53 protein-coding genes and 2 pseudogenes (1 of these 55 only partly in view) are annotated in these 57671 nt (G+C 59.2%); 30 read left to right on the forward strand and 25 right to left on the reverse strand.

Annotated elements, in window-relative coordinates:
* Positions 1-643, forward strand: a 643-nt coding sequence (locus A5906_RS00055; RefSeq protein ID WP_245326532.1) for an ATP dependent DNA ligase, incomplete at its 5' end; no start/stop codon positions are given.
* A gap of 374 nt (positions 644-1017) precedes the next feature.
* On the opposite strand, the gene A5906_RS00060 is transcribed toward A5906_RS00055, so the two are convergent.
* The 4 genes from A5906_RS00060 to A5906_RS00075 all read right to left on the reverse strand — a co-directional run bounded on the left by A5906_RS00060 (position 1018) and on the right by A5906_RS00075 (position 2819).
* Positions 1018-1281, reverse strand: a complete 264-nt coding sequence (locus tag A5906_RS00060) for a GlsB/YeaQ/YmgE family stress response membrane protein (protein ID WP_080133291.1) — start codon at positions 1279-1281, stop codon at positions 1018-1020.
* A 24-nt stretch (positions 1282-1305) separates the two neighbouring features.
* On the reverse strand, positions 1306-1767 hold the full coding sequence (locus tag A5906_RS00065) for a YidB family protein (protein WP_080133292.1): 462 nt from the start codon (positions 1765-1767) through the stop codon (positions 1306-1308).
* 75 nt (positions 1768-1842) lie between these two features.
* Complete coding sequence (locus A5906_RS00070) at positions 1843-2463, reverse strand: hypothetical protein (RefSeq protein WP_080133293.1); 621 nt, start codon at positions 2461-2463, stop codon at positions 1843-1845.
* 35 nt (positions 2464-2498) lie between these two features.
* Complete coding sequence (locus A5906_RS00075; protein WP_075968319.1) at positions 2499-2819, reverse strand: PepSY domain-containing protein; 321 nt, start codon at positions 2817-2819, stop codon at positions 2499-2501.
* A gap of 467 nt (positions 2820-3286) precedes the next feature.
* On the opposite strand from A5906_RS00075, the gene A5906_RS00085 reads away from it, so the two are divergent.
* A complete protein-coding gene (locus A5906_RS00085; RefSeq protein ID WP_080133295.1) occupies positions 3287-4969 on the forward strand; it encodes a DNA polymerase/3'-5' exonuclease PolX in 1683 nt (560 codons plus the stop codon).
* Between the two features lie 191 nt (positions 4970-5160).
* On the opposite strand, the gene A5906_RS00095 is transcribed toward A5906_RS00085, so the two are convergent.
* Complete coding sequence (locus tag A5906_RS00095; RefSeq protein ID WP_080133296.1) at positions 5161-5385, reverse strand: DUF3618 domain-containing protein; 225 nt, start codon at positions 5383-5385, stop codon at positions 5161-5163.
* Positions 5386-5708: 323 nt separating this feature from the next.
* On the opposite strand from A5906_RS00095, the gene A5906_RS00100 reads away from it, so the two are divergent.
* Both A5906_RS00100 and A5906_RS00105 read left to right on the forward strand, forming a co-directional pair.
* A complete protein-coding gene (locus A5906_RS00100) occupies positions 5709-7103 on the forward strand; it encodes a carbohydrate porin (protein WP_080133297.1) in 1395 nt (464 codons plus the stop codon).
* Positions 7104-7546: 443 nt separating this feature from the next.
* A complete protein-coding gene (locus tag A5906_RS00105; protein ID WP_080133298.1) occupies positions 7547-8506 on the forward strand; it encodes a sensor histidine kinase in 960 nt (319 codons plus the stop codon).
* 305 nt (positions 8507-8811) lie between these two features.
* Here the strand turns inward: A5906_RS00105 and A5906_RS00110 are convergent, their stop codons facing one another.
* From A5906_RS00110 to A5906_RS00115, 3 genes are all read right to left on the reverse strand, one after another.
* Positions 8812-9042, reverse strand: a complete 231-nt coding sequence (locus A5906_RS00110) for a DUF6894 family protein (RefSeq protein WP_080133299.1) — start codon at positions 9040-9042, stop codon at positions 8812-8814.
* 352 nt (positions 9043-9394) lie between these two features.
* Entirely contained in the window at positions 9395-9571 is a 177-nt protein-coding gene (locus tag A5906_RS42810; protein ID WP_167523452.1) for a hypothetical protein, read from the reverse strand.
* Positions 9572-9610: 39 nt separating this feature from the next.
* Positions 9611-9814 carry a hypothetical protein gene (locus A5906_RS00115; RefSeq protein WP_080133300.1) on the reverse strand — a complete coding sequence of 68 codons (204 nt, stop codon included), beginning with the start codon at positions 9812-9814 and terminating at the stop codon, positions 9611-9613.
* A 1139-nt stretch (positions 9815-10953) separates the two neighbouring features.
* Between A5906_RS00115 and A5906_RS00125 the strand changes: the two genes are divergently transcribed.
* Both A5906_RS00125 and ligD read left to right on the forward strand, forming a co-directional pair.
* Entirely contained in the window at positions 10954-11292 is a 339-nt protein-coding gene (locus tag A5906_RS00125; RefSeq protein WP_080133301.1) for a hypothetical protein, read from the forward strand.
* Complete coding sequence (gene ligD / locus A5906_RS00130) at positions 11289-12236, forward strand: non-homologous end-joining DNA ligase (protein WP_080133302.1); 948 nt, start codon at positions 11289-11291, stop codon at positions 12234-12236. Before A5906_RS00125 ends, ligD begins: the two co-directional genes overlap by 4 nt.
* A 28-nt stretch (positions 12237-12264) precedes the next feature.
* Here the strand turns inward: ligD and rnhB are convergent, their stop codons facing one another.
* On the reverse strand, positions 12265-13089 hold the full coding sequence (gene rnhB, locus A5906_RS00135; RefSeq protein WP_080133303.1) for a ribonuclease HII: 825 nt from the start codon (positions 13087-13089) through the stop codon (positions 12265-12267).
* Between the two features lie 259 nt (positions 13090-13348).
* Between rnhB and A5906_RS00140 the strand changes: the two genes are divergently transcribed.
* Positions 13349-14449, forward strand: a complete 1101-nt coding sequence (locus tag A5906_RS00140) for a DNA topoisomerase IB (protein ID WP_080133304.1) — start codon at positions 13349-13351, stop codon at positions 14447-14449.
* A 370-nt stretch (positions 14450-14819) separates the two neighbouring features.
* Here A5906_RS00140 and A5906_RS00145 read toward each other — a convergent pair whose 3' ends face one another.
* The 5 genes from A5906_RS00145 to A5906_RS00165 form a co-directional block, all read right to left on the reverse strand.
* Positions 14820-15239, reverse strand: a complete 420-nt coding sequence (locus tag A5906_RS00145; RefSeq protein ID WP_080133305.1) for a hypothetical protein — start codon at positions 15237-15239, stop codon at positions 14820-14822.
* Between the two features lie 15 nt (positions 15240-15254).
* Positions 15255-15455: a hypothetical protein gene (locus A5906_RS00150; RefSeq protein ID WP_080133306.1), complete on the reverse strand. Its 201-nt coding sequence runs from the start codon at positions 15453-15455 to the stop codon at positions 15255-15257.
* 471 nt (positions 15456-15926) lie between these two features.
* Positions 15927-16109 carry an isocitrate lyase/phosphoenolpyruvate mutase family protein gene (locus A5906_RS42390; protein WP_161495350.1) on the reverse strand — a complete coding sequence of 61 codons (183 nt, stop codon included), beginning with the start codon at positions 16107-16109 and terminating at the stop codon, positions 15927-15929.
* A gap of 82 nt (positions 16110-16191) precedes the next feature.
* Positions 16192-17478: a M16 family metallopeptidase gene (locus tag A5906_RS00160; RefSeq protein ID WP_080133308.1), complete on the reverse strand. Its 1287-nt coding sequence runs from the start codon at positions 17476-17478 to the stop codon at positions 16192-16194.
* A gap of 56 nt (positions 17479-17534) precedes the next feature.
* Entirely contained in the window at positions 17535-18875 is a 1341-nt protein-coding gene (locus A5906_RS00165) for a M16 family metallopeptidase (protein WP_245326580.1), read from the reverse strand.
* Between the two features lie 1212 nt (positions 18876-20087).
* Here A5906_RS00165 and A5906_RS43580 point away from each other — a divergent pair.
* The 3 genes and pseudogenes from A5906_RS43580 to A5906_RS00175 form a co-directional block, all read left to right on the forward strand.
* A pseudogene (locus tag A5906_RS43580) lies at positions 20088-20201 on the forward strand (DNA-binding protein); the annotation flags it as partial.
* 112 nt (positions 20202-20313) lie between these two features.
* A pseudogene (locus A5906_RS00170) lies at positions 20314-21154 on the forward strand (TraG/VirB4 family ATPase); the annotation flags it as partial.
* Between the two features lie 243 nt (positions 21155-21397).
* Complete coding sequence (locus A5906_RS00175) at positions 21398-21889, forward strand: nuclear transport factor 2 family protein (RefSeq protein WP_136614843.1); 492 nt, start codon at positions 21398-21400, stop codon at positions 21887-21889.
* A 221-nt stretch (positions 21890-22110) separates the two neighbouring features.
* Here the strand turns inward: A5906_RS00175 and A5906_RS00180 are convergent, their stop codons facing one another.
* Positions 22111-22623, reverse strand: coding sequence for a FadR/GntR family transcriptional regulator (locus tag A5906_RS00180; protein ID WP_201723776.1), 513 nt, complete (start codon positions 22621-22623; stop codon positions 22111-22113).
* Positions 22624-22685: 62 nt separating this feature from the next.
* Positions 22686-23483: an IclR family transcriptional regulator gene (locus A5906_RS00185; protein WP_080133311.1), complete on the reverse strand. Its 798-nt coding sequence runs from the start codon at positions 23481-23483 to the stop codon at positions 22686-22688.
* Between the two features lie 213 nt (positions 23484-23696).
* On the opposite strand from A5906_RS00185, the gene A5906_RS00190 reads away from it, so the two are divergent.
* The 6 genes from A5906_RS00190 (at position 23697) to A5906_RS00215 (ending at position 29805) form a co-directional block, all read left to right on the forward strand.
* Positions 23697-24857: an aminotransferase class V-fold PLP-dependent enzyme gene (locus tag A5906_RS00190; protein ID WP_136614844.1), complete on the forward strand. Its 1161-nt coding sequence runs from the start codon at positions 23697-23699 to the stop codon at positions 24855-24857.
* 209 nt (positions 24858-25066) lie between these two features.
* A complete protein-coding gene (locus tag A5906_RS00195; RefSeq protein WP_080133975.1) occupies positions 25067-25858 on the forward strand; it encodes an amino acid ABC transporter permease in 792 nt (263 codons plus the stop codon).
* Positions 25855-26550, forward strand: coding sequence for an amino acid ABC transporter permease (locus A5906_RS00200; protein WP_080133312.1), 696 nt, complete (start codon positions 25855-25857; stop codon positions 26548-26550). Before A5906_RS00195 ends, A5906_RS00200 begins: the two co-directional genes overlap by 4 nt.
* A 44-nt stretch (positions 26551-26594) precedes the next feature.
* Complete coding sequence (locus A5906_RS00205) at positions 26595-27362, forward strand: amino acid ABC transporter ATP-binding protein (protein ID WP_080133313.1); 768 nt, start codon at positions 26595-26597, stop codon at positions 27360-27362.
* Positions 27363-27438: 76 nt separating this feature from the next.
* A complete protein-coding gene (locus tag A5906_RS00210; protein ID WP_080133314.1) occupies positions 27439-28332 on the forward strand; it encodes an amino acid ABC transporter substrate-binding protein in 894 nt (297 codons plus the stop codon).
* 120 nt (positions 28333-28452) lie between these two features.
* A complete protein-coding gene (locus tag A5906_RS00215; protein ID WP_080133315.1) occupies positions 28453-29805 on the forward strand; it encodes an amidohydrolase family protein in 1353 nt (450 codons plus the stop codon).
* Positions 29806-29991: 186 nt separating this feature from the next.
* Here A5906_RS00215 and A5906_RS00220 read toward each other — a convergent pair whose 3' ends face one another.
* Complete coding sequence (locus A5906_RS00220) at positions 29992-30804, reverse strand: FadR/GntR family transcriptional regulator (RefSeq protein WP_080133316.1); 813 nt, start codon at positions 30802-30804, stop codon at positions 29992-29994.
* Positions 30805-30979: 175 nt separating this feature from the next.
* On the opposite strand from A5906_RS00220, the gene A5906_RS00225 reads away from it, so the two are divergent.
* The 8 genes from A5906_RS00225 to A5906_RS00260 all read left to right on the forward strand — a co-directional run bounded on the left by A5906_RS00225 (position 30980) and on the right by A5906_RS00260 (position 40544).
* Positions 30980-31945 carry a dihydrodipicolinate synthase family protein gene (locus A5906_RS00225; RefSeq protein WP_161495352.1) on the forward strand — a complete coding sequence of 322 codons (966 nt, stop codon included), beginning with the start codon at positions 30980-30982 and terminating at the stop codon, positions 31943-31945.
* Positions 31946-31977: 32 nt separating this feature from the next.
* Complete coding sequence (locus tag A5906_RS00230) at positions 31978-33090, forward strand: BMP family ABC transporter substrate-binding protein (RefSeq protein WP_080133318.1); 1113 nt, start codon at positions 31978-31980, stop codon at positions 33088-33090.
* Positions 33091-33099: 9 nt separating this feature from the next.
* Positions 33100-34176 (forward strand): ABC transporter permease, encoded by a 1077-nt coding sequence (locus A5906_RS00235; protein WP_136614845.1) that lies wholly within the window; start codon positions 33100-33102, stop codon positions 34174-34176.
* A gap of 4 nt (positions 34177-34180) precedes the next feature.
* A complete protein-coding gene (locus A5906_RS00240; protein WP_080133319.1) occupies positions 34181-35107 on the forward strand; it encodes an ABC transporter permease in 927 nt (308 codons plus the stop codon).
* A 40-nt stretch (positions 35108-35147) separates the two neighbouring features.
* Positions 35148-36662, forward strand: a complete 1515-nt coding sequence (locus tag A5906_RS00245) for an ABC transporter ATP-binding protein (protein ID WP_080133320.1) — start codon at positions 35148-35150, stop codon at positions 36660-36662.
* 41 nt (positions 36663-36703) lie between these two features.
* Positions 36704-38203, forward strand: coding sequence for a CoA-acylating methylmalonate-semialdehyde dehydrogenase (locus tag A5906_RS00250; protein WP_080133321.1), 1500 nt, complete (start codon positions 36704-36706; stop codon positions 38201-38203).
* 754 nt (positions 38204-38957) lie between these two features.
* Positions 38958-39668 carry a hypothetical protein gene (locus tag A5906_RS40875; RefSeq protein ID WP_136614846.1) on the forward strand — a complete coding sequence of 237 codons (711 nt, stop codon included), beginning with the start codon at positions 38958-38960 and terminating at the stop codon, positions 39666-39668.
* A 219-nt stretch (positions 39669-39887) separates the two neighbouring features.
* The gene (locus tag A5906_RS00260) at positions 39888-40544 is read left to right on the forward strand and encodes a cysteine hydrolase family protein (RefSeq protein ID WP_080133323.1); all 657 of its coding nucleotides are present in this window, start codon (positions 39888-39890) and stop codon (positions 40542-40544) included.
* Between the two features lie 628 nt (positions 40545-41172).
* On the opposite strand, the gene A5906_RS00265 is transcribed toward A5906_RS00260, so the two are convergent.
* Positions 41173-41628, reverse strand: a complete 456-nt coding sequence (locus A5906_RS00265; protein WP_080133324.1) for an Lrp/AsnC family transcriptional regulator — start codon at positions 41626-41628, stop codon at positions 41173-41175.
* Positions 41629-41815: 187 nt separating this feature from the next.
* Here A5906_RS00265 and alr point away from each other — a divergent pair, with 187 nt between their 5' ends.
* Both alr and A5906_RS00275 read left to right on the forward strand, forming a co-directional pair.
* The gene (gene alr / locus A5906_RS00270) at positions 41816-42883 is read left to right on the forward strand and encodes an alanine racemase (RefSeq protein WP_245326581.1); all 1068 of its coding nucleotides are present in this window, start codon (positions 41816-41818) and stop codon (positions 42881-42883) included.
* Between the two features lie 51 nt (positions 42884-42934).
* The gene (locus A5906_RS00275) at positions 42935-44185 is read left to right on the forward strand and encodes a D-amino acid dehydrogenase (RefSeq protein WP_080133326.1); all 1251 of its coding nucleotides are present in this window, start codon (positions 42935-42937) and stop codon (positions 44183-44185) included.
* Between the two features lie 335 nt (positions 44186-44520).
* Here A5906_RS00275 and A5906_RS43585 read toward each other — a convergent pair whose 3' ends face one another.
* Entirely contained in the window at positions 44521-44718 is a 198-nt protein-coding gene (locus A5906_RS43585) for a hypothetical protein (protein ID WP_080133327.1), read from the reverse strand.
* Between the two features lie 1957 nt (positions 44719-46675).
* Positions 46676-47581, reverse strand: coding sequence for a Crp/Fnr family transcriptional regulator (locus A5906_RS00290; RefSeq protein ID WP_245326534.1), 906 nt, complete (start codon positions 47579-47581; stop codon positions 46676-46678).
* 584 nt (positions 47582-48165) lie between these two features.
* On the opposite strand from A5906_RS00290, the gene A5906_RS00295 reads away from it, so the two are divergent.
* Positions 48166-48462 carry a methylamine utilization protein gene (locus A5906_RS00295; RefSeq protein ID WP_245326535.1) on the forward strand — a complete coding sequence of 99 codons (297 nt, stop codon included), beginning with the start codon at positions 48166-48168 and terminating at the stop codon, positions 48460-48462.
* Positions 48463-48467: 5 nt separating this feature from the next.
* On the opposite strand, the gene A5906_RS00300 is transcribed toward A5906_RS00295, so the two are convergent.
* Both A5906_RS00300 and A5906_RS00305 read right to left on the reverse strand, forming a co-directional pair.
* On the reverse strand, positions 48468-49460 hold the full coding sequence (locus tag A5906_RS00300) for a hypothetical protein (RefSeq protein ID WP_080133978.1): 993 nt from the start codon (positions 49458-49460) through the stop codon (positions 48468-48470).
* A gap of 505 nt (positions 49461-49965) precedes the next feature.
* Positions 49966-50988 (reverse strand): cytochrome-c peroxidase, encoded by a 1023-nt coding sequence (locus A5906_RS00305; protein ID WP_080133979.1) that lies wholly within the window; start codon positions 50986-50988, stop codon positions 49966-49968.
* 868 nt (positions 50989-51856) lie between these two features.
* Between A5906_RS00305 and A5906_RS00310 the strand changes: the two genes are divergently transcribed.
* Positions 51857-52012, forward strand: coding sequence for a Flp family type IVb pilin (locus tag A5906_RS00310; RefSeq protein WP_080133330.1), 156 nt, complete (start codon positions 51857-51859; stop codon positions 52010-52012).
* 182 nt (positions 52013-52194) lie between these two features.
* Positions 52195-55140, forward strand: coding sequence for an EAL domain-containing protein (locus tag A5906_RS00315; protein WP_080133331.1), 2946 nt, complete (start codon positions 52195-52197; stop codon positions 55138-55140).
* 621 nt (positions 55141-55761) lie between these two features.
* Here A5906_RS00315 and A5906_RS42815 read toward each other — a convergent pair.
* Positions 55762-55938, reverse strand: a complete 177-nt coding sequence (locus A5906_RS42815; RefSeq protein ID WP_167523453.1) for a hypothetical protein — start codon at positions 55936-55938, stop codon at positions 55762-55764.
* 329 nt (positions 55939-56267) lie between these two features.
* Here A5906_RS42815 and A5906_RS00325 point away from each other — a divergent pair, with 329 nt between their 5' ends.
* A complete protein-coding gene (locus A5906_RS00325; RefSeq protein ID WP_080133333.1) occupies positions 56268-56528 on the forward strand; it encodes a hypothetical protein in 261 nt (86 codons plus the stop codon).
* A gap of 217 nt (positions 56529-56745) precedes the next feature.
* Here the strand turns inward: A5906_RS00325 and A5906_RS00330 are convergent, their stop codons facing one another.
* Together A5906_RS00330 and tnpC are read right to left on the reverse strand one after the other, a co-directional pair.
* Positions 56746-57348 (reverse strand): plasmid pRiA4b ORF-3 family protein, encoded by a 603-nt coding sequence (locus A5906_RS00330; RefSeq protein ID WP_080133334.1) that lies wholly within the window; start codon positions 57346-57348, stop codon positions 56746-56748.
* On the reverse strand, positions 57345-57671 hold the end of the coding sequence (tnpC, locus tag A5906_RS00335; protein ID WP_080133335.1) for an IS66 family transposase. Its footprint extends 1239 nt past the window's final position; only the last 327 of its 1566 coding nucleotides appear in the window; its start codon lies beyond the right edge, outside the window; its stop codon occupies positions 57345-57347. Before tnpC ends, A5906_RS00330 begins: the two co-directional genes overlap by 4 nt.

The following is a 57671-nucleotide window of genomic DNA, read 5'->3' on the forward strand; positions in this document are numbered from 1 at the left end:
GGTTCCCGCCGCAGATGGCACGACTGACTTCTCGGTCCTACAGAACGAACTGAAAGGCAGGTCGACCAGCATTGTACTGGTCGCCTTCGATCTTCTGTACCTGAACGGCCGCGACCTCCGGAAGCTGCCGCTTTTCCAGCGCAAGACCGAACTCAAGAAGATCATCGACGGCACCGAGATCCAATTCAGCGAAAGCTTCGAGATTGAAGGCCGCGAGATGTTCGAGCACGCCTGCAAGATCGGACTGGAAGGCGTTGTCTCGAAGGTACGCGACAGCGCGTACGCCAGCGGCCGCAGCAACAACTGGGTCAAGAAAACCTGCGCGCAGCGGGAGACCCTGGCGATCGCCGGTTTCGCGCTCGACGAAGGCAAGTGGGACGGCATCTATCTCGGTCGGCGCAAGGGGGACGACCTGGTCTACGCCGGCAAGGTCGACCACGGCTTCGATAAGGTCTCCGCAGCCGACCTGCAAAGGCGACTGAAGCCGCTAATCCGGAAGACGCAGCCGTACGCGAAGCGGATCGCCCACAAGGGCATCTGGGTGGAGCCGAAGCTGCTCGCGGAGGTCGAGTACCGCGCGAAGTCCGCCGAGGGGAAGGTCCGGCACCCTTTCTTCAAGGGACTGCGGGAAGACATGCAGTAGCATCCTTCGGGCTTTCGCTGCGGCGAATCCTCATGGATAGCTTTCGCCGTGCGAATGGTGGAGCCGCCGAACCTGCCAAGCCTCGGCGTCCTCGCGCAAACGTGTATCGAAGTTCCGGACAGGATCGCGAAAATGATCATGCCTACTTGAGCGCGAACGAAGAAACGATGCATGTGCGATGATCCTTCGAGGTGCGCCGATCGCTTGCAACGAGGACGCGCGGCCTTCGATCAGCCCCGCGCCGAGTCCAGCGATCGTACTGGCCGAAGACATGCTCGCTCTATCACGTTATCGATAGCGCCCGCGCTTCACGCAGCTTCAAAACGGGCCACGTCGCTTACGGGTTTTTCGACGCACAGGCGACACGCTGTGAACTAGATAGCCCGACGGCTTCTGCCTGTGACCAGCCCGTAAACGAACAGTACGATAATCGCACCGAGGACGGCGCCGACTAGCCCCGCTCCTTCGCCGGGCCGATACCAGCCGAGCGCCTGACCGAGATAGGTGGCCACGAACGCTCCTACGATTCCGAGGATCGTGGTCAGAATGAAACCAGTCGGCTCGTTATCGCCGGGCATGATGAATTTCGCGATGACCCCTGCGATGAAACCAATGATGATCGTCCAGATGATGCCCATGTTTTCCCCCAAGTGCGCGTTGCGTTAGCCAGCCGTCGAAGAAGGAAGCCGTCCGTCGGGCGTGTATTTGTCCACGGCTGTCGGCAGCTCGCGGGACAAGCGGTCGAGTATCTCCTGCTGCGACAGTCCGGTCTGCTGTTCCAGCTTCTGCAGGACATCCGGACCGATCGCCTGCTTAAGTTCGGGCGGCGTGACCTCCCGGTTCGGCCCGTGATCGACCCAGGACTGCGCGGCGTCACCCTGACCGTTCTGTTTGAAGTGCTCGAGAAGTTCGCCGATCCCGCCGTTGAGCAGCGAACCCACGCCACCGCCGCCGACGAGGCCGCCCAAGTTGCCGAGCATGCCGCTTAGCGAGTCCTTGTTGCCTGCCGCCGGCTGCCCGGCGGTCGCGTTGCGAAACATCTCCGTCAGCTTGTCTCGATTCTGGTACCCGGCGATAGCGAGCATGCCCAAGAGGGCAGTCATCGATGGCATGCCGCGGCTCATTTTCCGCTCCTGTATTCGATTGTTGTCGCGTGAAAAAAAAGCGACCCGCCTTGGAGGCGGGTCACCGACTGTGCCTTACCGTACGCCTGCACCGTAGAGTTGGCGCTCGCGGCGGACCTCGTCCGCCCCGTAAGGTTGCGCCGCCGGATCGTAGCTCTTCCAACCCGACTTCTGCCAAGCCGCGCTGCGGTCGCGCAGATTGACGGCGGATTGGTCGAGGATCGCTTCGTACCGCGCACGATCGCCGTCAGGAACGCGGGCCGAAACCATCGTGCCGCCGCGCCTTACGCCTTCGGCATAGAGAGGTGCTTCTTCCTCGGAAACGCCCGCTTGCGTTAGCGCACCGACCACTCCGCCCGTTGCGCCGCCCGCGACCGCGCCCAGCGCCGTCGAGGCGAGCCATCCGGCCGCGACCACCGGGCCCAGGCCCGGTATCGCCAGTAGCCCGAGGCCCGCGAGCAGACCGGCAGCGCCGCCGAGACCCGCGCCGACGCCGGCACCCGTGGCGGCGCCTTCGGCACGGTCGTCGACACCATCGCGGTCGCGGTCAACCTTCTTGTCGCTGCTGTACCAGTTGTCGGAATTGTTCGCGACGATGCTCAAGTCCGAATGCGGCAGACCCGCTGCTTCGAGGTTCGTCACCGCGCGCTGCGCGTCGGAGTAGTTGTCGTAGAGACGTGTAATCGTAACGGTCATTTTGAGTCCTTGTCTGTGTTAGCTGCTGCGCTCGGTTACTTCGCCGCGTTGACGTTGCCCTGGAAGTCAAGGCTAACGTTCGTCGATGTGCCGCCCTTGCTCGCCTTGCCGCGCCACACGCCGTTGTCGTCCTTCTTCAGGCCCGTGACATCGGTGTAACCCGCCTGCTCGATCTTCGATTTGGCCTGGCCCTCGGTGAAGCTGTTGGCCCCCGAAACCGGTTTGTCGGAATTGTTCTGGCCGGAACTGTTGACCGCGTTGTTGTTCGGGCGGTCGGTCGCCGGCGGATTTTGCGCGAACGACGGACCCGTCAGAAGCGAAGCGGCCGTCAGCAGCAGAAGAAGTTTCTTGTTCATGTCGTCCTCCAGTATTGGCCCGGCACAACAGGTGCTGCGCCCAGAGGTTCCAAGTTTTCTCGGTTCGGATTGACGCAGCCCTCAGCCCGGGATGCCGGCGCCGCGAAGCCGCCGCCGCTCCGGCATCGGAGAATGAGATCCATGGCTGCTGATCGAACCATGAGGGGTAGCCGGCGTTTGCTGACATCATGTCAGACGCATTCGACTACTTCCGCGCCTGCGCCGTCCGAGCTCTTTGCAAGGCGCGATCGATGCCGCGGGGCCGGATGAAGCATCTGCAGCTGGTGGCCGGTCGGATCTACAATCTCCTCAAAAAAGAAGCTGTTTACGGCCCCAATATCCAGCAACTAGACGACTTTCGCGCAGCTCAGAAGCTCGAGAGCTCACTCGATCGCCGGTCGAGTGACCGGTCCGGCGGTCGCCTTGCTCCGTCGGCCCCGCAAAGCGCGGACCGGGAGGCTCGCTGAATGCCTTCGCTCGGCGCTCGCGGTGTGGCAAGTCTCCTGCGAGAGTACGCACAGCGCACAGCCTTGCGGGGCGGCAATCCCTACCGGGCGAAAGCCTACTCTCGGGCCGCCGACAGCCTGGCGGCCCTTGCCGTCCCTCTGGACGTGCTCATCGCCGAAGACCGGCTGACGGAGATCCCCGAGGTGGGTGATGCGATCGCTGACATCATCACCAAGCTCCACAAGACTGGCAGCCATCCGAGCCTCGAAAAGCTGCGGAAGGAGATCCCCGAGAGCGTGCTTGAGATGCTCGCTGTGCCCGGCCTTCGTCCGGAGAAGCTGCTGCGCCTGTATAAGGATCTCGGCATCGCCTCCCTCGCCGAACTGGAGGCCGCCGCCAAGGACAACCGCATCAAGAAGGTGAAAGGACTGGGCGCCGCGCTGCAGACCAAGATCCTCCAGAACCTGGCCATCGCGAAGAGCGGAGAAGGCCGCCTCCATCTGCATCGTGCCGCCGCCCTGCTCGCGCACGCGAAGGACTCGATCCGGAAGGCTCGCCCCGAACTCAAGCGCGTGACGATCGCCGGCGATTTCCGTCGAGGCTGCGAACTCGTCGGTGATCTCGCCATCGTTGCGGAGGCTCCGGAGGCCGCCAAGGCACCGAAGCCGTCACCCGCCGAGGGACTGCAGATTCGGCTGACAGATCGCAAACACTTCGGCGCCACGCTTCTGTTCGCGACCGGCTCCGCCGCTCATGTCGAGCAGCTCCGGACGCTGGCCGCCGAGAAAGAGATGCGGTTGGAAGCCGACGGCCTGCACAAGGGGCGGACCCTGATCGCGGGCGACGAGGCCGAGATTTATCGCGCTCTTGGTTTGCCCTTCATCGATCCCGAACTCCGGGAGGGCCGCTGCGAGGTCGAACTGGCCCAGAAGGGTAAGCTGCCGAAGCTCGTCACCGACGAGGACCTCCGCGGAATCCTTCATTGCCACACCGATGGCTCCGACGGAGCGGAGACCCTAGAGACTATGGCGAAGGCGACGCGCCAGCGCGGCTTCGAGTATTTCGGGGTCGCCGACCATTCGAAGTCTGCTCACTATGCCGGTGGTCTCACCGTGGAGGACATTGAGCAGCAGCACCGTGAAGCCGACCGGTTGAACAAACGCTTCCGCAAGGATTTCCGGATCCTGAAAGGCATCGAGTCCGACATTCTGGCGGACGGGTCGCTCGACTACGACGACGAGGTGCTTGGACGTTTCGATTTCGTCGTCGCCAGCATCCACGGCCGTTTCAAGCTGGACCGCAAGGCGCAGACGCAGCGCCTGCTTCGGGCCATTTCCGATCCTCACACGGCCATCATCGGGCACATGACCGGGCGGCAGCTCCAGCGGCGGCCGGGCTATGAGATCGACATCGAGAAGGTGCTTCGGGCCTGTGCGAAGCATGACGTCGCCGTCGAAATCAACGCACATCCCTGGCGGCTCGATCTGGATTGGCGCTGGCACCAGGCGGCGCTTGAGTTCGGCTGCATGTTAAGCATCAATCCGGATGTGCACTCGATTCCAGAGCTCGACCACATGCACTGGGGCGTCGAGATGGCTCGCAAGGGCGGCGTCCCGGCCGACCGGGTCCTGAACGCGATGAAGTTGCCGGAAATCACGCGATATCTCCGCCAGAAGAGGCGCTTGCTCGCCTGCGCCGCCTGATGTCGCCTGTGCACGACGTCTCGCTCGAGGGAAAGGTGATTGCGGTAGCCGCTGATCGCGGCCACCAGTTCAGCAAGCCGCCACGGGATCAGATCGTTTTGGTGGAAGGCAAAGGTGTCGATTGTGATGCCCACGCCGGCCCGTTTGTCCGGCACCGATACCTCGCCCATCGCCAGCCCCGGCTTCCCAATCTACGGCAGGTTCACCTGATCCAATCCGAGCGATTTGCGCACCTCCGAGAAGCTGGCTTCGCGGTCGCAGCCCGACATTTCCGATTTAACGTGTTGAGGCGAGACCATGTACCGCAGATCCCGCGTCGTGTCCGATATCCCCTGCTTGAGACGTTCGACCGTGGCCGCCAATTCCGCCCGGTTACGCTCGGACTCCCGTCGTAGCTCCTCCACCGATCGTGTCATCTCATCCTCTTGTCTTCTTGGATTGTGCTTCGAGGACGAACTCCCCCTCTATTGGATGATTCCTAGTAGCCTTGGAGCGCCTTCCGCCGCATCGCCGCGCGTCGACGCGGCCGGTGCGTTCTCCCGCCGGCCGCCGCAGGACCGACTGCGGGGCGGTCTCGACGGCCGCGCTCGTTCGAAATCTGCTCGTCAGAGAATCCCAAGCCGCAGCGGTCGCTTTCTCGAAGGAGGACAAGCCGCGGGTATCCCCTTGAGTTTGCCGTTAGAGCGTGTCCCAATACTCCCGACCCGACGGAGAATCTTGGTGTGCGGCTCGATTGAAAATGTCCCTTAGAGGCCTGACGCTGGCAGTCCTTCTGACGGGTCTTCTCGAAGGCTCCCACGCATTCGCGCAGGAGGACAAGAAGACCGACGACGACAAGCCCGCCGATCCCGACACCGGCGAGAGCACCGTCGAGGAGAAGACGCTCGGGCTTCTGCCAAACCCACTCCAAAAGTACGGGATCAAGTTCGCCGCGACCTACATCGGTGAGACGCTGGGGAATGTGTCCGGCGGACTGAAGCAGGGAGCGATCTACGAAGGCCGGTTAAACCTTGCGGTCGATATCGACCTGCAGAAGCTCGTCGGCATCGACAAGCTCACCTTCCACGCCAACATGTTCCAGATCCATGGCGACGGGCTGTCTCGAAGCTATCTCGACAATTTCTTCGTCGTCAGCGGCATCGAAGCGTTGCCCTCGACCCGCCTCTACGAGGCCTACTTTGAAAAGCAGTGGGGCGACAAGAAGGTCTCTCTGAAGTTCGGACAGCTCGCCGCCGACAGCGAGTTCTTCAATACGAAATACACCGACGTCTTCACGAACGCGTCGATGGGCTGGCCGGCGATCACGTCGCTCGACCTGCCCAGCGGCGGTCCGTCGCCGCCGTTGGCCGCGATGGGCACCCGACTGCTGGTCAACATCACCGATCAGCTGTCCATGCTTGGAGGCATCTTTGACGGCAATCAGGCGGGCCCTGGATCGGGCGACCCGCAAGAACGCAACCGATATGGCGTCAACTTTCGGATCAACGATCCGCCTCTGCTGCTAGGGCAGATCCAGTACGCTTGGAACAACAAGAAGGGCGATCCCAATCTGACCGGCCAGGTCAAGTTCGGCGGATGGCGTCACTTCGGGCAATTCTCAGATCTTCAACTCGCAAGCAACGGCGTTTCGCTTTCGGCGCCGAGCAGCAGCGGCACCCCACTCATGTTGGGGGGCGACATCGGCGGCTGGGCGGTCTTCGAGCAGCAGCTTTATCGCGTGCCCAAAAGCGATGACCGCGGAATCGGCATCTTCGCTCGCGTCTCCGGAGCTCCTGCCGATCGCAATCTGATCGATCTCTACGCCGACGCGGGGTTCGAATTCATCGGTCTCAGCGACAAACGGCCGGACGACAAGTTTGGGATCGCGGCCGGCTACGCACACGTCTCGAAGCGAGCCCAGGCGCTCGACTTCGACTATCGCGCACTTGCCGGTCCCGCCTGGCCGGTGCGCAGCTTCGAAGGACTCCTCACGGCGGTGTATCAGTATCAGGTGAGGGACGGCTGGACCCTCCAGCCCAATTTCCAATACATCATCCGGCCGGGCGGCGGAGCGACGGACCCGACGGGCCCGATGCCGGGTCGAGCGCTGAAAAACGCGGCGGTCTTCGGCCTGCGCACGACGTTGAAATTCTAGGAAGCTTCAGTTCCGTGAACCGGATGTTCAAGATGAAGAGCTCATCTCGCCTTCTCCTAGACTGCGTCTCATTCCCCCTCCTGCCGGATGGGCAGACAAAAGAACGGCCAGCTTCCGAATGCCGACGGATCGTCCTCCAGACGCCTCGAAATCCGCCGAGATTGATGGCCGATGGCGAAAGCGACGCGTCAGCGTTGTTTCGAGTATTTCGGCGTCGCGGACCTTTCAAGTCGAGCACTGTGTGGCCGGCCTGTCAGCCGAGCGGATCGGCTGTCCAGGTGGCGAGGGCATTGACGAGAAGCGGACCGAGTTTCAAGCCGAACCATGTCCTTCCGGACAGTCAGGCGAAAGCCCGTCCTGCGACGCGAGCCGCTTGAGAAGACTATCGGAAGCGGTCTGACAAGCGCTCGGAACATCGAGCCTGGAACGCACGTTCCTCCCAAATGGAAGCCTTTCTGCACCGCCTCTTCACGGCCAGGTCGGACTTTCCGGTCTGGGCGCGCTACACCTTGACGCTCGGCCTGGTCGGCATCGCGTTCTTCGCCCGGGTGATGCTGGACGATCACCTGCGCTCCTACCCCGTTCTGCTCTTCATCCCGGCCATCTTCCTGTCCTCCGTCCTCTTCGACCGCGGCAGTGGTATCATGGCCACCGCGGCAGCGGCCGCGCTTGCTGCCGCCTACTTCATCCCGGGACCTCCATCATCCGCTGCGATCCCGCTCGTCTTGTTCGTCTTGACCGGCATTTGCATCGCAACCGTCACCGAGCTTCTGCGGCACACTCTGCAGAACCTTGCCGAAGCCAAACGGTATTCGGAAGTTCTGCTGCAGGAGCTCGCGCATAGAACGCGGAACGACCTCGCCACCATAGTCTCCGTCCTTAGACTTCAGGCCCGCTCGGCGACCGACCCTGCGGTCCAGGCGGCGATTACGTCAGCGGTGAGCCGGGTGGACGTGGTCGCCAAGGTCCACGACCGTTTGCGCGATACGGCAGACAGCAGCCGCATCGACCTCGCGCCGTACATCGAAGCCCTATGCGGGAGCCTCGCTGATTTTCATCGCGGGGTGCGCACGATCTCGATCGGTGTCCGCTGCGAGCATATCGAGGTGCGGAGCTCGCAGGCCGCGTCGATCGGGCTGATCGTGAACGAACTGGTGACGAACTGCTTCAAGTACGCCTTCCCCGAGGGTCGCCGCGGCGCGGTGGAGGTAGACGTGCGCGCCAAGGACGACCGCATCCTCGTGACCGTACAGGACAACGGCGTCGGCTGTCCGGTCGAAGTCAAGAGCGGGCTCGGCACGCGGTTGATCAGCCTGCTGGCGTCCCAGATGAAGGGGGCAGTGACGAGAAGGCCTCTTTCGGAAGGCTGCGAGGTGCAGGTTTCACTCGCGCGTGATGCATGAGCGTCGGAGGCGGTGAATTTCCTCGAAGCTGGCTGCAACCGAAGACAGGTTCTGGCGTAGACAGGTCGGAGTTTCGGACCATGGTGTCCTAGTCTACACTGCGGTCATCATGTTGCGTTCGATCCCGATCATTGGCCGGACCAGATGCGGCTGTCCGACCTGGAGTCTGAATATGTGTGTCAGGCTTGCGGTAGTCGCGGCGCCGATATTCTGGCGGGGGGACTTCGAGCGAGGTGACCCGCGCTTTGCGATCATGGGTCATCGAGCGCGACGGACTCCGTGAGAGGGCGACAACTGAGGCCGTCTTACTTTGGCTTGTCGGCCTTGATGTGCAAGACGTACAGCGTGTTTTGAGATTCGTCCGTGACTTCCATCCGCCATCTGTGGTCCGGCGTTAGCCTCTCGTCGAGGCCTTGGAGTATCTGGCCAGCCGTCAGTGTGGCCTCATGCCAAGCGGCGTGCTTGTCCGGCAATCCCTCCCCTTCAAGGTCAGGTTCGTAGCGTTTGTGGGTCACGTGGAAGAAATAGCGCGGCATACGCCAGTAATGCTGACAAGCGAGTGCACGTTCCAGACTGGGCGACGGCTCAAGATCAACCCGGACCACTACGCTCGCAGACAAGAGGCGCCAAACCGGGCAGCCTTACTCTTTGTCCTCAGTCCAAGAGCGCTCGCCACACCGGCACTCGAACATGCGCACGGTCAGGCCGCGCACTGGGTCCATCATCGTATGAGCTAGTCGGGGCTGCGCGCCGCATTTGCAGCGCTGCTCTTCCCGCGTCTTCGGTCCAGAGAATTTGTCGCCACTGAAAAAGTGCACGGGAATCACCCTGCCAAAGGCGACTCAATAAGTCCAAAGTGGACAATTGTTCCTAGAGCCCGATCTTAGTCTACTGCTCGGGAGGGCTAGGCTCCGGCAAGCCGAGCATCTTGGCTCGCTTCGCGGCCATCTTACGATAAGCCTTCGCTTGGCTCGCCATCGCCGCTTTCAACTTAGAGTCCGATTCTTCGGCCGCCATCCGTTCGAACTGGAGGGCGTGTTCGAGATACTCGCCGAGCAGCTTCACGTCCCCCCTTCAGGACAGCCAGCATTGATTAGTGGAGATTCATTCGGGCGGCAGTAGGCCGGGCGAACGAAGCCAATCACTCAGATGCGCGCCGGTCTGCGCAATCCTGGCTCGTTTCAGCAAGGCCTCGCGCTCGGCTCCAGCGGGTAACTGGCTGGCCTGTTCTTTTAGCTTTGCCGCCTGTTCTGCCATTCGTTCTTCGAGGGAGCGGGTCTGTACGACCCTACGACGATGCTGCGTCATGGTGCCTTCCCAAGAAATGATTTCAAACGACTCCAAAACGGAGATGGCCGGCTTCGGTTCCGTGAATGAACTAGGCCTTTAGTAAAATCGGGAAGCTTAGCGCACGTGCCCCGGGCAGTTTCAGGAGCAAAGGCTGCCGGACAAGCTTGGGACTTTCGCTGGCTTGCCGCCGAGCTGGCGGAGCACCCCAAACGCCCTGTGAGGTCGGGGCCGCGTCTTCGCAAGCATACTCGCGAACTTGATCAACCTTGATGACCAGCAGGATGTTCTCCGTCGATCAGGCTCGAGCTTCTTGATTCAGGCCGGCTCTTCTCGGCCGTCAGTCGCCCGAGAAAAGCCAGGTACGAACTGGGTTATCCGTGTCAGCCGGAAAGCGGGCGTCAGCACGCTTTTGCGCGGACGCGCTCGCGTGACGCGCGGCGGCGCTGGATCGGGCTTCGGCCGGACCATCTGGTGGCCAGAGCAGGGGACGCCGCCGGCGCTGAAGCCGGAGGCCCCACGGCGGGCGCGGCGCTCTCTGTCCGCGCCTCCCGTATCGCCGGGGCGGCGGCTACACTACAACCTACTACACTGTGGCGAATGCCAGATAAAGAGGCCACAGGGCGACTGCCATAATGGCGGCCCATATGAGAGCAGGCAAGAAGCTCGCGGCGGTCCATAGTCCAAGGACGACCAACACTAGTGCCAGGACAATTCTGGCCTTCATGCGGGCCCCCGCCCCCAGAGGGAGCGGCTTTTGTTCGGCGGCGAGGCTGCCGAATGAAGTCTCTTCTGTCCCGTTGGCTGTGGCGGTCATGCGACCTTCCGGCTTTTCTCGGCTGCGCCGCTACGGCCTTGCGGTAGCTGACGTTTGGTCCGCTGACGGACCGGACTGCGGGACCACACGCTTGGAGATACGGACCACATGCACTTTGCCTGTCGTGGTCCCTCGTCTCTGGATCCGTCCGCTACGCCAGCTAGCGACCTCGTTTTCCAAGCGCGATACTTCGTCCTCGACTTCGCCGCCTCGTTCGTTGGCCGCGCGCATCTAGTCTTTCCTCCTCTGGCCCTGCACGCCTTAAAACGAGACAAGGCGACGTATGTTCCGTTGCCAGGAACAACCGGCAGGATGCCCTCGTTCTTCCCCGGAGGAGCATTGCATGAGCTTAAGAAAGTCGATCGAAGGACTCGGCCCCTACCCGTCGCTCTTCTTGCTGGCTCTACCGGCGGCTACCGTAGAGCCTCTGAAGCTCGTCGCGGTAGCCGTGGCAGGAGAGGGCCATTGGATTACCGGGACGGCGATGATCGTGGCGTGCTACGCATTTAGCCTTCTGGTTGTCGAACGGCTTTTCGTCATCGTGAAGCCTAAGCTTCTCACGATCCCCTGGTTCGCAAAGATCTGGAAAGCCCTCGTTTTTGTTCGGACGCGCATGATCGGCACATTCCGTGGGAGCCGAACCGAGAATGCGATTCGCGATACGCCGTCAGCTTCGAAATGAGCCGAAAATCAACGCTGCCTAAGCGGCTGCAGCCTATGCTGGCCACGCTGACCGATACTCCCTTCGACGATGCCCATTGGGTGTTTGAGGACAAGTACGACGGCTTCCGGATGGTCTCCGAGATCCGCGGAGGCAGAGTGGCCTTGTACAGCCGCAACGGCAAGATCATCAGTCATTCGTATGTGGAGGTTGCACAGGCCCTGGAAAGCGTGAAGGGCGACGCTGTGATCGATGGCGAGCTCGTCGCCCTCGGCAAGGACGGCGTTTCGCACTTCCAATTGCTGCAGAACGCGTTTAGACACGAAGCCAAGCTCCTTTACTGTGTGTTCGATCTCATGTTCGCCGAGGGCGAAGACCTCCGGAAGCTTCCTCTGCTCGCGCGCAAGGAAAGGCTGAAGGCCATCCTGCCGCGCCACAAGCTGATTGCATTCAGCAAGCACCGTAAAGGCAACGGCACAAAATTCTTTGCAGAAGCCGAGCGAAGACATCTCGAAGGCATCATGGCCAAGCGCGCCGACAGCCCGTACGCGTGGGGACGCCGGACCGCGGACTGGCTGAAGGTGAAGACCGCGCAGCGGCAGGAGGTCGTTATCGCCGGATTCACGGCGCCCAGGCGAACCCGGCCTTTCTTCGGCGCGCTCGTCCTAGCGGTGCGCGAAGATGATGGATGGCAGTACATCGGCCACGTTGGCACCGGCTTCAGCCACCAAGTTCTCGAAGAGCTCCACGGAAAGCTCATGAGGCTCAAGACTTCCAGGTCGCCCTTTCCTGCCAAGGTGAAGGACGAGCGAGTCACGACCTGGGTGCGTCAGACATTGGTCGCGGAAGTGAAGTTCGCGGAGTGGACCAGCAAGGGCGAGCTGCGCCAGCCGGTCTATCTCGGGCTGCGGTCCGACAAAACCGCGAAGGACGTTGTTCGCGAAAAGAACTGGTCGCGAAAATAGCGCCGCCGAGACGAAGCGTACGATGTGTTCAGCCCGCTTCGCGCTCAGCTGCCGAAGGCCATGGCGGGAGGGGCGGCAACCCAAGAGCCTTACGGACTGGTCCGAACGATCGCCGGTGAGCTGCGCATGCGCCAAGCCTTGCGAGCGCCTCATAATGAGCCGGCACCGGGTAGCCCTTGTGATCCGCGAATCCGTAGCCGGGGTGACGCACGTCGAGAGTGCGCATGATTTCGTCGCGCTCGACTTTCGCGAGGATGGATGCGGCGGCGATGCTGGCGGACTTGGCGTCGCCTTTGATGATCGCCTGCTGAGGTATGTCCATTTCCTTCAACCGCTTCGCATCGATCAGCAAGTGCTGCGGCGTCAATCCCAGCCCCCGGACCGCACGCTGCATGGCCTGGATGCCCGCCCAATAGATATTGATCGCGTCGATCTCCTCGACCTCGACGAACGCCACACACCAAGTCTCTGCCTTTTCCTTGATCTCTTTCGCGAGTTCTTCGCGAGCCGCGGCATCGAGCTTTTTCGAATCGTCGATGCCGACTATCCGCGTGCCGGGCTTCAGGATCACGGCACCGGCGGAGACCGGCCCGGCAAGAGGGCTCATTCCGGCCTCGTCCACGCCAGCCACCGCATGATGGCCGCTTAACCAGAGAGAGGTCTCAAAGCGGAGCATCTTGCGGAGGCGCTGCCCTTCGGACCTATTTTCGAAGCGGCGTTTATCGATCGAAGTCAGGATCGCACGGGCTCCGGCGCGGGTGTCGGCCCGCAAGATGTGCTCGACAGTGGCCTCGAGCGGTCTTTTCTCGACGACGTAGCGCTGACGCAATACATCAAGCGAATATTGGGACATAGCGGCCTTCGCAAAGACTGGCTGGGGGGAGCGTCTCGGTGAACTTTGTGGCGATTGTCTGAAATCGCCATCCGCCTCTTCAACTGCGCAACGCCCTCGAAAGGAACCCGGCCAATTCTCATCTAAGATCCGGGATCTTCCGCTACCACCGAATTTAGACATCGGGTCCACGAGCTTACAAGGAACAACAGGTGTCTTCATCCCTTGCTTTAGAGGGAGCGGAGCCTGGATCCCCGGGGTGCTTCCGAGGGACAGGCCCATGCTCCGACAGACCAGCAACGAAGAGATTCTTGACCGCACGGCCGAGGTCACGGCCGCCAGCGCGGAAGAAGGCCTTCGCTACGTCAGCGACTCCGCGCCGGGGTACACGCGCAAGCGGACCGGAACCACGTTTAGCTACTACGACACGGGCGGCAAACGCATCACCGATGCCACGATCATCCAACGCATCAAATCAATCGGCATCCCGCCGGCCTACGAATCCGTCTGGATCTGCCCGTCGCCGAACGGCCACATCCAGGCAACCGGGCTCGATGCGCGGGGCCGCAAGCAATATCGCTACCATCCGAAGTGTCGGGAGATCCGGGACCAGAACAAGTATGAGCATATCATCCAGTTCGCGGCCGCCCTGCCCGCGTTGCGGGAGCGGGTCGCCGCCGACATGAAACGGGACGGACTTCCCCGCGAGAAGGTGCTGGCTACAATCGTTAGCCTTCTGGAGAAGACATTGATCCGGGTCGGCAACGTCGAGTATGCCGAGAAAAACAAGTCCTACGGGCTCACCACCATGCGACGCAAGCACGTCGCGATCGGCCGTGGTATCCTGCGGTTCGAATTCACGGGAAAGTCGGGGAAGCAATGGAAGCTGCGGGTTGAGGACAAGCGCATTGCCTCGATCGTGAAGCGCTGTGCCGATATTCCAGGTCATGAACTCTTCAAGTACCTGGACGATGACGGAGAGCCGCGCACGGTGGATTCGGGCGACGTCAACGCCTACATTAAGGACATCACGGGCGAGGACTTCAGCGCCAAGGATTTCCGGACATGGGCGGGGACGGTTCTGGCGGCGTTGGCGCTGGCCGAATTAAAGAAGTATGACAACCAGGCAGAGGCGAAGCGCAACGTCGTCGCCGCGATTGAGAGCGTCTCGAAGCAGCTCGGCAATACGCCGGCCATCTGCCGCAAGTGCTACGTGCACCCGGAAGTCCTGAACGCCTACATGTCCGGCGACCTGGTGAGGATGATCGAAGCCAAGATCGCGCAGAAGTTCAAGCGCCAGTATGCCAAGCTCACATCCGACGAGATCATGGTGCTGGCATTTCTCCGCAAGCGTCTCGATTCTCTGGAGTCTCGCGCCTAGCCTCGCGACGCGTATCCAGACGCTTGCGCCCTCCTCGACGCTTCCGAGCGGGCCTCAATGGCGGGGCTCTCGTCGGCGGAAGCGGGCCTCCATTCAAGGTGTGGGGTGCTGGGCGTGGCGCGGGTCGGGGGGACGGTGGTGGCCGCGATACCGTGCGGGTTCGGCTCCCGTCCGCCTCCTCTCGGGCCCTACCGGCGCTGTAAGACCCCGGTGCACAACTGGGCCGCCTGATGGCGGAATCGAAAAGCGGGCGGTAGATCGGCTTGGCATGGCCGCGAACAAGGTAACGGCGGTACGCTTGGGGCTGGGGATTCGATCAACGGTCCGGGACTATCAAGCCGTCCAGCTTCGCTGGCGGCTTTTTCTTTGACTAGGAGGCGTTCGCCCTCGCTCGTTCGCGCGCTTCGCGGCGGCGTTCTCGACGCTCGCGCCGCCGCTTCGCACGGTCGGCAGGCTGCCGCAACGGAGGAACCGGCACTTGTTCGCTAACCGGTAGCGCGATCTCGTTGACCGCCGTCCCCCGAATTGGCCCCGGCGCCGGTTGGGCTTCCATGAACGCGAGCACTTCCCGTCCCTTGGAAGTCAGCCTCCACCCGCCGCTGATGCGTTCGACGAGCCCTTGTGACCAGATGTCGAGATCCGGGACCCGCGCCGCGAGGCGCCAGGTCCGATCGGCCCAATCACGCCCGCTCGTCGCCAGGATGGCCATATCCCTCTTGAGGTCTTCCATCACGGCGAATCCGTCCGGATATGCCACCAGGATCTTTAGGACTGTCACCTGGAAGTTCACGCCCCACCCTCTGGATCAGCGCCACAACGTGGGCGCGTGCGAGAGGGCATCGCGACCGACCTGCTTGAGAGCCTCTGGAGAAACCTCGCCCCTGGTCGCGGCCTCCAGGATCTTCGAGGCGACGTGGGTACGCGCTCCGATTTCGCGCTGCGAGATGCTTTCACAGACTTCGTCGAGGACCGCGCGCAATAGCGCGGTGGTGGCAGTATCTAACATGAGATGCCCCCATACGGGAAAATCTCAAGTTAGCGCGGCTTTGTCGCCAATGGGATGCAGGAAAGTTGACTTTCCGAAAAAATATGGAGCCCTTGTGCCTTGGCTTGGCGACCAATGCTGGAGCGAGGAGCGCGCTGGGTGCAACTAGGCTGCCGCCGCGAGCTCTTGGTCAACGCTGACAGCCTTGACCAAGGCGCGCGCCAATGATCTGAGACGCCGACGCAGAGAAGATCGTTTGCGGAACAGATCATGTCGCGGACAAACGCCTGGAGCTTTCCGCCGCATCTTCGATGCGCTGATTGGCTCGAAGGCGCTCCCGACCCAGGGGGCGCCTCGTCGGCCTCACGTACCCTCTCGTCGACCGCGCAACCACCGATTCATAGAGGATGGCTCTTTGCGCGCAGGCTCAGGAAATCAATTTTGCCGCCTTCTCCCGAAGCGTGCTCATACATTCCACATACGGAATGGGGCCTAGCTGATGCGGGCGACGCCCAATCGCGCGAGTTCGTCGTTCGAGGGCACGCCCTCCATGACCATGACGTTGACCGGGATAGGCACATCCGCGGCGATCCGACCGATCTGACCCGGAACAGCCAAACCCGGGATGAAGAAGCCGGACGCGCCGGCCGAGGCGTAGGCCTTTCCCCTTCGCAAGGCAGACCCGCAATCTACAAGAGGATTGGGTTTTCTGGGTGTTGTGGTCTGACGTCCAGCTCGGCACTTGGCCGGGATGTAGTCATGGCACTGGCGAACGGCCGACGAGAACGGTGAGCAAACCGTCGCCCCAGAGGCGCGCGGCTGCTCTCTTGGCATCCTGCAACGTCACCGCATCGACGACGGCGTCGTGTTTTTCGAGATAGTCGATCGGCAGCTTATCAAGCTGATGCTGCAACATCGTTCGCGCAAGCTTCGACGTTGTGCTGAGAGCTAGTATCTGCGAGCCCTTCAGGTAGGACTTTGCATCATCAAGTTCCTGCTGGGTCGGTCCTTTCTCGGCAAGCTGGCGGACCTGCCTCCCGATCTCTTCGACCGTCCCGCCGGCGCGGTCAGACCGCGTGCCGCTATAGCCGACGAACACGGCTGAATGATCCATCCAGACCAGCCGCTCGCTGGCGAAATAGGCCAACCCGCGCTTGTCGCGGACTTCGCGGAAGAGCCGCGAGGTCAAACCGCCGCCGCCAAGGATGTGGTTGACGACACAGGCTGCCATGAAATCCGGTTCGGTGCGCCGGACGCCAGGACCGCCGAATGTCACAAACGTCTGAGGTACATCGAGCGGAATGAAGATGCGCTGTGGCGGCTTTGCTGCGACCACGTCCGCAACCGGCGTCGAATTCGAGCTCGCCGGCAGGCCCCCAAAAGTCATGTCGAGCAATTTGCAGAGGACCTCTGGATCGATGTCGCCGACCACCGCGATCTTGAGTATGTCTTTTGCGATTACGCTTCGGAGATAGCTCCTGAGATCTGCGACGTCGATCTTCGGCACGCTCTCGAGGGTGCCCTCGGCCGGCCGAGCATAAGGATGATCCTTGAAGGCCACCTCGAAGAATTTGCGATTTGCGAGCGACGCCGGATTGGTCGAGTCATGCCGAAGGTTCGCAAGCACGCCCGCACGAATTCGTTCGACATCGGCCGGATCGAAACGTGGTGAGGTTAGCGCCATCCGTAAGAGGTCAAAGGCTTCCTCCTTGCAGTACTTAAGCGTGCGCAAGCTACCGCGGAAGTAGTCGCGATGCGATGCGAAGCTCAACTCAATGGCGCGGCCATCGAGCCGCTCATGAAACGTCTTGGAGTCAAGATCGCCAGAGCCTTCGTCGAGCAGGCTAGCCACCATGTGCCCAACACCGGGTTTCTCGGTGGGATCCTGCGTCGAGCCGCCGCCGAAGGCATATTCCACGGCGATCAGCGGGACAGTCGCATCCTGCGCCAACGTTGCCTTTATACCGCAAGGCGAGACCAGACGTTTAATCTTGGTCGCGCCAAGCGTGCCGGTGGCAGCAAGCAAACTTGGTGATGCGAGCATTGCGATTGAAGCCGACGCCCCAGCGAGAACGTCGCGTCGTGTGCAAGACTGGGCCACTATCGCCCCTCCGCGCGTCTTTGGGTGGGTTCCTTGACGAGATAGCCTGTCACCGAACGCTTTTTGTCGAGCCATTTGCCCGCGGCCGCGAGCACCTGCGCAGCACTGACTTGGCGGATGCCGTCCGGCCAGCCTAGGATCTCGTCGATGGACAGTCCTGCCGTGAGCCGGCTGCCGTACCAGGCCGCAAGCTTTACCTGGTCGTCCTGGGCGTAGATTGCTTGAGCGAGCAGCCGCGTCTTGACCAGCTCGATATCTTCTGTGCGCGCAGGATCCTGCGCAATACCGGCAATTACCCCGTCGATGGCGTTTTCGATCTGCTCGAACTCGATCCCGGGCTCTGGTGTAACAGAAACTGTGAGTAGCGATGAATCTAGCGCGGTTGGCTCGTAGCTCGCCGAGGCACCACTCGCGATCTTCTTGTCGATCACCAGCGCGCGATAGAGATATGAGTTGATGCCACCGCCCATCAATTGCGCGAGCACGTCAAGCACCGGACTCTCGCCTGCGACCGCAGTGCGCGCCGATGGCACCAGATAGTAGCGGTGCAGGACTGGCTGCTCAACGCGGGGATCGGCCAGCGTCACCGTGCGTGGAGCGGCCGGAGTCGGCTCCTGAGGTCGCAAGCGTTCCGCCGGGATCCGTGGTTGAGGGGGGATGCCGCCAAAACTTGTCTGCACCAGCGGGCGGATCGCGCCCGCCTCTACGTCACCGGCGACGATCAGGATCGCGTTGTTTGGTGCATAGAATCGCTTGTAGAAGCCGAGCGCGTCTTCACGGCCAAGCTTTTCGATCTCATGCCGCCAGCCGATAATGAGGCGGCCGTAGGGGTGGTTAAGGTAAAGCGCCGCCAACATCTGCTCGATGAGCCGCGCACCCGGATTGTTGGCGACGCCCATATTCAATTCTTCTAGCACGACGTCGCGCTCGGACAGCACGTCCTGGTCTTTAAGAACAAGATTGGTCATGCGATCAGCTTCAAATTCCAGCATCTTGCCGAGCTGCTCGCGCGGCATTTGCTGAAAATAGCTTGTACAGTCGGTGCCGGTGAAAGCGTTTTGGTAGCCGCCGACGCGCAGCAAGGCCTGGGCAAATTCGCCCGGCGGATGTTTTGATGTGCCCTTGAACATCAGATGTTCGAGGAAATGCGCCAGCCCCGATTTTCCGGATGGCTCGTCCGCGCAGCCGACCTTATACCAGATCGTCTGAGTTACGACGGGCGTCCGATGATCCGGTATCACCACAACCTCGAGCCCATTCTGAAGCGCAAAGCTGTCTGGTCGTTTCCACCTGGCCTGAGCAAGAACACTACCCTCGTGAGCGCCGTATTGGTTAGGAATGGTGCTATCCCTCGTTCTGTCTTCGACTAGTGTAGTCCGTGTCATCGGAAGGCACCTGCAGCGGTCTCCTTCGTTCTGATGGTGATCGAACTCCGAACGCTCATGGTAACGCCTCTCGTTCCTTATATATGCACCGACCGTGGCGGAGCAGAACAAGACTTGGCAGCCGCTCACCATCCGAAATGCAATAGAGCAAAGACTGGGCCATTTGCCATGGGATGCGCCAGGGCGCTCGCCACCTAGATATAAAGCAGAACCAACGCTCATCCTGTCCAAAGGGCCGCTGTCGCCACGTCGTGAACACGACGTGGCGCAAGGAGCCTTACAATTTGGCGAGATCGTAGAGCGACAACTTACTCAGACAGATCGGGCTGAGACTTGATACGACAGCTTGACTTATTGCAGCTTGCCATTCCAAGTTTCGCTGCTGTGCCTTTTCCATATTCTGAAGCGACTACTCTGACCGTTGGTTCGTACCAAAACACGGTAGAGCCAACGAGCGCCAGCTCCTTCTGGCATTCAACGGTGTGGTCGCCCGCTGAAAGCGGCGCCGACGCTCTCAGGGATCGCGCCCAGCTTCGCGTTGAATTGCTTACTTCCGTCAATAGTGCCAGCATCCATCAACGGCCAAGAACTTCTCATTCAATTTAGGGCTCAAGTTTTGCACGCCGGAGGAGACGTAGGCTAGACCGCGCCCAAACGCCCCTTCGATACTTCAAGCCAGTGCTCAAACAGAAAATGATGCGGCTCCGTGATCGTGACGTGAGACAACGACCCGCTTAAAATAGGGGGACTTTTGTTTCGGCGGCCCCACCATGACGCTCGCCGCCATCGATCGCCTCGTTGACCAATTCACCATCGTTGAGGTGGACGTCAAGAGCCATCGCAGGCCCACCACGCCATTCGGTCGAGTGGAAGGACTCGCACGCGCGCGTAAGGCGAACCGGCTCATTCCTGATTCGATTGCAGGTGGTCGAGCGCGGTTATCTGAAACTTCTACGCGGCCTGTGATCGGCCCCAATCCCTCAAAGCCATCGTCCCGATGAGTTAACACGCACCCGCTAGTAGCGCCTGGCTTCGCCTGGTTGCGACGATGGGGGGACACAAACGTACGTCAATTTTCGTCCACCCCCAATGCCTGAACTCTCCGCCACTCTGGCCCCGACATGCCGCGATTTGGCCGCGACGCTTCGAGCAAGACGGAGAACTCCCATGCTCGACGGGCAACTCGCCCCCCTACGTGCGCACCCAGAGGCCGCGCGCCTCCTCGGCATCTCGCCGCGCACGCTGGAGAAATACCGCTGCCATGGCAATGGTCCGACGTTCCGCAAGCTCGGCGGCCGTGTCGTGTACGCCATCGGCGATCTCGAAGCTTGGGCCGATCAGGCGGCCTGCAGCTCAACGTCGGATCCTCGCTACGTCGAGGCCCGAGCCGCCGGCTATCCTCGCCAAGGAAGGGGTCACCATCGATCCGACCGTGAAGGAGCAGGTCTGGGCGGCGTTGACCTCGCTGGCTTCTTCGCCAGTCGAGGAACGCGCGATCACGGGCCTCACGGTTTTGTTGCAATCGACCGCGCTCAAGCAGGCGCTGCAACCTTATTGCGTCGGAGGCTCCTTCGGCCGCCTGCTCGATGCGGAAGCCGAGCAGCTCGGCTTTGCGTCGGTGCAGGTTTTCGAGACCGAGGGGTTGATTGGTGCTGGCGTGGCACCTGCCGTCCTTACCTGCTCTTCCATCGCATCGAGGGATGGCTCGACGGCCGGCCGACCCTCCTCATCATCGACGAGGGCTGGCTCGTCCTGGACGATCCGGCCCTCGCCCAGCAGCTTCGCGAATGGCTGAAGACGTTGAGGAAAAAGGACGCCTCAGTCGTCTTCGCCACCCAATCGCTCTCCGACAGCAGCAACATCGCACCGGCAATCGTCGAGAGCTGCCCGACGCGGATCTTCCTGCCGAACGAGCGCGCGATCGAACCGCAGATCACCGCCATCTACCAGCAGTTCGGTTTGAACGACCGCCAGATCGAGATCATCGCGCGGGCGACGCCGAAGCGAGACTTTTACTGCCAGTCTCGCCGCGGCAACCGGCTCTTTGAGCTGGGCCCGGGCCTGTCGCACTCGCCTTCTGCGCTGCGTCCTCCAATGCCGACCATGCCGCCATCGAGCGGCTGCTTGCCGACCACAGCCGCGACGACTTCACGGCGGCCTGGCTCGCCGATCATGAACTGCTCTCGGCCGACGATCTCACCCCTGACCTGACAAACCTGGAGGTGCAATCATGACGACTCTTGACGTGCGGCGCGCTGGCTTGGCCGCTGCGACGACCTAGGCACCGCTGACAGTCGGAGGCAAGCCGATGCTGATGGATGGCCTGTACAAGGATGCATATGTGAAGCGTAATGCGCAATGGTTGACGTCTCGCGCTGAGCTCATTGTGAAGTTCGTTTCCGATTATCGGATCGGGTGGGCGGAAGAGCGGATTTCAAGTCGTGGCCGTGGACCCAAAAGTCTTGTGGAGGGCGGCAATGTCGCTTGAGGCGCGCATCTCAAGGCTGGAGGATATTAAACGTCTTCGTGAGAGGGTCGTCGAGTTCTTCGAGCATTGTGACACCGGTGGTTCGACCGGCGAGGCTTACAATCCGAAAGCGCTTGCTTCGCTATTCTTCCCTAATGGTTGCTTTGAAAGCGGCGATCTCAGGTGCATTGGAAGGCCTGCAATGGAGGAGCTGTTCGCAGATTTGGCGCAGGCCTTCTGCCTTCACTATGCAGGCAATTATGTATTCGACGTGCGCCCCGGAAGTGATACGGCTTACGGTCACTGGAGCGCATGGGAAACTCCCGTTCTATCAGGCAAGGCCGTTTGGGGCTGTTTCGTTCACCGACACTCTTATCGGAAGCGGGATGGTGAGTGGTATTGGTTAAATTGGGATCAGGCGATCAAGTTCTTTGTTCCTGTATCTGACAGCTGGGAGCAGGCCGATCGCATCGTGGAGCAGCGCCTCTCACACGGAGCCTAGTTGTCGGCCGACAGCTACGGGTTGGGTTGGTAATTGCTGCCGCTTAGTTGGGAGCTGAACTGGTTCGTTGTGGTTTGACGAAATCGTTTCTCATTGAACCTGCCGCGGCTACATCAACTTTGCCTGCAAAGTGTCTTCCCCGCAGGGAGCTGAATTGGCCGCCTTCTGTAACGTCCATCAGGACAGCGGTCGCGGGCGGGGCGCCATTTCCGAATCGAGGATCAGTCGCCCGTCGATTCGGCTATCAACCGCTTCACATATTCTGAAGCTTCCTCCATATGCGCTTTCATGAGCGCGCGCACGCGCTCGCTGTCGCGCGCGCGGGCGGCCTTGGCGATCTCCGCGTGAATCTTGACGTTGGCGCATCCGAATCTTGTGTGCTCTTCAGGGGGCGTCTGGGTGCTGAAGACAACCAGCCGACGAAGCATCTCGTTGATCAGGTCGCATGCGAAGCGCAGAAAAGGATTGGGGTTTGCGGCAGCCTGGATGTCGTGAAAGTCGAGATCCGCCTGGCGTTGACGAACCAGAAGAGACGGCTCCTGCGAGATAGGCTGGCACGTTTCGATGTTGTGCTCCAGCGCGTCGAGCTGCTCGTTCGACAGAAACGGCACCGAGCCGGCAGCCAATTCGGGCTCCAGCAGGCGCCGCGCCGCATAGATGTCCTCCATGCTGACTTCTTTGAAGAACAGGTAGTTCTGCAACAGCTGAAAGGTGCGCTCGAGCGGGACCTCCATGATCGTTGCCCCGCCAGTCGGGCCGGTGCTGATGGTGATCAGTCCCTCTGATTTTCTATACCTCAAGTATGCCCGAGCGTTTCGTCCTCACTGTCCGCCTGAAGGATGGTTTCCGACAGGAGCACTGCGGCTCTTTGAAGTGGAGGGATGAAGCGGTCAAGCTCCGTAAAGCTGACTCGCGCCACCGGCACCGATACGCCGAGGCAGGCTATCAGGTCTCGGTCTGGAGAAACGATGGGAACAGCACAGCCGACGACGCCCTTTACGTATTCCTCATTGGTCTTGGCCCAACCGCAACGGCGTGTCTCCGCGAGCAGCTTCAACAGAGTGTCGCAGTCCACGATAGTGTTATCCGTGTACTGCGTCAGAGTGAGCGAACGGCACAATCTCTCGCGGGCTCTCTCGCGTAACCGGCTCATGTAGATCTTTCCAGTCGATGTACAGTGAAGTGGAGCAGCCTCGCCGGGATTGAATTGAAGTCCCTGTGGCTGAGACACGCGTACGCTGTCAACGTAGACGACGGCGTTGTCGCGAACGACGCCGATCTCGCACTGTTCGCCGATTTCGCCGGCAACCGCGCGGAGCACCGCATGCCGCCGCGCCGTACGAAAAGCCGCGCCGATGACTTTGGCGGACAGCGTGACCAACTGATTGCCTACCACGTAGCGCTTCGATCCCAGCGCCTTCTGAAGCAGGCCGCGTTCTTCCAGATTTCCGACAAGCCGATGGGCCGTCGGAATCGGCAATGCGAGCGCGTTCGCGATCTCCGCGACCGAGACGGCTTTCGTCTGATTGGCGACATAACCCACGATGGCGAAGGTTCGGTCGAGAGGTCCAACGGACTTTTCTTGATCTGGCATGTGAATCTTCCCAGGAAGCAGGTTAAAATATTATCATTTTTCGGAATAAATCCTACTGAAATACGACAATAATGTTTGAGCGTGTTGGCGAGTTGCTCATATCGTTGGCGTCACCGCCATCTGATCGGACTTTGTGCATTGCACCAGCCGAGCGTGGAGAGGGCGCGGCTAAACCCCGAATTCGGCCAGTGCGGACGACCAAGAGGAGATGGAATGTCTCGTCATTACGACGTGGAAACTGTGCGCAAGGAATTCCCGGTAGCCGATAGGATGGTCTATCTCGACTCCGGCTTTCAAACGCCGTTGGCGCGGCCCGTAATGGCTGCGATCGAAACTTTCCTTCGTGAAGGTCTGGAGACGGCCGGACCGAAAAGCGTATGGCTCGATCGGGTCGAGCAAACGCGCGCCAAAGTCGCCCGTTTGCTTGGGGTGTCGGCCGACGAAATAGCCTTCACCAAGAACACGTCGGAAAGCATGAACATCGCGGCGAACGCGCTGCCTTTGCGATCCGGCGACAATGTTCTGATGATCCATGGCGATCATCCGAACAACGCCTATGCCTTTCTCAATTTGAAGAAGAAGGGCGTCCAGATCGACTTCCTTCCGATGACGGATGTCGTAAACGCCGACACTTTCCTTCCTCACATCGACGAGAAGACCCGCGCGATCTCCCTGTCGTACGTTACTTTCCACGCCGGACATCGCTTCGACATCGAGAGCATCGGCGCTCTCTGCGCGGACAAGAAGCTCTACTTCGTCGTTGACGTCATGCAGGCGATCGGGGTCGTTCCGATCGACGCGAAAGCCATCCAGGCAACCTTCGTTGGCTCCGGGAGTCACAAGGGATTGCTTGTCCCTCAAGGTCTCGGATTGCTCTATTGGGACAAGGCACGGAAGGAACTTGAGCCTGCCTATCTCGCCGCTGCCAGCCTCGCCGAGAGTCCTCAAGATTTCATCGCTCGTCCCGACCGCTTGGCGCCAGCTCCCAGCGCGCGACGCTTCGAACTCGGAAACTTCAACCTTCCTGCAGTTCACGCGCTCGGAGCCTCGCTCGATATGATCGAGCACATAGGCGTGAAGAATATCCAGAACCATTGCTTCGATCTCGGTGATCATCTCATCGCTCAGCTGGACGAACTCGACGTCAGTCTCGTCGGTCCGCGTCAGCGGCAACATCGCTCGCCTCATATCTACGTCGTTGGCCTGCCCGCGACAGAATGGCTCAGCTACTTCGAGGAGAATGGCGTGCGTGTTTCCCCAGAGCGCGACGGCATCCGTGTGTCGTTCGGCATGTTCAACACGGTCGCCGATGTCGATCGCCTGGTGCATCTCATCCGTAGACGCCGATCAAGAAAGTCATTCAGGGCCGCTTAGGGCCTAGCAAGGGAGCAGTTCGAGTCAACGCGTGCGAAGCAGCGGCAAGATCCCGCCCAAGGGCGAAGACGTTGCCCTTCCGCTTACCGGCGTGTTGAAGGAGAGGATCGCGCGTTGAAATAGCGCGTTCGATGAGTGCCGGCACAAACCGCGCGAGGACCCTGCGGAGCATGGTCCTCGAGCACACCCGCAATCGTGAGAGGTTCGCGATGTTCGGAGTTCTTCTTGAAAAGACCATGGACGGCCAGCGATACATCGATTGGCTTCTTTCGGGTCTTGGTTGGACGTTGGCGCTTGCCTTTTTCGGTTGGTGGATTGCCTTCGCGATCGGGGTTGTCGTCGGCATAGGTCGAACCGTACGAAGTTCCTTCTTCGGGGGCTTGGCGCGACTGTACGTGGAGATCTTCCGGAACATCCCCGTCCTCGTGCAGATGTTCCTCTGGTACTTCGTCCTGCCCGAGCTTCTTCCGAGTGCCATGGGTGACTGGATAAAGCAGATACCCCCGCCCTGGGGATCTTTCTTTCCGGCCTTGTGGTGCCTGAGCCTGTACACCGCCGCGCGCATCGCAGAACAGGTTCGCGCAGGCATCGAAGCCTTGCCTAAGGGGCAACCTGAAGCGGCTGCCGCACTCGGACTAAGCAGATATCTGACCTATCGCCACATCATCCTGCCGCAGGCACTCCGCCTCATCGTGCCAAGCCTGACGAGCGAGGTGATGGGCATCTACAAGAATACGTCCGTTGCCCTGACCATCGGCATGATGGAACTGACCGCCCAGGCGCGACAAATCAGCGACGCTACATTCCAAACCTTCACGGCATTCGGGGCCGCCACGCTGATCTATCTCACTTTGGCTCTGATCGCCTACCAGACGATGATGCTCATTGACAGAGCGGTGCGCATTCCCGGTACCGCACCAGGCAGGGAAGCCGTGGGATTAGATATCGACGATTCGATCCTCGAAAGTCCTCTGCCTGGCAATATGGAGGTCGTGAAATGAACAGCCTCGACTTCTCGATCGTCGCTCAGGCATGGCCCTATTTATGGTCAGGATTGCTGCTCTCGCTTTCTCTGACAGTAGCTGCGTTCCTAATCGGAATGCTTCTTGGAACGCTCTTCGCCCTCGTGCAGCACTTTGAGCTCCGCATTCTGAGCCAAGTTGTCCGTAGCTACGTCGCCCTGATGCGATCGATTCCGCTCATTCTAGTCCTGTTTTGGTTCTTCTTCCTCGTACCGATTGTTCTGGGTCACCTGTCAGGCAATGGTCGTCCGATTCCAACCGGTGCCACCTATACGGCGCTCATCACGTTCGGCCTGTTCGAGGCCGCCTACTATTCGGAGATCATCCGCGTCGGGTTGCGCGCAGTGAACAAAGGACAATTCGAAGCTTGCCAGGCTCTCGCCTTGTCGACATTCGATACATATCACCATGTCGTCCTGCCGCAGGTGTTCCGGGTGGCCAGCCCGATCATACTCAGCCAGACAATTATTCTGTTTCAGGATACGTCCCTCGTCTACGTTCTATCGCTCACCGATCTCCTTGGTGCGGCTTCGAAGCTTGCGCAGCTTAACGGTCGGCTCGTCGAGATGTACCTCGCAGCAGCCGCTGTCTATCTCATCCTAAGTTCCGTCGCGTCTCAATTCGTCGCCTCGCTCCGCAAGAGGTACGCGGTCGCGGGCACGTACCGATAGTCAATGGCCTGTCGTTCCTTAGTCTCTACAACCTGGAGATCAGCATGCAGCAAGAGCGCGCAGTTAACCCATACGACCGGTTTCCGATGGTCATCGTAGAGCACCTCATCAAGCGGTTCGGCAGCTTCAACGCCCTGAGCGACGTAAACCTCACCGTCGCAAGGGGTGAAAAGATTGTGCTCTGCGGGCCGTCGGGCTCAGGGAAGTCGACACTGATCCGCTGCATCAACCACATCGAAAAGCACGATTACGGTCGGATCGTCGTCGATGGAGTTGAACTGACAGATCGGATTCGGGACATCAACAGCGTTCGCTGCGAGGTCGGAATGGTCTTCCAGAGTTTCAACCTGTTTCCGCATCTCTCGGTGGTCGAAAATTGCATGCTGGCTCCGCTGAAAGTCAGGGGCCTTCCTCAGTCCGAGGCCCTTGACCGGGCAATGGCGCTGCTGAGGAAGGTCCGAATCCACGATCAAGCCAAGAAGTATCCAGCGCAATTGTCGGGCGGTCAGCAGCAGCGTGTCGCCATCGCTCGCGCCTTGTGCATGCAGCCAAAGATCATGCTGTTCGACGAGCCGACGTCTGCCCTCGATCCGGAAATGGTTAAGGAGGTGCTCGAAACCATGGTCGAACTCGCTAACGACGGCATGACGATGGTTTGCGTCACTCACGAAATGGGCTTTGCGCGTGAAGTTGCGGATCGTGTGGTCTTCATGGATTGCGGCTCAATCGTGGAAGAGGGTGATCCGAGCACCTTCTTCCGCGCGCCGAACACGGAACGGGCGAGGGTCTTCCTCAACCAGATTGTTCACTGAGGTCGTGCCTGGCCCGATCATCATCGTTTCAACCAACAAGATGCAAAGATGCGTCTCACTCGAACAGAGGGGTTCCATGTATAGAATGCCTGCATTGCTTTCCGCGATTGCGATCGTTGTATTTTCGGTCTCGGCAGCTCAGGCCGGACCAACGCTCGACAACATCCGGTCGAAAAAGGCGATCACCATCGGCTACCGCGAAACTTCGATTCCCTTTTCCTATCTCGGTTCTGACCAGAAGCCTGTTGGTTTTTCCGTGGACCTGTGCGCGCACGTCGTCGATCGTCTGAAGGCCGATCTCGGCGCCCCAGATCTTCAGGTCAAGCTCACACCGGTCAACTCGTCCAATCGTATCCCGCTGATCCTCAACGGCACGATCGACATCGAGTGCGGCGGCACTGCCAGCAGCAAGCAGCGACTGGAACAGGTCTCATTCAGCGTTTCAACCTTCGCCAGCCAAACGGCTTGGCTTACAAAGGTGTCGAGCGGGCTGAAGACCCCGAAGGACTTGAAGGGAAAAACTATTGTCGTCACACAGGGGTCCGATGCTCTCGGCATTGCCAAAGGCATTTCGCAGGATGACAATCTCAATCTTATTATCTTGCAAGCCAAGGACCATGCGGAATCATTGCTATTACTGACCACGGGGCGTGCAGCGGCGTGGGTCGAAGCCGACATTCTCTTGGCCGGTATGAGGGCGGACTATTCCAATCCTGCTGACCTCACCTTCCTGAAAGCCAACTACGGCACGATCTATTATTACGGTCTGATGTTCTCGAAGGATGATCCCGACTTCAAGAAGGTGGTCGACGACGTTCTCTCGAAGCTCATGGCTTCCGGCGAGTTCACCAAAATCTACGACAAATGGTTCATGGCTGCGATCCCGCCGAAGAGCATCAATCTCGGCTTCCCGATGACTGACGCCCTTAAAGAACGCGTTGCCCATCCCAACGATCTCGTCAACAACTGATCTTGCCGCTCCGCGGTCAAGAAGGGGCGGCTGGCCAACACCAGACATGCACCATGATCTAACGCTTGGCGCGATCACATATGGAACGCAAGCGACTGTCTTACCTGAAGGGAGCCCAGAATGAGTAGAGCGGCGGTCGGCTGGGAAACAATGACGGACTCCGATCGAAAGATCGCACAATGGGTCGAGGAGACCCCTTTTGTGGATACCCATGAGCATTTGATTGAGGAGAGTCAGCGGCTTTTCGGAGCGATCCATCCTCGAACATTGCCATGCAACGACTGGGCCTATCTATTCAGGTCCTATACCGCCGAGGATCTGGTGGTTGCCGGCTTGCCAGCTGCCGACCTGCGAAGGTTTCTCGGACCAGATCTCACGAGCCAGGAAAAATATCGGTTGATCGCCCCCTATTGGGAGCGCATCCGCCACACCGGCTACGCACAGGCGCTGCGCCATACGTTTCGCGGCGTTTACGGTGAAGACGACCTGAACGCCGAGAGCCTGCCCCGCATCGCCGAGAAATACCGTGAAACCGTTCAGCCCGGTTTTTATGCACGCATTCTGGGCCTGGCAAACATCAAGGGCTGCCACGTCAATTCGCTACAGCGCATCTTCATGGAGACCGAGCAGCCGGACTTGCTCGATCACGACATTAGCATCCTTCAATTGTGCCGATGTAGCGCTGCTGACTTCGCGTGGGTGGAATCCGAGACAGGCAGGCGGCCGACGACTCTCGATGAGTGGCTCGAGGTCATCGACTTCTACTTCACAACATATGGCGCCAAGGCGGTGGCTGTAAAATCGCAAATCGCCTATTCGCGCGCTCTAAATTTTGAGCCAGTCACAAAGGCTCATGCGGCCAGGCTATTTCCACACCATGCTGACAGAATCGGCGCATTGCACGCGCTCGGTCCTGAGGACCTCAAGGCGCTGCAGGATTTTTTATTCCGCTATTGCATCGGCAAGGCCGGCGTGTACGGCTTGCCGGTCAAACTGCACACCGGCGTTTTGGCTGGCTACGGCGTGATGCAACTCGCCCGTACTCACAAAAATGCCTCAGACGTCTGCCGCCTGCTGCAGGATTTTCCTGAAACCCGTTTCGTCCTGATGCATATCGGATACCCATACGAGCACGAATTTATCGCGTTGGCTAAACATTATCCTAATGCTACGATCGACATGTGCTGGGCATGGATTATCAATCCAGTAGCGGGTGTTCGATTTCTAAAGGAATTTCTGGTCGCGGTTCCGTCGAATAAGATATTCACTTTCGGCGGGGACTATGTCGCTGTTGAACCGATTTACGGCCATGCATTCGTTGCGCGTCGAGGCATCGCACAAGCTATCTCGGAATTGGTAGCTGAAGGCTGGATTGCTCTCGAGGACGCCCGTGACCTGATAGACCGGATCATGCGCGGCAACGCACTTCAGTTCTTTCGGAAGGGGCGTCGAGAGGATGCGACCCAGCCGTGAAAGGCGGACAATCGCTTTGAAAGTTTGCTGATGTTCTGCGTCGGGCAACCACTCAGAGCAACTGTGCGAAGTCACGCTTAGTCTTGGCGGCAGATTCGTGCTCGGGAAACTGCGCTAGATTGACTCGCCGACAAAGTTGTCCGCCGGAAGGAGCAATTGATTGGCTCCTGCAAGTAGGAACGTCCATCAGGACAGCGGTCGCGGGCGGGGCGCCATTTCCGAATCGAGGATCAGTCGACCGTCGAGTCGGCCATCCAGCCGCTTCACGTATTCTGAAGCTTCCTCCATGTGCGCTTTCATGAGCGCGCGCACGCGCTCGCTGTCGCGCGCGCGAGCGGCCTTGGCGATCTCCGTGTGAATCTTGACGTTGGCGCATCCGAATCTCGTGTGCTCTTCAGGAGGCGTCTGGGTGCTGAAGACAACCAGCCGACGAAGCATCTCGTTGATGAGCTCGCATGCGAAGCGCAGAAAGGGATTGGGGTTTGCTGCAGCCAGAATGTCGTGAAAGTCGAGATCGGCCTGGCGTTGACGAACCAGAAGCGACGGCTCCTGCGAGGCAGGCTGACACGTCTGAATGTTCTGCTCCAGCGCCGCGAGCTGTTCGTCTGACAGAAATGGCACAGAGCCGGCAGCCAATTCCGGCTCCAGCAAACGCCGCGCCGCATAGATGTCCTCCATGCTGACCTCTTTGAAGAACAGGTAGTTCTGCAGCAGCTGAAAGGTGCGCTCGAGCGGGACCTCCATGATTGTTGCCCCGCCGGTCGGGCCGGTGCTGATGGTGATCAGTCCCTGCACCTCGAGGGACTTAAGAGCCTCGCGGATCGTGCTCTTGCTAACTGAAAATAGCCGCTGAAGCTCCTTCTCCATGGGAAGCTTGTCGCCCGGACGAAGGTTCTTCTGGGTGATCAGCTGCTTGATCTCTTCGGTAACGAGATCGGCCCGCTTTTGAATTTTCAGCCGCCCCACTGGCCGCGGCGATTTTTCCAGTTCGACCGTCATTCCCGAATTCTCCAAAGCGACCAATAGGATCCTGGGCCGGCTGCGGGGGCGAACTGGCTTGGGGCCAGGCCAAAGAACCGACTCATGGATTGACACTTTTCCCATAATAGGCATATTCATGCAAATCCGGTTTATAATGATAAATAGAATAGACCGGTCGGATGAGGGAGCGAGCATGGCGATCGAGCGGAATATCCCGGAAATCTGGGCGGCAATTCACACGCCCTTCGATGCATCCGGTGCCATCGACGAGGCCGGAGTCCGCCGGAACGTCCGCCACTACATCGCGACCGGATTGGCAGGGGTGTTCTGCAATGGGCTGATCGGCGAAGTCTGGTCGCTCACGCTGCTGGAGAGAAAGCGTGTCATCGAGGTCATTGCGGACGAGGCGGGGGGGCGCCTCGGGATTTCCGTGGTGATCTCGGGTCCCTCGGTGGAGGGAACCATCGATCTCGGCGAGCATGCGCGTCGGCTTGGCGTCAGCCACGCCGTGCTCATGGTCCCAACGTCCGGGCCGCGATCCGCTGCGCAGCAGTTCGCCTATCTGAACCACGTCTGTGTCCGCTTGGAGATGCCGATCGTCATCTTCAACGCACGCACCGCCGCGGGCAGCCCATTGGATCCCGGCGTTTTCACTCAGCTCTGCTCCCTACCCAATCTCAAGCTCTTGAAGACGACAGGCAATGCAGCCGAGAACGCGGTGCTTCGCCAGGCCGCGCGAAACGGCGTGCTGGTGTCGGACCCGCTGGAAGAGAACTTCTTCGCCAACATGCAGGCCGAGGGGCAGTCGATCCTCTACGCCGACCCCGAGCCTTACCTCTACCAACGCGGCGAGTTTCGCCCGATCGCGGAATACGTGGCTCTGTTGGCGGCTGGACGGACGGAAGAAGCGGCACGCATCTGTGCTTCACTCGCGCCGCAACGGATCATCTTCAACAAGTGGATCATGGACCCGCTGAAGCGCGGTCACATGCCGAACGCGGCGGTCAAGCATTGGTGCGATCTGATCGGCCTTGCCGGCGGCGCCGTGCGCTCGCCAGTCACGCCGCTGTCCGCTGCTGAAAAACGAGAGCTGGAAGCCGACCTCATTGCATGTGGTGCGCTTGGCCTACTGTCTGCTGCCGAACGAATGTCGTCGTGACTTGCTGATTGTAATCTTCAACGGAGGGGAACATGACTTTGAAGCCTGTTGACCGTCGCTCGGTGCTCCAGATGCTGGCCGCTGCCGGCTCCGCACCATTGGTTCTCAAGAGTACCGTTGCCCGTGCCGAGACGCCGCTGACCGTCGGAATCCTCTACTCCGGCTCCAAGCAGGATTATGGCTTCAACCAGTCCCACGCACAGGCCGCCGCGGCGCTGAAGAAGCTGCCCGGCATCAAGGTGATCGAGGAGGAGCGCGTTCCGGAAACGATCGCGGCCCAGCGCAGCATGGAAGGCATGATCCGTCAGGACGGCGCTCAACTCATCCTTGCGACCTCGTTTGGCTATTTCAAGCCGCACGTTCTGGAAATGGCGGCCAAGTATCCGGATGTCACCTTCGCTCACACCGGCGGCGTGTGGACGGCGGGCATGCCCGAGAACATCGGCACGTTCTACGCCTACATCTTCGAGGCGCAGTACATTTCGGGAGTCGTCGCTGGCCACATGACGAAGAGCAAGAAGCTCGGCCTCGTCGCTGCAAAGCCGACGCCCAATCTTCTGCGCAGCATCAACGCGTTTGCGATCGGTGCGCGTTCAGTCGATCCGGCCATTCAGGTGCAGGTCATCTTTACTGGCGACTGGGTGCTTCCTGTGCGTGAGGCGGAGGCGACGAACACGCTGGTCGACCAGGGGGCCGACGTCATCGCCGCCCAGGTCGACAGCCCGAAAGTCGTGATCGAGACGGCGGAGAAGCGCGGCGTCATGTCGTGCGGCTACCACTCTAGTCAGGCCGATGTGGCTCCCAACGGCTATCTCACGGGGGCCGAGTGGAACTGGATCACGCCGTATCTTGTCTATGCCGGCAGCGTGCGTGGCGGCAAGAAGCCCGAGCCCTACCTCCGTGCCGGCCTTGGCGATCATTTCGTCAAGAACAGTCCGTTTGGAAAACTCGTTACAACTGAGGCGCGCGCGGCGGCTGAGACGGCGCGGGCAGACCTCATCGGCGGCACGCGCGTGATCTACAGCGGCCCGCTCAAGGACAACAAGGGTAACGTCGTCATCCCTGCCGGCGTCTTCCAGAGCAGCAACGACCGTGCGCTCGACGGCATCAATTATCTTGTCGAAGGCATCATTGGCCAAGTCTAGGAGGCGCTCTTGTCTTCGATTTCCGGAATCGAATCCGTGCCTTCGAAGCCGCTGGTAACCGCATCTCAACTGAGTGTGGCCTTGCCTGTCCTGGCGGTGCTGCTCGCCTCCGCCATCTTCGCGGCCTTCGTGGCCCTGTACGGGCAGAACCCCGCCACGGTGTTCGGTCTGATCGTCCAGGGCGGCTTCGGTAGCAGCTTCGCCTGGCAGGATACCTTGTCACGCGCAGCTCCTTTGGTCCTCGTGGGCCTCGCCGTTGCGATCCCCGCGCAAGCGGGGCTGGTGATTATCGGCGGCGAGGGGGCCTTGGTGCTCGGCGGGCTCGCGGGTGCCGTCGTGACGTTGCCGTTCGCAGGAGCGCACGCGCTTCCCATGCAACTCCTGATGTTGCTGGCCGGCGGCTTGATCGGAGGACTCTGGTTCGGTCTGGCGGGTGTGCTCCGTCAATTTCGCGGCGTCAATGAAACGATCTCGAGCCTGCTGCTGTCCTATATCGGAATCGCCGTCTTCCACCACCTGACCGAAGGTATGTTGCGCGATCCGGCAAGTCTCGACAAGCCGTCGACCCATCCTATCGATCCCTCCTACATGCTGCCGACGCTGCCAGGCGTGGGCGTCCACGCCGGCCTTGCCGTCAGTCTCTTGCTGGCGATCGCCGCACATGTCGTGCTCCGTTACACCCGCTGGGGGTTTGCGCTGCGAGTGGTGGGCGGAAGTGCGCGGGTCGCGAGGATGATTGGCCTTGCGGTGAATCGCTGGATCATCGGTGCCTCGGTTGTGGCAGGCGGCATGGCGGGAATTGCCGGCGCGATCGAGGTGGCGGCAGTGCAGGGGACGGCCAACTCCTCGCTCATCGTTGGCTATGGCTATAGCGGAATCCTGGTCGCGTTCCTGGCGCGACATCAACCGCTTGCGATTGTTGCTGTCGCGCTGTTGATCGGCGGCATGCAGGCAAGCGCCAGCCTGTTGCAACGACGTCTCGGACTTCCGGATGCGACGATGCTGGTGTTTCAGGGTCTGATCTTCATCTGCGTCCTCGTCGCGGATGCAATCGCGCAACAACTCCGAGAAACGACGCGGAGGTAAAGACATGGACGCTGCATCAATCGGCTGGCTTGCGCTGCCGCTCGCGATCCTGGGTGGGGCGATCCGTGTGTCGACACCCTTCATTTTCGTGAGCATCGGTGAGCTGATCACCGAGAAGTCGGGCCGTATCAATCTTGGCCTCGAAGGTACGCTGATGCTCGGCGCAATGGCGGGATACGCGATCTCCTACCTCTCCGGCTCGCCCTGGCTCGGCGTGCTTTCCGCGGGACTTGCCGGAATGGCCTTCGGCCTCCTGCATGGCCTGCTGTGCAGTGTGAAGCGCGTCAACGACACCGCAATTGGCATCAGCCTGATAGTGCTGGGTACGGGCCTCGCGTTCTTCCTGGGCAAACCCTTGATCGAGCCCAAGGCGCCGCCGCTTCCCTCGATCGCACTCGGATTCTGGTCGAGCGTACCGCAGGTGCGAGCTGCGCTGGACGTCAACGCACTGTTCTTCGTCGGAATTGCATTGGCTTTCGCGGTCTACGTCTTCCTGAACAGGACCGGCTGGGGGCTGATGCTGCGCACGGTGGGAGACAGCGAGGATGCGGCACGCGCGCTTGGGTTTCCTGTATTGCGGGTGCGCATCGTTGCGACCATGGCGGGCGGCTTTCTCGCCGGCATCGGCGGCAGCTTCCTATCGCTTTCGTATCCGGGGAGCTGGAGCGAAGGCCTGTCGAGTGGCCAAGGCATCATGGCCGTCGCGCTCGTCATCTTTGCCCGCTGGCGTTCGATCAACGCCCTCGGCGCATCGCTCCTGTTCGGTGGGGCCGGCGCTCTTGGTCCTGCGCTCCAGGGCGTTGGCGTGACCGGCTACTACTACCTGTTCAATGCGGCCCCCTACATTCTGACCCTCGCAATCATGGTGGCGTCGACGTCACGGGCTGCTCCGTTCGCCGATGCCCCGGGCGAGCTCAAACTTCACCGGTGAGAAGCGTCGTGACGAGAATTCATCCTCGGAGGATAGTCCGATGAGCGTTCCGCAAGTCGAGCTCAAGAACATGACGAAGCGTTTCGGGGCGAACCTCGCCCTGAACAATGTATCGCTGCTGATCGGCTCGGGCACCGTCCACGCGCTGCTCGGGGAGAACGGCGCTGGGAAGAGCACGTTGGTCAAATGCCTGGTGGGCTTTTACCATCCGGACGAGGGTCACATCCAGGTGGATGGGCGCGAGCACCGGCTGAACTCGCCGAAGGATGCCGATGCGCTCGGCATCGGCATGGTGTATCAGCATTTCACGCTCGTGCCGTCCATGACGGTGGCGCAGAATCTCGTGGTCAGCGGTGCGAGATTGCCGGCCTATATCAACTGGCAAAGCGAGCTGAGGCGGCTGGGCGAAGTCACCAGGAAGCTTCCTTTTCACGTACCACTCGACGTACGCGTCTCGCAGCTCTCTGCGGGCGAGAAGCAGAAGGCCGAGATCGTCAAGCAACTCTATCTCGGGCGCAAGCTCCTCATCCTGGACGAACCGACGTCAGTGCTGACGCCGGCAGAAGCCGATGAAGTGCTCGGCCATGTTCGCAGCCTGGCACGGACGGGCGAACTCAGCGCCATCCTGATCAGCCACAAGTTCCATGAAGTGCGCCGATTCGCCGACGACGTGACGGTATTGCGTCGAGGCGCGTCGGTGAGAACGGGCGCCGTCGCCGATTTGACTGATGACGCTCTGGCAGAAGCTATGATCGGAGAGCCCGTCAGCAAGATGGTGCAGCACGCGCCAAAATCACAGCCGAAGTCCGATATTGTCCTCTCCATCAGTGACCTCCGCGTGAACGGCGACAATGGTCTTCCCGCTGTGAAAGATCTCTCGCTCGAAGTGCGGGCAGGCGAGATTGTCGGGATTGCCGGGGTATCCGGAAACGGTCAGTTGGAGTTGGTCGAGGCCCTGATGGGGCAGCGGGATCGGAGCGGTACGATGACCGTCTCCGGCTCATCGTTCAACGGTACGCGACAGGAAATCGCTCGCCTCGGCGTCTATGGACTGCCGCAAGAGCCCCTGAAGAACGCCTGCGTTGATCGCATGTCACTGGCCGAGAACCTTGCCCTGCGCAATTTCGATCGGGTGCCGCTCTGCCGTGGCATCGCGATGAACTACGGCGCGCTCGCAGACCAGGCCGAGAGGCTGGTCGCACAATTTCGTGTCAAGGCTCCTGGCCTGAACGCAAGCATGAGCGCGCTGTCCGGTGGCAATGTTCAACGCGCTGTCCTGGCGCGAGAGCTCACGCAGGACGTTCGATTGCTGGTCGCGTCCAATCCGACATTCGGCCTTGATTTCGTTGCGTGCGAAGAAACGTACCGTCGGATCCTCGAGGCCCGGAACGGCGGAGCCGCAGTGCTGCTCATCTCGGAGGATCTCGACGAGTTGCTTGGCCTCGTCGACAGGGTCCTCGTCATGAGCGCGGGTCGCATCGTCCATGAAGTATCAGCCGAGGGCGCCGACAAGCGCGTGATCGGCAAATACATGGCAGGACTGAAAGCGGCCTGACTTGAGGCGCGGGTCTTATCAGAAACAAGAAGGAGACGTTCGTGGTCACGCAGATCAATCATTTCATCAATGGCAAGGAGGTCTCGGGGGGCACCGAACGTAGCTTTCCGGTCTTCAACCCGGCAACGGGCGAGCAAACGGGCCGTGTTGTAGCCGCCAATGGGGCGGTGGTTGCGGACGCGGTGTCCGCCGCCAGCAAGGCAGCGCAGGGGTGGGCCGACACGACGCCTCTACGGCGTGCACGCGTGCTCAATCGATTTCTGCGGATTCTCGAGGATCGCGCAAGTCAGCTCGCCGACGTGATCGTCTCCGAGCATGGCAAGGTTCACTCCGACGCTCTCGGCGAAGTTCAGCGCGGAATGGAGGTTGTCGAGTTTGCCACGGCCGCTCCACAGCTCCTCAAGGGCGAGCTCACCGAGAATGTCGGTACCCGCGTCGACAGCTATTCTACCCGCCAACCGCTCGGTGTTGTCGCCGGGATAACGCCCTTCAATTTCCCTGTCATGGTTCCGATGTGGATGTTCCCGGTCGCTCTCGCCTGCGGAAATGCGTTCATTCTGAAGCCATCTGAGCGCGCCCCATCGGCGTCGCTCATCATGGCGGAGTGGTTGAAGGAAGCCGGTCTGCCGGACGGTGTGTTCAACGTGGTGCAAGGCGACAAGGAAGCTGTCGATGCGTTGCTGCATCACCCGGATATTTCGGCGATCAGTTTCGTAGGCTCCACACCCATCGCGCAGACCATCTATTCGACGGCCGCGAATACCGGGAAGCGCTGCCAGGCGCTCGGTGGCGCCAAGAACCACATGATCGTGATGCCCGATGCCGACATGGATCAGGCGGTCGATGCGTTGATGGGGGCCGCTTACGGTTCCGCCGGCGAACGCTGCATGGCGATTTCGGTTGCCGTGCCGGTCGGCGAGGGCACGGCGGACAAGCTGATTTCCGCGCTCGAACCCAAGGTCCGAGGCCTGAGGATCGGGCCGGGTACCGACCGCGAAACGGAGATGGGGCCTCTCGTCACGAAGCAGCACCTGGAGAAGGTCCGGAGCTATATCGATGCCGGTGTCGCCGAGGGTGCAAAGTTGCTGGTCGACGGACGCAAGTTCAGGATGCAGGGTTATGAGAATGGTTTCTTCGTGGGCGGAAGCCTGTTCGACCATGTCAAGCCGAACATGAAGATCTACAAGGAAGAGATCTTCGGACCTGTGCTTTCAGTAGTTCGAGCGCCGGACTACGCGACGGCCGCGCGCATGATCAATGAACACGAATTCGGCAATGGTACCGCCATCTTCACGCGTGATGGCGATGCCGCGCGTGAATTCGCGCATCAGATCAAAGTCGGAATGGTCGGCATCAACGTTCCGATTCCGGTGCCGATGGCCTTCCACTCGTTCGGTGGATGGAAAGCATCGATCTTCGGCGACCACCACATGCACGGCCCTGAAGGCGTCCGCTTCAATACGCGAATGAAGACGGTCACCAGCCGCTGGCCAACCGGAATACGAGCCGGTGCTGAATTTGTCATGCCGACCATGTCATGACGGCGTCTGAAGTTACATGTGTCTCTGTTCTCCCAAACTGCGAGGGCCCTCGGCCCTCGTTTCTTTTTCGGGCCGTTTCACTGGCGGGAGTCTCAGAGCGAGAATGCCGCAGACAGTTGTGCACCCGCAGTGCGGACGGACCTCATCTTTTTTCAGATTGCTTATTCGTTCGAATGAGGCGAAGCTGAAGTTTCGGTACGGGCGCGATATCTCATTGTACAACACGGGAATTGTCGCACCCGACACCGGTCCTTAGTGCCCCCCGACGATGCCGACGGATGCGAGAGCGCCGGCCTTCAGCGAACTGGTCACGAATACAGTCCGCGAGCAGCCTGGGATGAGCTTGGCCTCACGCCGCGACACGAGCGCTTGCCCAACCACCCTTGCGACGAGCCCTCCGCTTGCGGACGATGAGCCCTTCCTCGCGATATAGCCGGATAAGATTGTTCCCCGACGGCTCGTGCTCCGGCCTCGCGTCCCAGTAGAGACAAACAGCGGGCGGTACCTCAAAACCTAGCCGCTCGCTGGCGAACTCGCGCAGCCGACCACCGAGAGCCACGTCAGGAGGGGATGGAGTGATAGCGGATCATCTTCCGATCCGCCCCCACCATGAGCACGCCCGCCGTTCCGACAGGCGCATGACCTAGCGCTACGCCCCTACCGAAACAGGTAGTCTAATGATTCTGACCAATGTTTTAACAACCTATGACCGAAAGGTGCGTCGGTGTTAAACGCAAAGGTATGCAGCAATGCAATGAAGAACGCGGTTGACCTACTACACATCGCGAGATTTATTCGGAAGTATGATGTCGACGCGTCTCAAAGGGGCATAAAGCTTTCGCTGGGCGTTGACTTTAGAGAATACGTCTCGATCACTGAGTCGACGCCGACAAAGGGGCGTACATCTCCAATTTTTAGACCTGACCGCTCGCCGATTGAATCCGAGGAAGGATTTTGGGTCGTTGGTCGTGACAAGCGCAACGAAGTTGCGGTTTTGGAGGCAGTTCGGCTTTACGAACTTTCAAGCAGTAACTTTGCAGAACACCTTGAAACTCTTAAGGCGTTTTACCGATCGCCGATGCAACATGCGCACCCGCACGACAGATGCGCATGCATTGCAGAAGGTGCAAAGAGAATGTCCGGGAAAGTCGCCTACCACGGGGATGTGTGGGTGCGCCGAGACTACCGAGGCGCTGGGATGACAAGTATCTTGGCAGGAATCGCCTTTGCCGTGTCTTTTGCTATGTGGGCTCCTGATTTCGTGTGTGCACTCGTGGCGAACTGGGCGATCGAGAAGGGTGTCGTCTCACGATATGGATATGCGCATGAAGAGAGAGGCGGCTCAGCACTACGGCTCATGGAAGAAGGAATTGTCGACGACGATTGGCTAGTTTGGCTGACCGGGGAGGAGCTGAGAAGCCGCATCGTCTCCGAAGAGAAAGCCGATCTGGGGTTAGGGTGGTAGCCATGCCGATTTGGCTTGACTGTGCTACCGGCGACTGCAGTTGCCAGCGGGCGCGACGGATTGCCAATTGCGAGCATCAAATCAGCTCGAAGACGATCTCGGCGTCTACTGGACAACATACGAGTTGTCGAGTGCTCGATGGTTCCTTCCATGCGTGGCCGTACATCGCAACGGATAACCTTGATCTCCGCTATCTGACCAACGTGAGGATGAGAGAATATGTCAAAAACACAAAGTCCGGGCACGCGCGAGATTCCGCTCGATCCGAAGAAGTCTGCCCTATTGTTCATCGACGTGCAAAACTTTTGCGTGCACCGTGATGGTGGTGAGTTCAAGAACGTGTCTAACATGGAGCTTGCAGCAAAGTATGGCTATTATTTCGACCGCCTGAGTACCATTGCGGTACCCAACATGCAGCGGTTGCAGGCGGCATTTCGTAGAACTGGCATAGAAGTGCTCTACACAACCATCGAAAATCTGACCAGAGACGGTCGGGATCGTGGGCTGAACTACAAGATCCTGGGCTTTCACGTGCCGAAGGGAGCATGGGATGGGAAGGTTATTGATCAGATCGCCCCGGGCGATGATGAAATCATACTGCCGAAAACGTCATCGAGTGCGTTCGTGTCTACCCAAATTGACTACTTGCTGCGCAATCTAGGGGTTAGGCAACTCGTGCTGGCGGGGGTCCTTACCGACGAGTGCGTCGAGTCCGCCGCGCGCGATGCCTGTGATCGCGGCTACCTGGTCACTCTCGTGCCAGATGCGTGTGCTACCTACAGCCAGGAGCGCCACGAGAACAGTTTGCGGGTCAGCTCAACTTATTGCCGTTTGGTCTCCACAGAAGCGCTGATTAAGGAGATTGGTGGCTTTTGATGACAGGCGCTTACCAATAAGTGCGGTCGATGAGGAATGTAGAGCGGCACCCATGCGGCTGCGTGTCCATCCGGCGTCGCGCGTCGCTGGCCCTGATCCGACTTTCGGGGCGGCCAGGACGCGAGGCGAAGCCGCGCCTGGTGGAGCGCTCAATCATGACGCGGACCTAGCAACTTCAGCAGCGAGAACGGTGATCGAGCGGGTCGCGAAGAGAGGATCCTCGATCGCGGTTCAGCCGCAGTGCTGTTCAGGGCGCGTCTCGACTAGGATGGAAGCGCATTCTGCGAGACGCTGAAGGACGCTCGCGCTCGCTGCGGAAGGCTGACGATTCTTCAACACCGACGGAGCGCGTTAACGGTGTCTCGCCAGTCATGGCCCGCCAACAGCATGTACGGCCGCGGCGCCTGGCGCGGCGTCAAATATGAGGCGGCCTATCTGCGCGCTGCGTTCGTCCCGTCGCGGTTGGCGCGCACGCTGGATCATATACAGACGCCGACTGATGAGATTATTCGCAAAAGAGCACCGCCAAATGGTCTGAGACGAGGCTCGAGCGTAAATACAACAGACCGACCGCTGCTCGGCCATTGGGACCAGCAAGAGTTGCGACCTTACCGCGCCAAAGCACATGTCAGCGTCGCCCCTTTGGCCGGTTCGCAAGTACGTTCCTAATGGAAAAGCTGGAATGAATACGTGAGATGCCCGGAAGCGTCGAGAGGATCTCCTTGTGAATGCGCTCGAACTCGACAGCATTGGCCGCTTCCACTCGCAGGAAGTAATCCGCCCCCCCGGTCATGAGATAGCACTCTTGAATCTCCGGATACTTGCGTACCGCAGCCTCAAATTTGTTGAGATACTCTACTGTCTGCCGTTCCAACGTGATGTTGATCAGCACGGCAAGACCTTGTGAGTCGGCGCCCGTCTCGACGAGCGCCGTGTACCCGCGAATGATGCCCGCATTCTCGAGCAGCTTGATACGCCTCAGACACGCCGAAGGAGAAAGCCCAACTTCCTCCGCCAGATTTACATTGCTCACCCGGGCGTTCACGCGGAGCGCGCGCAAGATATTACGATCTATGCTGTCCATAAGCGTCGTACGAATATTCGAACAATTGGTAGATTGTTCGAATATGTAGCAGTCCTCGAATAATCGAGCAAGGAACGCCCGGCACTTGCTCGAATCTTGCGCTAAACTTTTCCTTATGGAAGACACATTGGACCGGACTGCTCCCGGTGCATTGCTAGCCGGGAAAGCGCACGGCTTTCCCGGCTACATGACCGTCGATTTGGCCGCATTGCGCCGCAATTTTCAGCGCATTGCATCGATCGCGAATCCGGCTCGCGTGGCGGGAGTGGTGAAAGCCGATGCCTATGGCTTGGGCGCCATTCAAGTGGCGGGCACGTTGCTTGGCGCCGGCTGCAAGGACTTTTTCGTGGCGCATGCGGAGGAGGCCGTCGCATTGCGGCCTCATCTTCCCAGCGGCGCGCAGCTCTTCGTGCTGAACGGCCTACTGCCCGGTGCGGAGGCTGTTTGCGCGTCTGCGGCGGTTACTCCCGTCATCAACTCCTTAACCCAGCTTCACCGTTGGCGCGCTCGGGCCCGCGTAGAGCGGAGACGCCTTCCTGCTGTTCTGCAGTTTGATACCGGCATGTCACGGCTCGGATTTGCGCCAGCTGAGCGCGCTGCAGTGCGCATGGAAATTGCGCAATCGCCGGAGCTCGAGGTCCTCTACGTCATGAGCCATCTCGCATCCGCAGATGAGCCCACTAGAGCCCAAAACGTTGCGCAGCTCGCAGAGATGGAGAAGGTGGCCAAGGAATTTGCGCCGCTGCCCGTCTGCTTCGCGAACTCTGGCGGCGTGCTGATGGGCAGCGACTATCACGGCTCTCTTGTTCGTCCAGGAATCGCACTCTATGGCGGCGCGCCGCAGCTAGGTGTAGCAAATCCGATGGAGCCTGTCGTCAGCCTCTCAATTGCGGTTGTGCAGACCCGCAGGGTCCCAAGCGGGACCATGGTCGGATACAGTGGAACGCACTTAACCAGCGACTGCACCCGGCTTGCTACACTTTGCGCCGGCTATGCCGACGGGCTCCCGCGCAGCCTGAGCGGTCGGGGAGCCGTCTACTTCCATGGTCATCGTCTGCCTATCGTGGGGCGAGTGTCGATGGACAGTATGACAGTCGACATCTCCGATCTGCCGGATGACGCACTCGATCTAGGAAGCCTCGTCGAAGTGATCGGCCCCCATCAGACCCTTGAAATGCTGGCGACTGACGCCGGCACGATTTCCTACGAGATCCTCACCGGCCTCGGTAGTCGCTTCTTCAAAAGCTATTGCTGAACGTTCACCGCAGACGAGCCGGCATCGTCAAGCAAGACATTGGATTAGATAATGAAAGTCACGATTCTAGGCGCAGGCGTTATCGGCGTCACAACCGCATATCAGCTTGCAAAGCTCGGGCACGAAGTCGTTGTTCTCGATAGGCAGTCGGGTCCTGCGCTGGAAACGAGTTTCGCGAACGCGGGGGAAGTTTCCTTTGGTTACTGTTCGCCGTGGGCTGCCCCGGGAATCCCCATGAAGGCCGTCAAGTGGATGCTCATGCGGCATGCGCCGTTGATCCTTCGTCCGAAGCTTGATGCAGCGATGCTGACTTGGCTTGGTCGCATGCTATCCAACTGCACGGCCGCGCGATATGCAGTCAACAAAGGACGGATGCTGCGCTTGGCGGACTACAGTCGCACGGCACTTGCCGAGCTGAGGAGAGAGATCTCGTTGAGCTATGACGAGCGCATGCAGGGAACCCTGCAGCTGTTCCGAACACAGCAACAGCTCGATGCGTCGGCAAAGGACGTGAAGGCTCTTGCGGCAGACGGCGTTCCTTTCGAGGTACTCGATCGCGATGGTTGTGTTCGGGCCGAACCCGCATTGCGCTACGTGCGCCACCGAATAGCCGGAGGACTTTTGACCCCGAAAGACGAGACCGGCGACTGCTTCAAGTTCACTGATGCGCTGGAGCAAAAAGCCGCGGCGTTGGGCGTCGACTTCCGTTACGGACAATTCATCAATGGACTGAACATCGAAGCTGGCCAGGTGCGTGGTGTGATCACCGATCACGGGACTATTCGGTCGGACGCGGTAGTTGTCGCGCTCGGAAGCTATTCACCTCTTCTCCTCAAGAAGGTTGGCATCAAGCTGCCAGTCTACCCTGTTAAAGGGTACTCGCTGACAATTCCGATCGCTGACACCTCGCGCGCTCCCGAGTCGACAGTCATGGATGAAACGTACAAGATCGCTATTACCCGTCTCGGCGATCGAATTCGCGTCGGCGGAATGGCCGAGATCTCGGGCTATACCAATGATCTCGTCGAAGCGCGTCGGCGCACCCTGGAGTACTCCGTGATGGATCTGTTCCCCGGTGGAGATCCCAAGACCGCCTCCTTCTGGTCAGGCCTGCGACCGATGACTCCGGACGGCCCCCCAATCATCGGCCGGACCAAGATCAGGAATCTATTCTTGAACACCGGGCATGGCACTCTCGGTTGGACGATGAGCTGCGGTTCTTCTCGGGTCATAGCGGATCTTGTCTCGGGACGAAAACCCGACATCGAAACAGAGGATCTCGGCCTAGGGCGCTACGGATAGTTCTGCGGCAAAAGAGCCCTTTGGTTATCGGCTGCGCCATTCGCGGCCGGTCCGCATGCGGCCGAGCAATCCAGCGGGCCGTAACGTGAGTGAAGCCTGAGCACGCCTCGAAAGAGCGGAGCCTGCCTTCCGCTTCTACGTGCTGTACGACAAGACTGCCCAGTCGCTCCCAATCAGCGCCGGGCCCCTGCGTTCTCGATCATAAACCATCCAACCAGCGCCTCCAATCCGAATGAGGAATCTGCTCGCTGACGGTGCCCCTTCGCTCACCACGGCCTCCTGCTCGCTTGCGCGTTTCGGAAAAGGCCCGCCAGCGCGAACCGGCAGGCCTGGGATCAACGCCACATCGTCGGGGGATTCAAGGCTTTGCGGCCCACCTTTCTCAATGCATCGGTCGAAAGTTGTCCCTGTGCCGCGGCCTCAAGGATCTTCGATGCAACATGCGTTCGGGCGCCAACTTCGCTGACGGGAATTTTCTCGCAAACTTCTTCAAGGACGGCTCTAAGGAGGGCAGTCGTTTCCGCACTGAACATGCACCAACCTCAAAAATATGAGACCGTATGAACGCTGTGGTATGTTCGCTCGGCAGCGCTCGCAAATGCATTCCCGTCTCGGCGCTGAAATCCCAGCTCATCCACGGTGGCATAGGTCCGTCAAAGTTTTGTGACAGAAGCCGACGTGAGAACACTTGCGATTCACGTGTGTTGTGCCGGAACAAGGCATCGGGAAATTCGGCAGACCGGGGCTGACCGCACAGTTCACGTAGTGGTTTTAATCGGTTCATTTACCAGCTGGCCGCCGCCGCCAACTCATTCGCTACGGGCTTCATGGTCTTCAGCGCTTCAGCCGCCACAACTGCCTATCGCAAGGAATAAAGGGTTGCGTGTTAGCTTCAGGGTCTCGTTGGCTTGCGGACCGAGCTGGCGGAGGGGCCCCGGCCTATGCCCCCAAGCACCCTGCGAGCCTGGGCTGTCGCTCAAAACAGTACGAGGTCAAATTCAGAGCTCCCAAAGATGCCATCGCTAGGCCAAGGGCTCGTCCCGCGGAGGCCCAGCCGCGCATCGCGCCAATGCCAGGCCGGTCCAGCAGCTCATGGCTGCAACACAATCCGAGGCTCTTGCCGCCAAGCTTCCGGCGAACCGCCAGATATCACGCTCCTTTGGCTCTACGGCTGACTTATTCGTGCTAAGGGGTATCGGCTGTTAAGAGTTGGCTTAGTTGCGACATGATCATTGGGGACCACAAGGACCCCAGCATGCAACTGCATCATGCCAATACCTTGGAAAGGATCGAGAGGGTCGCGGATCGAGACAATGTGGCCCATCACTCTCGACCAAACAGATTTCTTGGCCTCCAATCGAGATGAGATCCAGTCGCTCATGGAGCCAAGAGGCCATTCAAATCGCACCGTCTGGCTCGTGGTGGCCGCATTGGCCGGGGGCTTCTGATTGGGATGGGCGGCGGCTTGGTACGGTCCTGCAACAATCTCGACTTTCAAGCCAAGGTAGAAACGGCTTTGCCGCCGGGTGCCGGACACAAAGTCAGGCTGCAAGGCCGAAAGCGCGCGAAAGCTAGCATCAGCATCAGGCTCGCGAACATCGCCTCTTTTAGGTCAACCTTCCACGGTGAGCGCTTGCCTCGTTCCGAAGCGTTTGGCCAAAGCATCGAGTGAGGCGCAATGGGCGGAAGCTCAGAACCCAGCTTCTTCGGCTATCGACCCAGACGTGTCGGTAACAGGATCGCTCGGGTCTGCGGGGCCGCTCCTGTCAATCCCCGAGACAAGGCCGACGACTATTGAGGGTTGGGCTGTGCTTGACGTTCGCGGCGGAAAGGCGGCGCTCGAAGGGCCAGATGGGGTTCGAATGGCCGCACAGGGAGACGTGGCCGCTGGCATCGGGCGGATCGACTCTATCGTGCGTTGGGGTAACCGCTGGATCGTTGCAACAGCTCGTGCATTGATCTCGACTCCGTAAGAGTGCTGGTTGCGACGAGAACCTCCATCCATTCGTGCCGTCTCTCACCGGGTTGGCCAATGACGTCCCGGTACGATATCGGGATTTTCGAAGGTCTTTTTCAAGGAAGGCCGGGAGCTCTTTCTCTCGATCGGCTATCTGGTCATCTCTCTGCTCTTGCATTTCTTTCCGGCCTATCTTTAGGGGCGGCCGCCCCGATCTCAGCTGAACGGCCAACCACTGTTACAGGGTTATGGCTCGAATCATGAAACCAATACGGCGCGATGCAGCCGAGATTTGCATCGTGGTCGCGGCGGCCGTGAAAGATTGGAATTGAGCGCTGCGGAGGGCCGTTCTCTTGTTGAAATGCTCTGTACCGGAGCGCAAGATGAGCAAGCACCGAGTTTTAAGGGAATGCCGTAGAGCTTAGACGGGCTGTCGCGCGGTTCAGCTCACATGGGCGCCACATGGCGAATAGGCGTGAAGCCGCCACGATTATGAACTGAAGAGGCGAATCAAAAAAGCCTGCGCGACTTTGTTACCCCAGCCGCTCGTTTGCTGGAATCGCGGACCGAGACGAGGCATAGGCGCCTGAAATGAGCTTGTAACAACAACACGCCCTTTGCTCGAGGCACTTGTGTTCATTAATCTGCAAGACACCGCGCATCTTGCGGATCAGCCCTTGTTCTTCGAATCGGCTTAGGGTCTGCGTTACTCCAGCGCGACGGAGTCCCAAGACAGACGAAAGGTAGTCATGGGTAACTGGCAGCACTCCAGCGTCAACAGCATCACTCGCCAAACAAAGCCAGCTCGCGAGCCTCTGTTCACGATTGTGACGAACCCCGCATAGTCCCGTCTGAACGCACTGAAATGTCAGCGCTTGAACGTACTCAAGGAGATGCTCTCGGATCTCAGGACGCTGCTTTATCAGCCGACGCAATTCCTCGACACGAATCCTGTGCGCGCTTCCGGGGAAGAGCACCACAGATTGATGCGTCGAAAGATGTCCTCCCCACAAAAACGAAGCACCGACCACACCTCGATATCCTATGACGGCTGTTTCAAGCATGCTTCCCGCCGCGACAACCCTTAGCGAAACGAGGCCCGACTCTATGAAATAGACGTGCTCGACATTCCTTTTCGACTCTTGCAGAATCATACGTTCTTTCAGGACGATCGGTTCAAGGCACTCCCCTATTGCCCCGAGGCCTTCCAGAGAAATTCTGGCCAGGATCGCATTTTTGACAAGGGGCCGCTTATTAGGACGCAAGCTATCGCGCCGATGAAGCATCGGCTGTTCGCCGCACACTCCCTTGAGAGCCACGTCTCCCGAGCTGTCCAGCGCTTCAAGGACGGGTGGCACTCGATCAGTCATAGTAGGGTTCGTCTCATAGCGCGCGGAAACCTGCTGAAACAACCTGTCGACTGTAACATATTTTTCCATATTGATTACTGCAATGGACCGCGCGTTGAGGGTTAAATCCCGCGCTTAGATGCTTTCTTTGATGAATTTCAGCGCCGCGACCGGGGCGGCGGTGTGTTGGACTCCGCCGCGTGAGCCAAACACACCGCCCTTAAGGCAACCACGCCTCTCAGAGAACATTTCGGATATCACGTGAGCGTTTAATCATGCTCCCTCTGTGCCGGAGCTCATTATTAGCCACGCGAATCGGTTCTGATGCCCTCCAGACAATCAAGCAATCTTCCCTCAACAGTTCATGCCAGAGGGAGCACTGTTTGTCTTGCCGTTGGGGCCACGGCGATGACTGGCTTATTGCCCGCGCATCGCGAAAAGGGGACATGCTCCGCGGATAAAGCTGGCTTCCTGCCTCATGCCTCCAAGTTTCCTCAATATGATTGGAACCGATGCTCAGAATTAAGATCAATCTGTGATAAGTGTCAGTAGTCCCGGACTCCGGCGGTCCGCGGATTTTTTGATTAGATTTAGCTTCAGTGGGGTTTGGAATGAGGGCAAGGTTGATACCTTCGCGCACAGGCACGTTCGGTTTTCGGATAACAGCCATAATAGTGGGAGGGCTCCTCGCCGGCGCCACTCTAGGGGCCACCCCCCATGTAATCTCGCAAAAAGATCGAGAATTCAGACCCAAGGAAATCATAATAAAGCGCGGCGAGACTCTACGGTTCGTCAATGACGATGGCGAGCTCTTGCATCACGCCTATTTGAGCTCAGATACTTTTGAATTCGATTCCGGCGATCAACAGCCGGGCAGCCAGTTCGACGTCGTCTTTTCTGTGGCTGGAGATTACACCGTGTTGTGCGGCATTCATCCCAAGATGAAACTTGGCGTGCATGTCACCAAGTAGCGCGCCTACAGAATTGAGGTATTGAAGGTCGCGGCGTGGCCAACATAGTAGGCGAAGAGCGTGACCGTCAGGGCCGCACATAGTCCGGCCGGGGCGAGCCAGGGAGCGCGATAGTCGGCCTCCCTCGGCTGGTGATCGGAAAGTATCGCGATCAGGACGACGATGATCGCCGAGTGCCCGATCACATCAAGCTTGCCGAATTCGAAGCACGCGCTGACGAACATTCCAAGCAGCATGGCGGCCGCAACGCGCCGGACCAGTGGCGTCCAAGCCAGGGCAAACGCGAGCGTGAATTCGACCATACCGGCGGCGCGCATATAGAACTCACTGTCGAATCCGAGCGTCATGCCGGGGTGCTCTATCAGAAGTGGGAAGCTCCATTCCGGGTAGGCCCACTTTTCCACCGAGGCCCACATCAACGTTACGGCGGTTGCGTAGCGAACGACATCGAGTGGAGGAATGCCGAACAGATCTTTCTGCAAGCCAGTGAGCGCGAGGTAGGCCGCAAGGCCCAGAAAGATCGGATAATCCGCCAGATGAAACGTTCCGTAGTCTCGAACGGCGAGCCCGAACAGCACCGCGATTCCCGCCGCGGAAAGGGGCATCGTGCGGCGCCACAGCAGGCCTGCGGCGATGGCGAGCTGCAAAGGCCCAACCATCGGCGAAGTCGTTTTCAGTTCAGGGGTCAGCAAGATACCGCCCACCGCCCAAAGCGAGACGAAGAAAAATCCGCAGACAGCACGGATGATTTCCTCAGTATGTAGTCGCAATCCATCCGTGAAGCGGTTGAGGGACCGGGCCGTCAGCTCACCCAAAGACGTCCGCTCAACCAGGCAGCCGGAAAAAAAACAGAACAGGGCAAGACCCAAGAGCAGCTCAAAATCCTGGCACAGCACGTTTTCGAGGCTTCGGGGCTGGCCGGCAGCGTCATACGCACAGAACCACTTGACATGGGCACTGGCAGCTTGTGTCCCCAAGAACCAGAAAGAGAGCCCCACGACGTACTTTGCATAGAGGGAGCTTCCCCGGAATGCCGCAATGGCATCCCGCGTCAGAGACCTGAACATAAAGAACCACCCCTCTTAGAAAGCGCCCACCTTTAACGGTCGTTTAACTTAGCATAAATCTTAAGGATGTGACGGCGCCTTCATCCAAAGGTTGTTCGCTGGGTTAATTGGGGGCACACGGACAAGAATTTCTGCGGCCAGACTATCGCAACTCCCGCTCAAATTTTACAGATTTCGGCAACAGGCCTTCAATGCAAGCGTCGTACTGAATGTCAGACAAAAGTGAATGTCTGGAGTACTCTATGTTCGGTACGTTTCGTACGAAGAGTGTGCCCGTGGTCTCGGCGCTGGCGCGCACCGCAAAGCGGCTCGCAGCATGCAGTGAAACACTAGAGACGTGGACGGGCGGTTTCCTCGTCCTTGTGTTTGGCTTGCTGGGAGCGGCATTGCCGCACCTTCCCTGAAAGCCTTCCCGACCGCGCGATCGCGGCACCGGTCATCGCGCAAGCTTGGGAAAAGTAGTATCCGTCGAGGATGCGGTGAGCGTCTGGAGAAAAGCGATCAGGTCCGCCTTTTCGCTTTCCGTAAGAGAGAGAGGCTTTATTGAAGGCGAGAGGCTCGGACGGTCAATCCCACCCCTATCATAGAGTTCGATGACCTCTTCCAGGGTTGCGACCGATCCATCATGCATGTAGGGCGCGCGCCGCGCGACATCGCGCAATGTCGGCGTCTTGAATGCGTACCGCAGCTTTTGTGACCTCGGAAACAGCCGACCGCGACCAAGGTCGTCGTTCTTTGCGACGCCAATATCGTGAAACGACCCGTCGGTAAAAGATGGTCCAGCGTGGCATTTCGAGCAATGGGCTTTGCCGTTGAAAATCTCAAAACCGCGCTTTGCTGGCGCGCTGATGGCGGTTTCGTCTCCCATGATCCATCGGTCGAATGGCGCTTCCCCAGCGACGATGGTTCGTTCAAAAGTCGCCAATGCGGCTTCGATCCTAGGTCGCGTGATTGCACCGTCTCCGAATGCGGCTGCGAATGCATCCTTATAGGCCGGAATGGCGGAGAGGCGTGCGATCAATTCTGCTTCCGTCAAATTCATGTTCGCCCGACCTGTGATAGGCCCGAACGTAACAGCTTCGAGAGTCTTGAACTTGCCGTCCCACCCCAACAGTTCAGTGAACGCCACATCGATCAGGGTCGGCGCACGGAATGGCAGGCCCTTCGGATCCTCGCCGATCGCCCGCGCAAGGCCATCACCCCAGGAAAGCGACGGATTGTGGCACGTCGCGCAGGAACGGGCGCGGGACTTCGAGAGCAGTGGATCGAAAAACAGTCTTTCCCCGAGGGCAGCTTTCGGAATCGTGTAGGGATTGTGATTGGGAAACGGCACCGCCGCCGGCCGACGATAGCTGGCGCGCTCCACGGCTTCGGCTGGTGTTTCCGCCGCGGCCGAAGCAAAAGGCTGGCTCAGCGGGAAAAACGCCGCGAGCAAAGCCAAGCTGACCCAGACCCTCATCGGCTCCTCGACGATATACTGGCTCCTATATGGCATCCCTGGTCAAAAAAGCTTTAATAGCAAGTATGCGACGCTGCCGATAAAGCGGAATTTGTTTCAGAAGATTCTTGCGCCTTCGTAACTGAGCGTTGCGACGAAGCGAGCGCTACAGCTTGGACACGCCAACGACTCCTGTAGATGATCCGTGTAACACCACGGAAGCCGCTAATCACTTCGATAGTAGTTTCATGTCACAGCGCTCAACAACACGCTAGGCTGGGCTTGCGACGCGCTGATACCGCCGAGACTTATCTTCGCACCCAACCATCAGAGCCTCTGTAGCATCGTTCACTAGTATGCCGACGCACAACGCGGATCCGGAACGAGCCAACAGCAGCAGTTCATCGAGGCGGTTGACCCAGTACTCCGCTCGACCATGCGGGGGTGGGCGCGTCATGCAGATCGACGCAGGGCCCAACATTGCTTGCAGGTCTATGCTCCCCGCCGAACTATGCCGAGCGAGTTTGTTTTCCCGAACGTTCACCGTGAGCGACCTGTAATCGCCTCGGCTTCTGCCTCCGCTCTCAATCGCAGGGGCAAGGATACGTCTGAAGACCGATCCTTGACCAAGCTTCGACCGCCCGGCCTTATTCGACGCGATACTTCTCTGCAAAAATCACGATCGCCAGCGCCGCCACCTGCACCGATTCCGGCTGCTAACTGGCCAACCGAGCGGTTCACCGCGACCTTGCAGAGTGTGCGCCCATTTGTACGTTCCGTACAAAGTTTTCGCGCCACACCAAGCCGACTCTCGGATGAGATTCTGCCGGCTTTAACAAATTGCCGCTAACTCCTGAGCGCTAGACTCAGAAGGACATGCACCGTGAAGATGCTAGTTCACTTTCTACGCGATGAGTCCGGGGCTACCGGCATAGAATATGGGCTGATAGCGCCGGGTGTCTCGCTTGCTATCATCGCAGCTGTGAATGGACTAGGCACTAAACTGAGTACGAAATTCGCTTCGATCAGCAACTCTCTGAGATAATCAAACGCCGCCTTAGGTCGGCGGCTTTTTTCCCGCCGCATGTGCAAGAATGGCCCAGTAACAGGCGAGCGGCGGCCGCTTGGAGTTGGCAGAACTTAAGAAAAAGTATGGCGAGGGGCTGAACAGATCGTCTCGATGCGACTGCTCGGAAATTTCTACTTTTTTTTACGAAAGACACCTGGATGAGTCTTTTCGTCGGCAGGTTTGCCAGTCAATCGAAAGTGGTCCTTGAGGCTTTTCCGTCCGTGAAGGCCCGTTTTGCGCGCGTTGTCCGGGCGCGAGGGTCGCTTCGAATTGCGATCTTGTGCTTTTGTCTTGCAATGAGCGCGATTGCGGCGGGCCTCGGAGGGTATTCCGTCCTTGGCATCCAGCACGCAGGCGACTTGGTTGCCAGGACTTACGATGAATCTCTGATGTCGATTAATTACGCCCGCGCGGCTGGTGCCGATTTTGCCGCGATGCGCGTGGCGTCTTCACGCGTCACAAGGCATCCGTCTGCCCGTGCTCGACTAGATGATGAAATCGACAAGCTGGCAAAGACGCTTTCGGAAGATGTGACTATAGCGGCTGAACGGTCGCAATCAGCGCGAGCTGCGAAGGCAGCCGCCAAAGTTAAAGAGGCGGCAAGCGCCTGGGTCGCGCTTCATCGCCGTCCTCTTCAAGCGTCTACTGATGGCAGTGGGAACGATGAAGCGAGCGCACGGGAAGTCGACGACGTTGACCAGCTTTCCAGTGTCGTAAATCAACAAATCGAATTGCTGGTCAACTATACGGCCGGGGATGGCTTTCTATTCCGTCAGCGGGCACTTGGCGCGATCAAACGGGATCTACAACTCAATGTGGCGGCGCTGACCGTTGCGCTTCTTCTATCCGGTTTTTTCTCGTGGCTATTGGCACGGCGGATTATAGGCCCTGTCGCCATTGCGTCCAAAGCGGCAAGGAGCATTGCCGATGGCGACTTGAACGCGGACATTCCCAGAGGCAGCAGTGACGAGCTTGGCTCGCTACTCGCGGCCATGAGGAAGATGCGGGACAACATCAGGCAGATGGTTGATCGAGAGGTGGCGCAACGGCGCTCCGCGCAAGCGCGGCTTTCCGATGCGCTTGAAAATTCTCGAGAAGGCTTCGTGCTCCTGGATGCGAACGGACAGATAGCATTGATCAATTCCCGAGCGAGCGAATTCATCGGCTGCTCGTCGCAGCTTATTCATTCCGATCTTTTGCGAGCCGAGAAGGTACCGGGCGATGAATCAACCGCAGCGGAAATTACCCAACGTGAGGTCTTTGACGACGTCGATGGATTGGCGAGCGAGGCCCAACTCCCAGATGGACGGTGGCTACGAGTCAGCCGCAGCCCGACCCAAGAGGGGGGCGTTATCTTCGTTTATAGCGATATCACCAGTTTGAAGCATCAGAAAGTCGAGTTGCATGCGACGAACCTGAGACTGGATGCGGCGCTGACGCACATGTCTCAGGGCCTCTGTCTCTACGATAGTGGGGGACGGCTGCGGGTTGTAAACCGGCGCTTCTGTGAGATCTTTGATCTTTCGCCTGAGCTCGTTGTTCCGGGCATGACTTTCGAAGAAGTGCTCGGTCTGAGTGTTGCCGCTGGAAATCATGGCCGCCAGACGGTGCCCGATCTGCTGGCGGAGCGGGAGAACTTTTTGCTTCACAACGAGAGCGGCAACTATCTTCAGTCCCTCAGCGACGGACGCGTCGTCTCTATCGGGCATCGCCCCACTTCTGACGGCGGCTGGCTCAACAGTTGTGAAGATGTGACCGAACAACACAGAGCCCAATCTCAAATTGCCTTTATGGCACGCCATGATGATCTGACCCGACTGCCAAATCGCTCATTGTTCGCCGAGCGCATTGAACGGGCCATCGCGGAGGCCGGCCGGGGGGCTGGCTTTGCGGTGCTCTGTCTGGATCTGGACAATTTCAAACAGGTCAATGACACCTTGGGCCACCCCGTGGGTGATGGGCTGCTTTGCGCGGTCGCTGATCGACTGAGCGCGTGCGTCCGGGAGATTGATACCGTTGCCCGTTTGGGTGGCGACGAGTTTGCGATCATACAATCTGATATTCGAAACGCTGAAGATGCCGAGCGTCTCGCCCGCCGCGTGGTGGACTGTATCGGTGCTCCCTATGAGGTAAATGGGCATCGCCTCATCGTCGGGTGCAGCGTCGGAATTGCGCTTGCGCCGGGTGACGGCACGACACGCGAAAAGCTCCTAAAAAATGCGGACATGGCGTTGTACCGATCCAAGATGGACGGCAGGGGAACATGGCGTTTTTTTGAGCCAGCGATGGACGCAAGTTTGCAAAGCCGCCGCGCGCTCGAACTCGATCTTCGCGAGGCCATGGACAAGGACGAATTTGATCTGTTCTATCAACCCATTTATGACTTGCAGATGGACCGGATCAGCGGCTTCGAAGCATTATTGCGCTGGCCTCATCCGAAACGGGGGCTGGTGCCACCCGACCAATTTATTCCTATTGCAGAAGACATTGGTCTCATCACCTTACTGGGTGAATGGGTTCTCAACCGCGCCTGCGAACAGGCGGCTAGTTGGCCAAGCGAGCTGAAGATTGCAGTCAATGTCTCGGCGACTCAGATTCGCGATCCGAGATTCGCAGAAGTTATCGCAAACGCGCTTGATGCTTCCAAACTGGACCCGCAACGGCTTGAATTGGAAATCACGGAGTCTGTTCTGCTTGGAAACAGCGCCGAGACGATTGCAACGCTGCACAAGCTGAAGGCGCACGGGCTGCGTATCGCTTTAGACGATTTTGGTACTGGTTACTCCTCGTTGAGCTATCTGCGCAGCTTCCCCTTTGACAAGCTCAAGATTGATCAGTCATTCGTCCGTGACGCAATAGCGACAAAGGGATCTAAATTGATCGTAAGAGCCATTACCGGCCTCGGAAAAAGCCTCGGCATCACAACCACGGCGGAGGGAGTCGAGACGATTGAGCAGTTGAACCAGATACAGGCGGAAGGGTGCAACGAGGCGCAGGGATTTTTATTCAGCCGCCCGGTCCCCGCTACCGAGATCGCGCCAACGATCCTGAGTCTGAGAAATGGCCTGTCGAGATGTCGCTTGAGCAGTGCGATGTCCGACTAAGACGAATCAAGACTTTCCCAACTTTTATCCTGCTTCCGTACTTGGCTCCTTATTTTTCGGCACAAAGGCGCCCACGTGAATGGGTTGGAGGACTCACGGTTGCCAATGTCCCTTGACAGTCAAGCGCTTGCCCGCTGCTACTCCCGCCAGCAGCCGAATATCAAACAAGCGTCCAGATGAGAACCTATTCCGACCCACATGATCAAGTTCCTTGCAAGTGCAAGAATCCGAGGCCAAGGCAGTGAATACTTAAGCGCTGGACTGGGGCGAATGGCAGCCCCTTTGGTTTCAATCGTGTGTAGCTCAGTTCTGGAATGAACAGGTATCACTCGCTCGACAGCGCCGGAATGATTGCCAGGCAGAGCGCTGCCTCTGTTCAAACTATCGCGATGCACGCCTACACACCCTCGTTGTGTTTTAGATTGACGGCCGCGTTATAGAGTAGGCTCCTGAATCGCCGATCTTGCGGGATGGCTCCCATAAAAGAAAATCGGAGCCCTGCCCTTATGGAGATAAGGAGGGGGCTGTTCCTTGCCCCCGGAGTGAGCCACGCTGCTAAGAACAGCGCGCTACGACGCAACGTTCGTTTCCCGCCGGGGCTGGCGTTCGGCAGCCAGAGACTTACGCGCGTTCCTTTTGGTTCTCGGCGTCTCTTACTACGTTGCGCAACACAATTGCAGAAAGGCGCACAACGAGGTGTTTGAGACGAGCAATCTCTTGCTTGCAGTGTTCCAGCTCGTGCTGTTCTTCCGTCATCATCGATACTTCATGGCGATTTCCGTTATCGTCATGATTCATATCGCAACTCTTCTGACCAAGTGAGCCCGAACGAATAGTCTGCCTTGTGCCTGTCTCGCCAACCATTAAGATCCAGATCAAGCGCGGCGCGTCGTCAGACAAGGTATAGAATGCACCAACAGTTCATTTGCGGCCCGAGCGTGTTGCTCCGGCCACAGATTCGAACGTTTCGTACAACGACGCCGGCAATCTACTTTAGAGATGTACTGCACCGAATTTGGATGCGGGTGCTGTCGGTGCTTTTATAGCGTTGGTGCTTCCAAGCGTTGACGACGGAGCAAGCAGATCTATTATGCTCCCCTATTTCAGACATTTTAGTGAGTCGTGTTATGTCACCTGCGATGGAGTTGATTGTAGAGGGCTTTATTCGGTTGAAGGACCGTCAGTCGCTTGAAGATCTAATGATGCACCGACGTCGATTGGCAATGGATTTGAAGGCCAGGACGGGTTTCGACTGCAAGGCAACAATAGCTCAGATCGATCAAGACATCTCCATCATTGAAGCTGGATTGAATGCTCTTTCCAATCCGGTGTTAGGAGAGGAAGGCCTGCCGCAGATCCGGGCTGGGCAGTCGCCAAAGAACTTCTGAGTAGGGGGCTGCAGCACAGCCTTTCAAGAATTGATGGCCTAGAGGTAGCCTATTTCAGCTATGCGATTCTTCAGCTCCGTCGATTGACTGCGGGATTGGCGGCTGCGAGGTCCGGTTGGGTTCGCCTCCATCGCCGGACCTCGCTTCTTCGAACACTTGGCGCATGGCTGAAGAACGTAAGCGTAGTTCTGCGGCCCTTTTGAACGGCGCTTGACGCCTATTTTGAGCGCGTGGTGCGTCGCCGAGGCTTCCATATTTCCGACAATGCATTGACGGCGGCCTCGAGCGCCTTCCGGTCGACGACGTTGGGATCGAACTGCTCGGGGCCCCAGAGGCGCATTTGTTCGTGCTCCGGATGGGTGGGGTCGCTGATGGCGTCGAGGTATTCGGCATAGCCTGACGCACCACCGACATCTTCCGGAGGACAACGGCCGGCGGCCTCGAGCAGGAGGGGAAGTCCCTCCGTTGTCGTGTTGTCGAACCACTTTTCAAGCTTGATCACGTGATCCCAGCTGTCGCCGAAGTCGTAGAGATAATGGATCGTCTTGGCGCCGGTCTCTTGAACGATATTGGAGAGCCGCGTCTTGCGGGCATCGATGGGCTGAGGGTCAAAATCTCCATCGGGATCAGGGATACCCCAACGGCCGTCGCCGGCTAGGAACTCGAAGAGATGGCTATTCGTCCAGCCAAACGCCGCCTGAAGCGTCAGATGCAGCCGATCAAGGCGCAGGGTGATGGGTACGACAAGACACCGCATCACCTCCGGTTTCACGTCCTTGAGGGTTACCCTGATCCGGACGGCGGTCGTGTTAAGGCTCATGCTGCCAGTCTCGGATCGAGCGCATGCATCGTATAGGTCGATGCCCAGGGAAGCAGTTCGTCCAGTCGCGCCGCAGGCCAGCCATTAACGAGCTTCGCGAGAACATCAGCGAGCCAGTGCTCGGCACTGACGCCATTGAGCTTACAGGTCTCGATTAACGAAGCCAGAACTGCCCAATTCTCGGCGCCCTCGTCGCAGCCGGCAAAAAGGGAGTTCTTGGCGTTGAGCTTGATCGGCCGCATCGCTCGCTCGACCGCATTGGTATCCATTTCGATGCGCCCGTCATCAAGGTACAGTGTCAGGCCGTTCCAATGCCGCAGCGC

Origin of the sequence: Bradyrhizobium sacchari, from assembly GCF_002068095.1 — a bacterium.
GTDB classification, from domain to species: domain Bacteria; phylum Pseudomonadota; class Alphaproteobacteria; order Rhizobiales; family Xanthobacteraceae; genus Bradyrhizobium; species Bradyrhizobium sacchari.

Coding starts and splice junctions, on each gene's coding strand:
- A5906_RS00060 (WP_080133291.1), bottom strand. CDS start 1,281: ATGGGCATCATCTGGACGATCATCATTGGTTTCATCGCAGGGGTCATC.
- A5906_RS00065 (WP_080133292.1), bottom strand. CDS start 1,767: ATGAGCCGCGGCATGCCATCGATGACTGCCCTCTTGGGCATGCTCGCT.
- A5906_RS00070 (WP_080133293.1), bottom strand. CDS start 2,463: ATGACCGTTACGATTACACGTCTCTACGACAACTACTCCGACGCGCAG.
- A5906_RS00075 (WP_075968319.1), bottom strand. CDS start 2,819: ATGAACAAGAAACTTCTTCTGCTGCTGACGGCCGCTTCGCTTCTGACG.
- A5906_RS00085 (WP_080133295.1), top strand. CDS start 3,287: ATGCCTTCGCTCGGCGCTCGCGGTGTGGCAAGTCTCCTGCGAGAGTAC.
- A5906_RS00095 (WP_080133296.1), bottom strand. CDS start 5,385: ATGACACGATCGGTGGAGGAGCTACGACGGGAGTCCGAGCGTAACCGG.
- A5906_RS00100 (WP_080133297.1), top strand. CDS start 5,709: ATGTCCCTTAGAGGCCTGACGCTGGCAGTCCTTCTGACGGGTCTTCTC.
- A5906_RS00105 (WP_080133298.1), top strand. CDS start 7,547: ATGGAAGCCTTTCTGCACCGCCTCTTCACGGCCAGGTCGGACTTTCCG.
- A5906_RS00110 (WP_080133299.1), bottom strand. CDS start 9,042: ATGCCGCGCTATTTCTTCCACGTGACCCACAAACGCTACGAACCTGAC.
- A5906_RS00115 (WP_080133300.1), bottom strand. CDS start 9,814: ATGACGCAGCATCGTCGTAGGGTCGTACAGACCCGCTCCCTCGAAGAA.
- A5906_RS00125 (WP_080133301.1), top strand. CDS start 10,954: ATGAGCTTAAGAAAGTCGATCGAAGGACTCGGCCCCTACCCGTCGCTC.
- ligD (WP_080133302.1), top strand. CDS start 11,289: ATGAGCCGAAAATCAACGCTGCCTAAGCGGCTGCAGCCTATGCTGGCC.
- rnhB (WP_080133303.1), bottom strand. CDS start 13,089: ATGTCCCAATATTCGCTTGATGTATTGCGTCAGCGCTACGTCGTCGAG.
- A5906_RS00140 (WP_080133304.1), top strand. CDS start 13,349: ATGCTCCGACAGACCAGCAACGAAGAGATTCTTGACCGCACGGCCGAG.
- A5906_RS00150 (WP_080133306.1), bottom strand. CDS start 15,455: ATGTTAGATACTGCCACCACCGCGCTATTGCGCGCGGTCCTCGACGAA.
- A5906_RS00160 (WP_080133308.1), bottom strand. CDS start 17,478: ATGCTCGCATCACCAAGTTTGCTTGCTGCCACCGGCACGCTTGGCGCG.
- A5906_RS00175 (WP_136614843.1), top strand. CDS start 21,398: ATGTCGCTTGAGGCGCGCATCTCAAGGCTGGAGGATATTAAACGTCTT.
- A5906_RS00180 (WP_201723776.1), bottom strand. CDS start 22,623: ATGGAGGTCCCGCTCGAGCGCACCTTTCAGCTGTTGCAGAACTACCTG.
- A5906_RS00185 (WP_080133311.1), bottom strand. CDS start 23,483: ATGCCAGATCAAGAAAAGTCCGTTGGACCTCTCGACCGAACCTTCGCC.
- A5906_RS00190 (WP_136614844.1), top strand. CDS start 23,697: ATGTCTCGTCATTACGACGTGGAAACTGTGCGCAAGGAATTCCCGGTA.
- A5906_RS00195 (WP_080133975.1), top strand. CDS start 25,067: ATGTTCGGAGTTCTTCTTGAAAAGACCATGGACGGCCAGCGATACATC.
- A5906_RS00200 (WP_080133312.1), top strand. CDS start 25,855: ATGAACAGCCTCGACTTCTCGATCGTCGCTCAGGCATGGCCCTATTTA.
- A5906_RS00205 (WP_080133313.1), top strand. CDS start 26,595: ATGCAGCAAGAGCGCGCAGTTAACCCATACGACCGGTTTCCGATGGTC.
- A5906_RS00210 (WP_080133314.1), top strand. CDS start 27,439: ATGTATAGAATGCCTGCATTGCTTTCCGCGATTGCGATCGTTGTATTT.
- A5906_RS00215 (WP_080133315.1), top strand. CDS start 28,453: ATGAGTAGAGCGGCGGTCGGCTGGGAAACAATGACGGACTCCGATCGA.
- A5906_RS00220 (WP_080133316.1), bottom strand. CDS start 30,804: ATGACGGTCGAACTGGAAAAATCGCCGCGGCCAGTGGGGCGGCTGAAA.
- A5906_RS00225 (WP_161495352.1), top strand. CDS start 30,980: ATGGCGATCGAGCGGAATATCCCGGAAATCTGGGCGGCAATTCACACG.
- A5906_RS00230 (WP_080133318.1), top strand. CDS start 31,978: ATGACTTTGAAGCCTGTTGACCGTCGCTCGGTGCTCCAGATGCTGGCC.
- A5906_RS00240 (WP_080133319.1), top strand. CDS start 34,181: ATGGACGCTGCATCAATCGGCTGGCTTGCGCTGCCGCTCGCGATCCTG.
- A5906_RS00245 (WP_080133320.1), top strand. CDS start 35,148: ATGAGCGTTCCGCAAGTCGAGCTCAAGAACATGACGAAGCGTTTCGGG.
- A5906_RS40875 (WP_136614846.1), top strand. CDS start 38,958: ATGAAGAACGCGGTTGACCTACTACACATCGCGAGATTTATTCGGAAG.
- A5906_RS00260 (WP_080133323.1), top strand. CDS start 39,888: ATGTCAAAAACACAAAGTCCGGGCACGCGCGAGATTCCGCTCGATCCG.
- A5906_RS00265 (WP_080133324.1), bottom strand. CDS start 41,628: ATGGACAGCATAGATCGTAATATCTTGCGCGCGCTCCGCGTGAACGCC.
- alr (WP_245326581.1), top strand. CDS start 41,816: ATGACCGTCGATTTGGCCGCATTGCGCCGCAATTTTCAGCGCATTGCA.
- A5906_RS00275 (WP_080133326.1), top strand. CDS start 42,935: ATGAAAGTCACGATTCTAGGCGCAGGCGTTATCGGCGTCACAACCGCA.
- A5906_RS43585 (WP_080133327.1), bottom strand. CDS start 44,718: ATGTTCAGTGCGGAAACGACTGCCCTCCTTAGAGCCGTCCTTGAAGAA.
- A5906_RS00290 (WP_245326534.1), bottom strand. CDS start 47,581: ATGGAAAAATATGTTACAGTCGACAGGTTGTTTCAGCAGGTTTCCGCG.
- A5906_RS00305 (WP_080133979.1), bottom strand. CDS start 50,988: ATGAGGGTCTGGGTCAGCTTGGCTTTGCTCGCGGCGTTTTTCCCGCTG.
- A5906_RS00310 (WP_080133330.1), top strand. CDS start 51,857: ATGCTAGTTCACTTTCTACGCGATGAGTCCGGGGCTACCGGCATAGAA.
- A5906_RS00315 (WP_080133331.1), top strand. CDS start 52,195: ATGAGTCTTTTCGTCGGCAGGTTTGCCAGTCAATCGAAAGTGGTCCTT.
- A5906_RS42815 (WP_167523453.1), bottom strand. CDS start 55,938: ATGAATCATGACGATAACGGAAATCGCCATGAAGTATCGATGATGACG.
- A5906_RS00325 (WP_080133333.1), top strand. CDS start 56,268: ATGTCACCTGCGATGGAGTTGATTGTAGAGGGCTTTATTCGGTTGAAG.
- A5906_RS00330 (WP_080133334.1), bottom strand. CDS start 57,348: ATGAGCCTTAACACGACCGCCGTCCGGATCAGGGTAACCCTCAAGGAC.